This window comes from Vibrio sp. 10N.261.51.C6, from assembly GCF_041471785.1.
GTDB lineage: Bacteria > Pseudomonadota > Gammaproteobacteria > Enterobacterales > Vibrionaceae > Vibrio > Vibrio crassostreae_C.
Window position 1 is genome coordinate 57,672 of record NZ_JBFRPB010000012.1, and the last position, 57,671, is coordinate 115,342.

Genomic DNA, 57,671 nt, shown 5'->3' on the forward strand with positions numbered 1-57,671 from the left:
AACTATTGAATCGTACGTTCAATGTCACTAATCATTCTATGAATCGCCGTCACACCGCCACCAGCCAGATACCAAGCACTTGAATCAAGGTAAACGATATTGCCGTGCTGCGCTGCAGGTGTTGCCGCAACCAGTGGGTTATCAAACAGTTGTTGAGCGCGACCTTCTGATTTGCCAATCGCTTTTTCGCGGTCAAGCACGTAAAGCACTTCCGGTTTTGCATCAGCAATGTATTCAAAAGAGATTAGGTTGCCGTGTGTTCCTTTGATCGGAGCCACAGTTGCACTCTTTGATTCCACGAAACCAAAGTCATCAAAGATGATAGAGAAACGGCTGCCTTTGTTGAACATCGCAATGTTGTTACCGTTGTTCATTAGCATCATTGCTGAAGTTTCGTCAGACGCTACTTTGTCGTTTACCGCTGTGATAGAAGCTTGAGTCTCTTTAATGATCGCTTCGACTTCAGCTTGCTTACCAAAGATGTCGCCTAGCACACGCCAGTTTTGCTGAGCATCAGCCCAGTACTTGTCGCCTTCAATAGAAAACATGACAGTAGGAGCAATTTGTGCCAGTTTGTCGTAAACCTTAAGCATGCGGTTTTCCGCGATGATGATGTCAGGCTTCAACATGTAGATAGCTTCAAAATCAGGTTCGCTTAAAGAGCCTGTATTTGCCGTCGTATCTTTGTACGAAGCTAGGTAATCAGGCAGCAAGCTATGAGGCGCGCCAACTGGCTGTACACCAATTTTATCGAGCACGTCTAAGCTACCGTGGCCTAGAACCACCACTCGCTGTGGTACTTCAGTAAACTGCGCTGTGCCTTTCACATGCTCAATGGTGACGGTTTCCGCATGCGCGGTCATCATGAATGATGATGCTAGAACGATGGCAAGCCCGCTCAATAACTGGCGAACTGAATTGATTGTTTTCTTCATGTTTCTTCCTTTGCCATTGATACAAACCACCACTCATGACAATGAAAGTCACATTACTCATAGACGAGCATGGGGCGTACACAACTGCTAAATAACGATAATTTAAAGTCTGTCATTGGATTGACAACAAACTTGTAACGCAAGTGAGAACTATTATCAATTATATTTGCACTAAATTGGCGATACAACAACTTTATTATTCAGAAATGTAAAAGTGAGTATTCATATTTTGCGTAGTCAGGAGAGGTATTAGGAATCAGAAATATCAAAAAGACGCGAAGAGGAAAATACTCATCAACCTGAAGAAAAAAACAGATGGGGAAGGCACCCAAAAACCCTGTAATTACAACGCTGAACCCCAAAATCATGGATTGTAATTTACAATGTAAAGATCATATACAACAGAGACTTAATCATCACCAAATTAGCTAATCAATTAAACCCACTAATGACAACGAATACGAACAGCTGAAAAGCCAAGACTCAGTCAGATATCATGGTCAAATCCCTGACCTTCGCTCATTTAACCTTCAGTAACCGATGGTAAATCACCCAAAAATATTTTTGAATTTAATTGAAAATAGGGTTGTAATTTTGAAAACTAGGCGTATAGTTCGCCACCTGGCTCTAATCTATAGAGCTGTTAATGCTAAAGTAAGTCCAAGTTCCACATAGACAGTTCTCGATTCCCTCGTTACACCATCTCTGCGTCAGCTTTCACCCAGATAGTCATTCAATAGCTTTTAAATTCGATCCTACTACCGATCTATCGTCATTTGCTCTTTTGTCAGCGAAGTCAGAATAGATCGAGCACTTAAATACAAATGTAATAAACACAAGGCACAGTTATGTCACGCAGAACAACACGACAAACCCATTGGTACCAACTATCACGCGAAAAAACAGTCAATAAACTAAAAGGTAATAAATGCTCAAGATTAAAATAGATTTACACAAAGAAGAGATTTCATGGTTCACCGAGATTCGACAGCTCAATAGCGATATACTCCACCGCCACATATTGCCCAAGCTACAACATCACAGCTATCTCATCGACTTTGAATTTAATGAACGAGAAAGCATCGGAACTATCGTTTCAGGCAACGGAAACACCCTAGGACATTTCACACTCCTATAGCATTTCCCAAAGGCTACAAAAGAAACACCATCTAGTCCCAAAGATGTAAAAGATGTCACCCTCAATTCGCTCTAGCAGAACAAAATAGAGTAGAAGTAAAACAGATCTGAAACCTAGCCCTTTTTGCATTTCACACGCGGCTAACGCTAGCTAGGTTATCGTACTTCTATTGAAACCAACTTATATCAAACTCTAAATCACCATTGAGTCATTATCAGTGCATTCATGGACTAATAAGTTAACGGCATCGACCTTAACTTCTGATCAAGAGTATATAAGTGTTCTGCAGCTTGCATGTGTTGAGGGTAATCACTGAACTTCTCACGATTCTCCTCATTCATCTTACATGTCTCATCCACCAGCATTAACTTCCAATACAGCTTCGTTGTATGCAACATCGCCAGTAACGGTTTGAACACCTCTTTCTCATAAGCTTGAATCAACTCTTCAATCAACTCTTCACGTTCGTCTTCGCTTGCGATTGAACCCTCGGTTGCCGACAACACTTTTTGATACTTCAGGTTTTGTTGCAGCTTATCCATGACCGTTTGGTTTTCTTCCGCTAAGTCAACAAGCTTCGACTTAATGATGTTTACCCAATTCGCTTGGCTCAGTACTGTGTCATCAACGCTGGTAAAATCTTCTCGTATTTGTCGTTCAACATCTTTTTGAGCTTTCTTTAAAACCGCACGCACCTTTTGGAAAGGCAGCCGATACTCCTTACTTAGCTCGATAATCAGTTTATGAAAACCACCATTTGGAAGGTGTAAGTTTTCTTTAAACGTCGCCATTGCAGCTTCTTGCTGTTCGGTAAGGTGAGTCATTCTGTTTCCTATTCTTTATCACTTATGGTGCTGAGCCCGCGATCATACCATTATTACCCTCGTTTTTTCGGTAACTTGATCAGTTACACCTCGCTATGCCGTTAAATTCTCTCAGCCCTTTCTCTTTTGGCTAGTTATTAACCCACTTGGCATAAAATGGTAAATCTCTATCGGCGAAAGTTCGTACATTACGCGCTCAGGGGATATCGCCAGACAGGAGTCGTTACTTACATATGAAAGACAAGCGCGAGAAATGAGAAAACAGATGACCTATTCAGAATACAAAGAATCCGATTTGCATAAGTGCGTGAGCATTGGTTCAGAAGCAATGGTATCCATTGCCAAGTTTGCCTTTAAAGCCACTACCCTTTTATTTCGATTTTTCCGCTGGCTTGTCGTATCGGCTTATACCTACGTGATGAAGTAATTCTATATGGGAGTCGTTGTTTTCATTACGACTTATCTAAATACCCCAAAGCGCGCCCTATTAGGTCGCGCTTTTTTTGTGCCCAGTTTTATACCTAGCTTGATGCCAAAAGTCCGAGTGCATTTTATATCGTCAGTGGCGCTAAATGGTAAAACTGACCATCGAATAAAAACCATACTACACCTGTTCCAACGAAACAGACTTCTAACTTATACAGGTACTAAAATGAAAAAGATTGCACTTAAAATTGTAGGACTAACGGTTTTGGCTTCTGCGCTAACTGGTTGTATCGGTAGTAACGCCGTAACAGGGAAAGTGATGAAATTTAACGTTGAAGTTGTCGATAACCGCTATGCTCGTGCAGGTGTAAACTTCTTATTAGCGCCTGTATACGGTATTACTACCGCAGCAGACTATGTGGTATTCAACTCACTTGAATTCTGGACAGGTAAAAACCCTATCAGCGGTTCACCACACGTATTTGATACAAAAACAGACACGCACTTCAAAGTGAACGATGAGCTGGACCCAAGCCTGAAAGAAGCCCCTGTCGGCCCAATTTCTAACAATCGCACCATTGAAACGGGTGAGATGATTAAGATCGACGAAAACACGATTCAAATGGACATCGTCTATACATCTGGTGAAACAGCGACTCTAACGGGCATCAAAGACGGTCAAAACGTTACCTATTACATGGATGGTCAGCTTGTATCGCAAACAACTATCGCTGAATTAGAGAAGATTCAAGGCACTGAAGCTTAAGGTTCATCGCCCACACAGAGTTCAAACTTAAAGAGACTTTTGAGCTCATAAAATAGAACAAGCCCGGCGATTGCCGGGCTTGTTTGTATGTGCTCTATTATTTGTAAATGCTCTATTGGGACTGAGACTGTGCAAGTCGAATGCTCACCAAACTCGCCACCATGATAGCTAAGTAAAAGCTGCCGATAATGGATTCCATAAACACAAAGAATTGAGCAATAGGCAGAGCTGGTGATATGTCGCCGTAACCAACCGTAGTCAAGGTGATAAAGCTAAAGTACATCGCATTAAACAAGTTCGTCAGCCAGACTTGCTCTTCTAACCCGTTAAAGGCATTAGGAAAGATCTCTAAAATTAACAAGTAGATGGTCGACCAAGCAAACCCTAGCAACAAGTAAATACAGATGGAGCCGATGATGTGATTGGGTGTCACCGTTTTGGCTTTCATCACCTGCTTCAACGCCGAGTAAATGTGTGAAAACAAGAACACAGCCAACGCCGATAGCGTCACTATCGACAGGTTATAGCCTTCCAAAAATGAAAACACGCCAGACACGAGCGCCGTAATCAATAACAGCCCATACCAAGAGCGATACAAGGCTCGCTCTTTATGAATACCGGCAATTGAACTCGCCAACGTAATAATGATAAGAAATAGGATTGTTTTCTGGCCTTGCGGATAAAACTGCTGCATCACCGCGCAACCAAGAAACAACACCAACAGTGCATAGAATAAGAAGTAGAAGTTGTCGTCTTTAGAGACTGGCTTCATCTATTTTCCCTCGACCTCTGCAGGTTTTTTCTCAGTTTCTTGTTGGTTTTTCTCTTCAAGTCCAAGCCACGCCATCATCAGCTCATAGCTTAAACTCAGTATCACAGCACCGACAAACAGACCGACGATGCCTGACATCGCCATTCCGCCCAGTGCACCCAATAGAATTACCAACATTGGAATGTGAGAGCCACGGCTCAGCAATACTGGCTTTAAGATAGCGTCACTGCCGCTCACCAAAATACACCACACTAAGAACAAGCTCGCCGCCAGTGTCGATTCAACGCTGAACATGTAGATGATCGCCGGTAATAGAGCGAGAATCGGTGGAAGTTGGATTATCGCAATGAGCAGCACAGCTAGCGCCCAAAACGCAGCTGCTGGAACGCCTGCAATCACCAAACCGATTGCCGACATCATGGATTGAATCACAGCCACACCAATCACACCTTGCACAACGCTTCGCACGGTCGATTTAGAGAGCTCTACCAACTCTTCACCTTTACCGCCCGTTAAACGCGCCACTAAGTGAGTCACGCCGGTTTTGCATTTATCGGCATTACTCATGAATGCACCCGCAATGATGGTAGAGATGATGAACTGAATAAAGCCGCCACCTAACGAGCCAAGAACAGAAGCCGCTTTCGTCGCAAACTGTTTAAGTTCATCCGCATACTTTATGAAAGTGCCTTCAATATTGTTGGAGGCGGCAACCAAGGTTGAATAAACCTTCTCACCTATGAATGGAATATCTTGTAAGGACTCTTTCGGTTTAGGCAATGACAATGTGCCATCTTGAAGCCCTGTCATCAGGTCAGTCGCGCTGGTGTAGATACCAGAAGAAAGCGCCGCCAAAGGAATAAATAGAAGAATCACACCAATAAAGCTCAGCAATGCACTGGCTTTACCTTTCGACATCCCGGTTTTATTTGAAATTGCGACCGCCACTGGATACAACGCAGTCGCAATGATCGCACCCCATATCACCAGAAGAATGAATGGGCGCAAAATCGAAAAACACCAATACACGAGCATGGCAATCGCTGCGATCTTGATGGCAGCGTCTATCGCCTGTTTTGAAAAATCATCGGTTAACTTCATGAGACGTCCTTGTTAGACAAAATTAAGGCTGATTTTGTAGAAACTTCCAATTCCGTGTTTCTAGGAATAGAGAAGCCAAAATCATATATATGCCAATTAACACTAATTGGAATATGCGTATAAGAGTGTTGCTATCGATGTCACCGGAGCTCATCAACGTGCTACCAACCAGTACGAGCAACGTACTAAATGCAGTGGCGAAAATAGGTGCTTTTTCGGGAACAGTGTAGATCTTGGTAGCCATAAGAATGGCAATAAGTCCTATAAACAAAGAATAGAAGACAATGTTGGGTACTATAGAAAGAATTGAAAAAGCAGCAATCGCCAGCAATCCCCCGATACCGTTACTTATCACCAAAAAAGCGCTCAACTTTATCGACTTCTCTGACGTAATCATCAACGATAACAACGCAATGAACATCATTGTCAGTAAAGCTTCAGATATTTGAAAAATAAAGAAAAAGCACACCACTGGATAGGAGATAATCATCGCCCTAAAGGCCACATACCAACGCTGTTTCTTTTCGAGTGGCGCAGCAGCAAAGCCTGAGAACGCCGATTTTGGCTCAGGGAAAAATACATGCACTAACGCAAAAAGCATGACTGAAACGCCAGGGTTATCAATCGCCATGAATGGCAACATCAAAACCGCAATCAACAGTATGGTGGCAAACAGGTTCCATTTTGGGTCGACAAACAAGTAGTAACCCCACAGCATCATTAACCCCACTAAAATCAGCAATGGGATTGGATAATGGGTAATTCCTCGCGACAGTAATAAACCTAACCCCATTGTCACCACAACGGCCAAGAGCAATTCGTAGACCGTTTCCTTATGGAGATTTGGTTTATCAATTAAGAACTTAGCTGTGAACACTGGCGCCACAAACGCAAGTGGCCAGTTTATCCACGCCGCCAAGAAAACAGCCAACGTGACCTAGGCTGTTCTCTCGATAATAAGCTTCAATCCAAATATCTTCGGTTGAAACAAAGGTCATGATTGCTTGCCCTGCTGATGCATAGAAACCTTCAGACAGGCTAAAGTTAGAGACACCACCTTGTGTCGGTGCAGTCATCACGGTGCGTTCTAGATTCAATTGAGCTTGTTCAAGTGCCAGCAACGCCGCTTTCACTTGGCTATTTTCTTCGCCTTCTTTACCCATTTGTTTCTTAGCACGGTCAAGGTCAGCTTCTGCATTCACAACCGCCGCACTAGAGGTCGCTAATGCTGCTCGCGCTTTATCTGCATCTGATTTAGAAACGACACCTTTATCGGCCATCTCTAAAACACGCTTAGCTTGCAGTTTGGTATTTTGTCTTTCAACAATGGCTGAGGTGAGTTTCGCTTGTGCTGAAGCAATGCTCGCGGTTTGAGCGCCGACATTTTGGCCTGCAATCTCTAAATTTTGCTCGGCTTGTTGTACGGCTATTTGGTAATCAGACTCATCTAAAATGGCTAGCTTATCGCCTTGATTAACCAGTTGGTTAGGTTGAACAAGAATATCGAGCACTTTATCCGACACCTCAGGTTTGATTGGAACGATATAACCTTTGACACGAGCATTATCAGTAATAGGGATGATGCGGTCTGAAATGATACTGAAGATCAACATGAACGCTACGAACAACAATAAGTAGTTGGTGACCTTTCTTACTTTGTCTTTTCCATTTTCTTGCTGGCCAACTTCTTCCTTGGCTTCTTGCGCATTCCCGTTGACTTCTGACATGGGACTCCCTTCTAGATAACTAACATCAACAAAATTAATACTTTAAAAATAAGCCCGGTGATGGAAAACTCAAGTAAATAGGGTTAGATTTAGTAAACAAAACGTTGCAAATGATATGCACGTCTAATAGTGCGACAATATATACAGGATTGTATTCCAATGAGCTCTAGTCACTACCAAGTCCCGGTAATTCAAACGAACTACGCCAAAATTCTGGTTCAGGTTTTTTCTGACTATGGTCTCGACCTCCACCTTTTGCTCAAAGATTCTGGTTTACCGCCCGATCTCATTGAATCAGAAAGCGACTTTGTGCCATCAGAATCGATTAAACGTTTGATTTATCTGACATCCGCCCAACTTGGCGTATCTCGGTTCACCGATATTCTTGGACTCGCATTTCGACGTCGAATCATCCCAAATGTCTTGCATCAATTTACCGAATTCGAAACCATTGGCGATGCACTAAAACAGATCAATTCAATCTTTGCCTATGATTCACCAGGCAGCAAAGTCGAGTTTATCCAAGAACACGGTCAGAACTGGTTTTGCCGGACAGCCCCGGAAGACAACTCCCCTATGTTTCAATGGGGCGAAGCTTTCGCTGTTATTTATATCATCGAGTTAATAACCATTTTATCGCAATCACCATGGTTACCGACTAAAGTTCGCTTGCAAGGGCATGACATCGATGTCGTCAAAACACTGGTATCAAGTAACTGCCAACTGTTTGTTGATCATTCGTCGACTGCTGTGCAGATTCCTGATGAGATCTTACAACTCCCAATCCGTCTTACGTCTAAAGACCTCAGTACAAAACCGACACTTATTGAGTGGCATACCAGCTTTACCGATAGTATTTATGAGCTTCTAAAACCGTACATGAAAGAACAAGACCTCTCTCTTGAAGAGGCGGCAGAGCTGCTCAACTTTTCAGTGCGAACGTTCCAACGCAAACTCAAGAATGAAAACACCACTTATCGAAAGATCAAAGAGAACCTGATGTTTTCTGTAGCTTGCGAGCTGATGGAAGAAGGCCACACGCTGACCTACATTTCTAGCCAACTCGGTTACACCAACATCTCTCATTTTTCTCGTGCATTTAAGCGTGTGTCTGGCCTTACGCCGAAGATTTACCAACGCTCAATCTCGGCTTAGGCTTCGCTCGATTGATTAACCAAGCACGGCCTACATCTAACCAAGGGCAATTGGAGTAGCACAGCCTGGGCTAGAGCTACACACTCTATTTCGCCCGTTACCTTTAGCGCGGTAAAGTGCCTTATCTGCACTGCGATAGGTCGCTTCGGCTTGCGCCTGTATTTCAGACACACCACTGCTCACGGTCAGGTTCAATGTTGTCCCTTTGGTAATCACTTCTTTCAGTCGATACATCGCCTCAAACGCTTCTGCCAAATTGGTTTCAGGCATCAAGATAGCGAACTCTTCTCCGCCTACTCGCGCGACGATATCAGTGTCTCGGCTGTTGTTTCTCAACAGTTCAGCGACCTCTTTCAGCGCTGAATCACCTTGGTCATGACCGTGATTATCATTGATAGCCTTGAAGTGATCTAAATCGATCAACGCCAAACAGGAATGTGTGTAACCATAACGCTCTGCCAGGTTAGAATAATGTTTTAAGTCGTTATCAAAGCGGCGTCGATTCCAGCACCCTGTCAGTGAATCCGTTTCCACCAGCATTCTTAATCGACGCTCCAATATCTTGCGTCGGCTAATATCCGTAAAGGTCACCACGTACTTGTTATTGTGCGGCAGAATTTCAGTTAGCTTTTCCACCACAACGTTTACGGTAAACTGCTCACCAAGTCGACTGACGCCACTCAACTCACCTTTCCATCTCTGGTTTTCCTTCAGTGAGCGAGTAATGGTCGTGATTAGGCTGCTGTTATTCATAAAACAGAGATCAGAAATCGGACGAGATTCGACTTGGTCAAAGGCATAACCTGAAACCCGAGAGAATTGTTGATTCACTTGTATGACCCTCAATTGACTATCGAGGACAATAAAACCTGCGACACCATCAATGATCGCTTCCGACAAGTTATTCTTGCTTTGAGCCATTTCATGTCGATAAAGGCGTGCGGTAATAAGAGTGCTAAGTAAAAACAACGCACACACCGAAAAAACCATGGCTGACGTAGAAGCAATACTCAGCAACCACAAGCTAAATGCCATATTGAGGACAAGTGCAGACACCACGTATAGCGGCATTTTTCGGTCATAACTTAACTTGTTCATAGTTTGCTCTGGTGATGGGCGAATGACTATGATGGCTAAGTTTTGATTAAGATATTTACCATTTTACGACACATACAAATTCAAATTACATATCGAACAATAAGTGCATAGGGTTACACTAACTATTAAGCGGAAGAGATTGAAAAGATTCGAGACCGCCACTTTGAATGCCAACCAGTGCCGGGTTACCTAGGCCTACTAACCGAATATCTCCGTCAAAATAACGAATAAACAAACGGTTAGTGGCCAAGCTCGTGTTTACTGACTTGGTAGATTACTGAACGGCTAAGTCCGCTCTGCGTACCCAGAATGCTCGTATATGATCATAAATCAGATTAAACACAAACGTGTAAATGGTAATAAAAATGGTCACGCCGATATCCATTAAAAATGCCTGCCAAATCCCCACATCAAGTAAGTAAGCCATCACTGGGATCGTCGCCACCAGCAAGCCTGCCTCAAATAGCACGACATGAAAAACACGTAATTTGAGCGAACGCTTTGATTTTTCACCCGTGAAATAACGATCAAAAATACGGTTAAAACAGTAGTTCCAAATCATCGCGATGGTCGCAACAACTATCATGGTTTCTGATAAGGCATTCACATCATGATCGGTAAATATCGCTAAGCCTATAATTGATAGTGTGACGGCCAATACTTCAAATAACACAGAGTGGAACACTCTTTCTAACGTACTCATACATTCCTCTAAATAATCTATTACGTGTTGGATTGGTCGAGATTATGTCACCTGAAATAATAAGAGAAAGTTAACAGCCATCACGAATAGTGATAGCCTAGGAGTTATTACTCCCTTTGGTATTGAGCGAGAGATAACATGTACAGTTTTGAGCAATTAAAAGTCTTCGTCACTGTGTGTGAAAGTGGCTCTTTCTCTGCCGCCGCTCGCAAACTGAAACGAGCTCAGTCTGGGGTAAGCCAATCGATAGCCAACCTCGAAATTGCCATTGACCAAGAGCTGTTTAACCGAGAGAAAAACATCCCCGTTTTAACCAGCAAAGGTAAAGCGTTATTGCCTGTGGCTAAGTCCATTCTTGACCAGCAAAAGTACTTCGATCAAAAAGTAGAATCGCTGACCCAAGAAGATGAGCACGAACTGATCATTGCGGTTGATGAAAGCATCATAGATAAGAACTTCATTAAGATAATCAGCTCACTCGCCGATCAATTTCCAATCACACACTTCGATATCATTACCACCTCAACCTTTGATGTTGAAGACCTAGTAAGACGAGGAAATGCACAGATTGGCATCATCTACGCGGATGGCGAACTGAAGGTCGATATGGATTTCTTTTTGCTGGGCCAAGCGCGTTTCCTAACTGTTAGCTCTGCCACTCACGAACTGAGTCGCATGTCCGTTGTACAAGACTCAGACCTAAAGCGCTATCGCCAATGTGTGCATCGCAGCTCAAAGCAGCGCGAACTGTGGTTCACCTATGGTATTAGCTCGATGCGTTGGTATGCGAACAACCACAAGAACATTGTTGATCTCGTTGAACAAAACGTGGGTTGGGCAAATGTGCCCGAGATGATGGTGATGGAAGGCATTCAAAAAGGCGATATTGTGGCGTTACCTGTCTCACACGAGCATGGTGGTTGGATTACTCCAGTAGGTTGTTTAGTTTCTCGCAGCCACATCAATGGCCCAGTTCTCACCAGCCTTATTGAGCAGCTTAAGGGGCACTCACTGCAGTACAATCAATGGCAAGCCAACTAGCCTCCCCTGTTTACAAATCATCTCTATTTTCAAAACATCGTCAATTCAGAGATTCAATATCGGCATGGAACACACCACCGCTACCTCATTTCTGCTTATCTTGCCGATAAATATCTTTGTCGTGTGGATAAAACACCCTAGTTGATGTCCCAAAGTGACATAACTACACTGCGATCCCAACGGGTTTGTCTTTTCAAACGAATATAGACAGGCCCAAATCGCTCTTTAACACCACTGACCCAACTTCAAATCTCCCAGATAAGCGCTCAGCCTTGCCGTTGCTTATATCGGTTTCAAATAGATCACTTTTTGAATATTAATTCGCACCCAGTTTATGAGCGCTCTTTGAGTGCTTTTTTATATCTAAATGAACCTTTTGGAAGATTTGTCGTGAACGTTTTAAGAAATATTTGCCCTGAGAAAATGGGTAAAGAGCGTAACAAACGAGAGTATGATTTACGCGTACTTAATTGTGTCAGTGAAAGCGAATATGAATCGCGTATGGCGGTTTGGAATAGCCTAGCGTTAACTGCTACTCCGTCTGCTTCGGAAACAAAGGGCTTCATCGATGAGTCTTTCAACAAGCTTCAACAAGACCTGAAAGAAGCTAGCCGTGAGTTATCGATTAACTACACGGACTTCATCGCAATGGCGCATGAAGAGATCAACTACATTAAGGTGTTTGTGGCTGATAAAACAGCACAATACGGTTGGTACGCTGCGATCGTTCTTATGGTCATCGGCACGGTTGCTCTGTGTATTCAGTAAGTTAGACCACAAATTTTACTGGCTACTGCATCGAGCGCTTTAATGCGCTCTAACTAGAAAACAAATGACGAGTCTCATTTGTTTTCTAGCCACCACAAACTCACTCTCCCATCAAAAACAACAAATCTTGGGTCGCTTGTTTCGGGTCTTCTGCGTGACATATCGCTGATACCAACGCTAATCCATGAATGCCCGTTTCAGTCAGCTGAGGAATGTTCGATTCGTTGATGCCGCCAATCCCGACAATCGGAAGCTTGGTCGTTTCTAACGCCATTTGAATACCTTCGTAACCCCAGTGTTTCTTGAGGTTTGTCTTAGTCGGTGTGGCAAAAATCGCACTGAGACCAATGTAATCGATCGGCAAACTATCTGCTTGTTGTAGCTGCTGTTCAGTTTCAATTGATAACCCAAGAATCTTGTCTGAACCAATCAGCTTACGTGCTAACTCTGCAGGCATATCCGATTGACCCAGATGCAAACCATCGGCGTCGACAGCCAATGCTACGTCCACTCGGTCATTGATGATCAGCGGAACACCTGAGCCAGCCAGAATCGACTTAACCGCTTGTGCTCGTTCAATGAAGGCTCTTACGTCCCCATGTTTTTCTCTTACTTGAACCATAGTGACGCCACCAGCAACCGCTTGTTCAACCACGAATTTAAGCGTTTCTAGATCTTGTTGGTCGTCAGTCACCAGATAAAGTTTATAAGGGTTCATCGCGTACCTTTGAAGTCGATTTCTAAAATTGGTTTTCTGCCATTTTACCGACAAATCACATCCTATGCATGGAAGTTAGCACTTAATTCCTTAAGTTAGGCGGTTGAATTCAAATACGCAACTCGTTGAAAGCATGTCGAAAAACCCGATTTTTCTAACAAAAGCGTTACTTATTACACAAACTATTCGCTTTAGCATGCCCAGAATGCTGTTTTATGAAATACTCCCCTATGAAGGAATCAGGTAAATATAGGGATAGTTATGCGCCACCTTTCTATAGCGCTCAAGATCAAGCTGGGTTATGCCATCTGCTTGCTCTTTTTCGTCATTTCAGGCCTTGTGAGTTACAAAGGTATTCAAACCTTGTCGAACGGCTTTAGCCAGTACAGTGACCTCAGCCACAAGGCGACATTGTCAGGCAACATTCAAGTGCACTTTCTTCAGATGCGTTTAGCTTCTGAACGTTACTTAGAGTCATTGGATGATCAATACGAAGCGAATTATCAATCGAGCAAACTTGCGATTGATGAACTGCTGAACAACTTAATCCAAACCACCACCAATACTGATAGCTTGTCGAGCCTGCAATTAGTGCAAGACAGCGTTGCAGCTTTTGATGCGGCTTATGGTTCAATGAAACAGAGCCAACTGCTCATTGACCAGTTAGTGAACGTGGAAATGGTCACACGAGAAACCAACGCACTGAAAGCGGCTCAGAGCTTATTGTATGAGTCATACAATAACAACGATCCAAACGCGAGCTTGTACGCAGGCATGTTGATGGAGAACTTCCTCGCCGCCAAGATCACTGTGCTGAGTTACTCAAACAACAACGACCTCAAAACCTATGAAGCTGGTAAAGACATTTTTGAATATGCTCTGCCAGGTATCGAAGGCGATATTGAATCTCTTAAATCATCTCCTTATCAAAGTGAACTGATTGAAGATTTCTCTAACCAACGTGAAGCCTATGCGAAAGGCTTTGAGCAAGTTCATCAACAGATGATTGAGAACACTCAAAGAACCGCGACCCTCGCCTCTATTGGCGACAGCTTAGCGATTTCGGTAGCTGATGCTCAGAGCATTCTAGAACAACAGAAACAAGCATTAACACCAGTACTGCAAGCCAGTGAAAAACGTTCAGTTCAAATCATCATATTGCTGACGGGTGTGGCTTTAGTTATTGGCATGACGAGCGCCGTGTTGGTGACTCGCTCTATTACTAAAGGCATCGCACAAGTTAAACAGATCACCAACGAGCTTTCTCAGGGCAACCTGAATGTGGAAGTGAACATTGAGAGCAAAAATGAGATTGGCGAACTGCTGACTAATATGGAGATCACCATTGAGTCTCTGCGCGATATTGTTGGCCAAGTGAACCGTTCTAGCGTGCGTATTGGTGAGATGTCGGAGTCACTCAATCAAGTGACAAATAACAGCTCGACCAACGCAACACAATTGAACAGTGAAATGATCAATATCTCTTCTGCCGTTGATCAATTAGCTTCCAGCACATCAGAAATTGCGGCAAGTGCTAACCACGCGTCTCAAGTTGCCAACCAAGCCACCGAGAATGTGGCGATGGGACTGAAAGAAGTAGATAAGACACTGCATGAAATTGGTAGCGCCGATGAAAGCATGCAGGTAAGCAGCCAAAAAGTGACCGACCTACATAAAGAGTCGATGAACATTGGTGCCATTCTTGAAGTAATCAAAGGCGTTTCTGAGCAGACCAACCTGTTGGCATTGAATGCGGCTATTGAAGCTGCGCGCGCAGGTGAACAAGGTCGCGGATTTGCAGTAGTAGCCGATGAAGTAAGAACGCTCGCTAAACGTACCCAAGACTCTGCTAGCCAGATTGATGAGCTCATCACCTCATTACAACGTGGCGCTAAAGATGCGTTAGAGTCTATCAAAGAGAGCCACAGCACGGTTTCAGACGCTTCAACGCAGGCGCAGCAAGCTTCTCAGAACTTACATGTGATTAATCAACACATCCAAGATCTGAACCAAGCCAACAGCCAAATCGCGGTGTCGGTTGATGAGCAGGATCGTCTTACCAAATCACTGGGTGAAAACGCGCAAGGTGCAAACACTATTGCTCAAAGCAACCAAGAGTCGGTAAGCAGCATTTCAGGTGCAGCGAGCGACTTAACCGAGGTTGCTCATCACCTAGAGAGCCAAGTTAACCGATTTAGAACCTAGCCAGCCAGTCTATACACAGCTGACACAGTTCCAAACCAGTAATAAAAAGCCCCCTACACATAAGTGTCGGGGGCTTTTTTAAGTTAATCTAACTCTAACTTGTGGCTTAGAGTTAGATTAGCCCTACTGAATCTTCAAGCGTTGAATCAGAGTCTCTTCGTCTAACTGATACAACTCATCAAGCAAGTTAATTTGCAAGCTACCTGGGCCGCGAGAGTTTTCAGCCGCGATTTCACCAACCACACCTAATACCGCTGCTGCCGCCAAACCACTGTCATCACCAACAGCCGCGAAAGCACCCGTCAATGCAGTTAAAGTACACCCCATACCCGTCACATACGGCATCATTTGGTGTCCATTGTTTAACGTCACCACGCTGTCTTTGGTGACAACGTAATCTGTCTCACCAGATATCACCACATTTGCACCGTATTCAGCCACTAAGCACTGTGCAGCACCTAACGCAGCATCACTGCTATCAAGCGCATCAACGCCTTTGCTCTGCGCTTGTTCGCCCGCTAACGCGATAATCTCAGACGCGTTACCACGAATGATCAACTTATCGGCTAAGCGTGCAATTTCACGAGAAGTCTCGGTACGCAACGTACTTGCCCCACAACCCACAGGGTCAAGAACCACAACCTTGTTGTTCGCGTTCGCTTGCTCAACAGCAAAACACATTCTTGGCGTCCAAACACTGTCGAGCGTGCCGATGTTAATCACCAAAGCACCAGAGAAAGACATCATCTCTGCCAGTTCTTGTTGCGAGTGCGCCATAATAGGCGAAGCGCCAATCGCCAATAACGCGTTGGCCGTGTTGTTCATCACTACATAGTTAGTGATGTTCACAACCAGTGGTTTTTGCTCTCGTACTGCGCGTAGCGATTGAATAATTTGTTCAGTAAGCATGGGTAAATCCTTATTCGTGAAAGTCGCTTTTAAGCCGCTGTTGAATCATCAAGAGCGTTCAGCCCTTGCTGCCAAAAAGCCACTTCCATACGCGTTGCGGTTTTGAAGATATGAACGATGTTCTGACCGCGTTCGCTGTTGATATCAATTTCAGCAAGCAACTGATTGAAGTATTCCGCGCCCGTTGCTACGCCAGACTGGAACTCTTCACTGCCATACAGTTGCAGCCAGCTTGCGTATGGGTTGCCTTCCAAAACAGTATCACTGCTTTCTAACAGCGCTTTACCAATCACGGCATAACCGATTGAACACGGAGCCAGTGCCGCATATAAGTCGACAAGATCACCCGTCATACCCGCATCTAGAACGTAGCGCGTGTAGGCAACAGTGCCGAAATCTTCAGGTTCGTTTTCTAAATCCGATTCGGTTAAACCCCACTGACCACAGTAAGTCACATGGTGAGAGATTTCAGAATCTAGCAACGCATGAACACTTGGCAGTGCACGACGCATATCAGCCAAGGTTTTAGCCTTGTAAATTGCCAATGCATAAGCGCGGGCATACTGCTTTAAAAACAGAAAATCTTGCTTCAAGTAATGCAGAAAACACGGCTGAGCGAGTGTGCCGTTTGCCAGCGTTTTAACAAAATCATGCTCGGTGTAGTCTTGCCAATCTTGTTGACAGGCTTGGATTAAGTCTTGGTATTTCATGAGATTCCTTAGTCAAAAGTCGGTACGTAGTCAGCGGCTTTCGGTAGTGATTTGATAATGCCTTTGTCAAACATGAACTGTGCGTAATCGTCGTAACGCTTCATATCTACAGCAGAAGGACGAAGTGCAAAACGAGTCAGCGTGTCGTTCCATGCGCGTTGGTTAAGCTCGCTATTCAACGTATCTGGTGAATACGCCACAAACTCACTCCATGACTCTTGGGGGTGGTTCACAATGTAAGTCGTTGCTTGTTCCAATGCTTTGTTGAACGCTTTGATCGCTTCATCATCGTGTTTCTTTGCGTTCGCAACAAAGATAAGCTCGTCGTAAGCTGGCACACCGTGCTCTTCTGGGAAGAATGCTTTGGCTTTAAATCCTTCAAGGGCTAGCTGGTTCGTTTCGAAGTTACGTAAGCCACCCCAAATTGCATCTACCTTGCCTGATGCCAGTGAAGACGAAAGAGCCCAACCAACATTGATGGTTTGCACATCTGTAAACGCAACGTTTTCCTGAGCCAGCATGGTACCGATCGTCGCTTCTTCATTACCCGCAATCGCGATACCGATCTTCTTGCCTTTCAGATCCGCTAACGAATCGTTCTTGCCGTTATCCAGCACCATGAGTGTGTTCAGTGGTGTCGCAATAAGGGTTGATGCACGAACGAGAGGCAAGCCTGCCGCCACATCCATGGTTAAACTTGGTTGATAGGTTACTGCGAGATCGACCTTACCTGCTGCAACGAGTTTTGCAGGTGTGCTTGGGTCAGCGGGTTCTTGGATTTCAATCTCTAGACCCTGATCTGCAAAGTAACCGCGCTCTTGAGCAATCACAATCGGGCCGTGGTTCGGGTTTACAAACCAATCCAACATCAGTGTCAGTTTTTTCTGTTCAGAGTCCGCTAGAGCATGACCTGAAACCAATGAAGCAAGCAGTGCCACTGCACCTATCAATTTTGTATTTTTCACGGTTAACCTTTCCTTTTGAATATTATTCTTATGTTGAGCGAAGCCATCATTGGTTTTCCCAAGGGATAGCTTTTTTGAGTAATTTATCTGTAACGAAGTAGAGCGAGATAGACAGCACCGCCAAGATGAACAAGGCAGCAAACATCTCATCAATGATCATGCGCGCGTTGGCCTGCAGCATTAGGTAACCTAACCCTTCACTCGAACCAACCCATTCCCCGACTACGGCACCAATTGGCGCAATCACCACCGCTACACGAATGCCAGACGCTAAGGTTGGCAGTGCAGCAGGAAGTTGGATATGGCGGAGCAGTTGCCATTTCGATGCACCCATCGTTTTGGCAAGATCGAGATAGCCTGTCGGTGTATTGCGCAGACCGTCGTAACAACAAGTGGTTACTGGGAAGAAGATAATGATCGCCGCCATCACCACTTTTGAGGCGATGCCATAACCAAGCCACAGCATCAGTACTGGCGCGATAGCAAACACAGGGATCGCTTGGCTGGCAATTAAGATAGGCAATAGCCAACGCTTTAGCGGATCAAACATCAGCATCTGCAGGGCGAAAAACAGCCCCATCGACAAACCGAGTAACAAGCCAAGTAGGATCTGTTGCGCAGTCACCCATGTGTGTTTGAGTAACACATCGTAACGTTCAATCAGCTTTAAAAAGACTTCTGCTGGCGTGGGCAGAATGAAGCTCGGCATCTCGAAGATAACCACAACTAACTGCCATAAACCGAGAATCACAGCACTGCTGATAAGCAAACGAACAACAGGATTCATCTGACGATGGCGTGTAGTGGCAGCCTGTCCGTTAGTTGAATGAGCTACAGCTCCACTTCGCGTTAGATCATGCATAATCACGCTCCAACTGATCTAAGATCGCTTGTTGTAACTCAGCACATTCACCATCTAACACTCTTGGTGTGGCAGTGAGAGGCACAGATAAAGACTGAGCGTTCGCCGGTGTGCCTTGCAACACATACAAGTTATCCGCCAGACGCACCGCTTCTTGTGGATCATGAGTGATCAACACAACGGTTTTACCCCTTAACAGTTCACACGCTAAACTTTGCAGCTTGTGTCTCGTTACCGCATCCAGCGCAGAGAAAGGCTCATCCATCAGCACGACTGGCTTGTCTTGCATTAAGGTTCGAGCCAAAGCAACACGCTGACGCATACCACCAGACAATTGATCCGGCATAGCATCCGCGTAATCAGCCAGACCAACAGAAATCAGTAGCTCTAACGCCTGATTTTTATGCTCGATATTTTTATGCTTATCTGCGGAATTTTGAAAGCGATGGCTCAAACACACGTTGTCGATAACCGATAGCCATGGCAGTAACAAATCTTGCTGCGCCATGTAAGCGATGCGATCCGTTAAAGGCAATTCATCAGACGTTGCCAATGTGCCCTGCCATTCCACCTTGTCGTCCAACAAGCCTGCCAGATAACGCAATACCGTGGTTTTTCCGCAGCCACTGCGACCAAGTAACACTGTCCACTTGCCTGCGTTTAAGCTAAGCGACAATCCCGATAAGGTTGCGTGCTCACTGTCGTTATAACGTAAAGAGGCATTGCTGAGCTGAACACCCACCGTATTAACGGACATTCCCGTGCCCAGCGAAGAAGTGATTTACTGGGCCATGACCTTGACCGACTTTCAACTCGTCAGCATGGGCAATCGCGCGTGAAATGTATTGTTTACCCAGGTCTACAGCCTCTGGGAGCGTGTTGCCTTGAGCCAAGAAAGAAGCAATAGCAGAAGAGAGCGTGCAGCCCGTGCCATGAGTGTTTTTGGTAGGAAAACGCTTCGCGCTAATCACAGCAGATACAGTTGGTAGAATCAGTAAGTCATTGCTGTTTTCATCTTTCTCTAGATGACCACCTTTTAGCAGAACGGCTTTAGCACCTAAAGCGCGCAGATCTTCAATCATGTCCTGCATTTCGGCTTCGCTTTCAGGTACCGGCTTGCCTGTTAACGCCGCGCCTTCAGGTAAGTTAGGGGTAATAATGTCGGCGAGCGGAATCAGCTCTTGTTTTAGCGTAGTGATAGCAGAGTTTTCTAGAAGAAGGTCGCCGCTTGTCGCGACCATTACAGGGTCAATTACCAAGTGTTTTGGTTGGTATTGTTTGATTTTGTCTGCAACGACTTTGATGATTTGCGAATCCGCCAACATACCAACTTTTACCGCCACGATATTCAGATCGGTAAACACTGCATCTAACTGACTAGCGACATGCTCTAGTGGGATTGGAAATATAGCGGACACGCCTTGGGTGTTCTGAGATGTAATCGCGGTAATTACCGAACAAGCGAAGCTACCCGTTGCAGACATGGCTTTAATATCAGCTTGAATGCCCGCGCCACCACCACTGTCAGAACCCGCAATGGTCAAAACAATCGGAGTATTGATCGAAGAAGATTGGTTTTCTGGTGTTTGAGTGCTGTTAGGTGATACTTGAGAATTGGAATGCTGTGTCATGGTCGCTCCTACTGTCTAAAAGACGTAAGAGAACCGAACTTTGGCCGCAAAGAGAGTGTGGAGGTGAAAGCAATGAGAGATCATTGTTGAACCACGTAGGCAAAGTAATCATAGTTCCCTACGCCAGTGTTAACTGAATCAGGTTCAACGGGTCTCGATTAACGATCTCAGCAAACACCAAATAAGGTATATGCACCCCGACTATTGATAGCGATAGTAACAGCACTCTCACAACTGAGATACTGATTTTATTCAATTATAAGAATTACACATGAAAAAATTTCAATTAGGCAAAACAAAACAAATACTTATAACGTTCCTTTAGATGGCTTCGACTGTATAAACAAGCACAACACAATCAGAGACATACCTAACCAGCCTGTAAAAGGAATCAGCTCACCGACAACACAGACGGCAAGCACCGCTGCAACTACTGGTTCAAACAGAGTCAGCAGATTGGCGCTACTCGCGGTCACGTGGCGTAAACCAAAACTGAACGCGATATAGCCCAAGCATTGTGGGATTAACGTCAGATAACTGATGACTAATACGTTAATCTGCGAGGAAAACAGGTTCTCCCCCGTAAACCAGAGCGTTGGCAGCAACAGCATCGCACCCAGGCCAAAAATACTGCCCATCGCCGCTTGTGACTTAATCCCTTTGTCGATCAGTGCTTTGGTCGCCCAAGAATAAATGGCGTAACACAACCCAGCGAGCAAACCTAAAGCAATACCGAACAGCTTGAGATCATCACCGGATTCATTCGTCGATGAAGATTCTGAAAACACCAACAACCCAATACCCACCACACCAATCGCAAAGCTAGTGAGCCAACGTTTGTTGATATTATTATTTTTGCTAATAAGACACTCTAACAGAGCAGAAAAGAAAGGTGCGGTAGCAATCGAAACCACTGTACCAATCGCCACGCCAGATAATTTCATTGAAGAATAGAAAGCTAAAGGATAGATCGCTAAAGCCAAAGCGCTCACCGTCAACAGCTTCTTGTTCTGCAAAAGCTTGTCGAAAGCGAATAGGATTTTTCGATACGCCAATCCCGCTTGCATTAGGCCACCGACGCCCATAGAGAAAGCACCAATCGCTAATGGGCTTAGATCAGGCGCAAAACTTGCGGCGGTGCCTGTCGTGCCCCATAAAATAGAAGCAAACAAGATGGCTAAAGTGCCCGTTTGGAATTCGTTAACGCGATTGATGGCAAGATTCATTTCTATTACCCAATTTTCAGTTCTGAAATAGATAATAGTGAAGATTGATAAAAGTTAGTTTGCCGAAAGGACGCTATTCTTGTTTCTAAAGACTGTCTTTCATTGAGCCTAGAAACGCCCTTGGAGACATGCCAAAGTGCTGAGAGAAGCGACGACTGAAAGCAGACACATCACTATAGCCCACATTTTCAGCAATCAATTGAACCGGTAAATCGGTATGAGTTAACAAGGCTTGGGCTTTCTCCATACGATAGCGAGTGATGTGTTTAAGCGCACTGATACCCAGACATTCTTTGAAGCGTTTTTTGAATTGAGTGGGGCTCAAACAAGCCGTTTCTGCAAGTTGCGAAATGGATAATGGTTGTGTGTAATTATCCGCTATCAGCCTTTGTACAGCGCGGATTCTTGGGTCGATGCTCTTGCTCACTTGTTGTTGCTCTAACAGCAGTGAAAACACATCCAAGATGGATGACTCAATACCGCTATCGACCTGATATTCCAGCTGCTTCTCAACAAACAACAAGAAGCTCATTAAGGGTGGCGTGATAGTAAACACCGAGAGCTCATGCTCTAACAAGTGCTGCGGTAACTCTGCCATATCTGCGACAATAAACCGCGCTGCTTCATCCGCCTTAAACGCATGCGCTGTGGTTACCGGAATCACCACGCATTCGCCCACGGCCACCTTGCCGACATATCCCACCATTTCAATACTAATACTCCCTTGAATAGGCAGCACGAGTTGATGGTAGCCATCATGGGCATGAGTATTAAATTGCTTGGTGTAAGATCGAATGCTTAGGCTAGATTTCATGAGCAACGCCGGAGTACATTTCGCTAGGTTAAAGTAAGAGATACAACGTTACATCATCACTTCCCTAGAGTCACACTCAATGCGCATCAAATTCATGCTAGCTAAGTGACATGATCAAAAACGGCCTCCAAATAAGAGGCCGTTTTGGTTAAAAAAACGTAATTCACATAAAGGTTAGAATGACACTTGGCTGTCTTGACCAACAGTTACTAGTACGCCATTTTGAGCTTCGAATATTGTGAACCCAGCGGCTAGTGGCGCTGCATTGTCTTCATCACTGTCGTACTGCGCAGTACAGGTATAACCCAATGAGTAAGTACCTGGGTCAATGAAGCCCAGAGAGAACTCATAGTTAGTCTGTGCTTCATTCATTGCCACTGACGCTGAAGTGATCGGTTTCACTTCATCACTGCCGCCGATCGGTGCCATGTCAGCTTGTTCAACATTACCTTCATACAAGTACACCGACTGAACAAATGTATTATCACCACCGTTACAAGTATCATAAGTAGAAAGAGCAACAGTACCTTCAATGTTTCCTGTCTCAACCGTATTGATAAGACTTACAGACGTTCTTTGAATAGTGTAATCAGGATATGTTGAACTGTTCTTTAGGCCTCGTCGAAGATCGAACTCGACAACAAAGTCGTTACTCTGTTGGTTCACGTTAAATGAATCCTTAAAGTAAAGTACGCCAGCGTTATCTTCTTTACCCACTTGCGGGCACGCCCCATTACCTTTCACCGTTAACTCACGATTCGTATCATCATTTTCTACCACGTAAGATGGATCTGTTGGATGATCGCCATCATTCGCAAACACACACAACTTATAACTGCCTACCGGAATGACCTCATTTTCAATCAAAGGAAGCGCCTCGCTACCTTGGTAATCCAACAAATTCACACTTAATGGAATCGGATCCTCACCATCTGGCAATGGATCGCCATTTTCATCAACGTAATCGCCGTTTTCGTCCGTTTTATACACATCATATATCAGTGGCGAACCTCCCCCTTGAGGAAGTAAAGCGACCTTACTGAATGTCACGGTGACGTCTTTAACATCATCAATGGGCGCATCACTCACGCTCAAAGTAATGGGTGTCGTGCTGCTTGATGAACCTGAATCACCGCCACAACCAACAAGCCCAGCCAGCACAAGGCTCGCTAAAGCGGTTTCCTTTAAATACTTCATAACTCATTTCCTATAAATCACTGCTCAATAAAGGGCTTAGTTTTTGCCCTCTTATTCTTTTCCTTAATGTGACTCATAGACAAACCGCGCTTATGGCCCAAATCGGTTAGCCCTATTATTTAGGGTTTTCTTCATCCAAAAACTCTGTTCATCAAGGTCCACATATCAGGTCGCACATAGGTTAATTAAGTCTAGTAAGTAAATTGTCAGTAGTCGCGCATATTTGGCAAGGTTGCTGTCAATTGTGTTGGAATGGTCGGTATGTATAGGGTCGGAGGGGATGATTGAAAGCACTCAAATCAAAATAGAAAATCGCCACCAAGATCAAAAAAGGCCGTTAAGACAGCCTGTTGCTGAACTTAAACGACCTTTTTATTGAATGTGGATTAAGCTAATTCGATATTAGCTCATTCAAATTCACTTATTTTTGAAGTTGCTCTTTAGCCGCTTCAACCTTAGAAAAATCTAGGCCAAGCTCTTCAACTGCTTCTTTGATTAGCGCAGGGTTTTGCATTACCTGACCCATCAGCATTTGAAGCTTATCTTGTGGTAAACCAAGTTGGCTGATTGTCGCCATTGCTGCAAGAGGGTTCTCTGTCAACGTCTTGAAAATCTCGCTGATCTGCTCGTCGCTGATATTGTTCTCTTTCAACATTGCTAAAATCGGGTTCATTTTTTTGCCTTTGAAACACTAAATTAAATAGGAGCACAGCATATCATCTAGCTGTGCTCGATTGTACTAACAAGTGACGCTTTGGTTTAACGCGAACGGTGCTTTTCACAAACGCAAATAATGCTTGGGCTTAGCGAGACTCTAATGGGTAAGAGCGGTAGCTCCACATACCATACGTTCTCAGTGCGTCACGGTAGATGCCTAGAAGCTCACCACTGCTCGCTTTCTTAAGATCTTCTAGCGGCTTATCTGGGTAAGAGACCGTATCGAAGGTAATGCCCTGAGGGCCCGTTTGCCAGCTCGCGATCTCAAACAGAGTTTGACCACGACGAACATGGCTTGCCGAGCTGATAATGGTCGCATGTTTAATATCATGACGAGCAAGCGCATAGCTACTGAACAAGGCGTTGCCTACCGTGCTAGTCGCGTAGTTCTCTTCAATGATGCGGTCTTTGCTTACCCCTTTTGAGATAAGCCAATCCGCCATTAACTTGCCTTCAGTCTTATGATTCTTTGGCACTCCGCCCGTCAACACGATCATCGCATCAGGGTTCGCTTTCGACATTGCTAATGTGGTTTCAAGACGTTCAATCAAGATCTCATGCATAGAACCATCAGGGTTAAGCGCGTAACCCAAAGTGACGATGGCACCGTGGTCGCTCAACAGTCCCTTATCTGCAGACTCTTTAAGCGGTGTTTCTAACACGCGGTCGACCGTTGCAAAAATACGTTTGATGTCTTCTGCTTTACCTTTGTTCAGGTTTTCCAGTTTCTCCATGTGCTTGTTGGATTCACTTTCATTGCCTTCAAATCGCTGCCAAACCGCAAGGTAAGCGTGAAGGTCAACATCGTCTGGGGCAACCATCAGCGCTTGTTCAAACAATTCAATCGCGCGCTCTGCGTTCTTGTTGTAGATCTGAGCGTTCGCAGCCGAGATCAACAAGTCAGTACGGTAAGGTTCTAGCTGGTACGCTTCTAACAATCGGTTAGTCACAATTTCCATGTTACTTGGCATTTTAGCCGTGAAGCCCGCGTGAGAAATTCTTGCCGGAGACTTAAACGCCTGCAACGCATCAAGAAGTAATTGGTCGACAACTTGTCGCTTAGTCACCAACTGCGCGTAATCCGCAGAAGCCTGTACAGCACCATCGTTAGCAGCAAAAGAGTAAGGTGTTGCGCCAAAAGCAAGCATGCCACCAAGAGCGAGGGCGATAATGTTCTTTTTCATGGAAAGATCCTGTGTCGTTAAGTGTTCACATCAGATTTGCTCCCCAATGTAAGCTCCCAAGATTAAAAAACCGTGAACCAAACCTTACTCTCCAAGGTTGACATTCATTTGTTGCATAAGGTGTGGCTGCAGATCACGATTTTATGCGCCAGAGTAAGCTCAAATATCCAGATAGCTTCTAGTTATAAGGAGCTCCCTTGATTACTTTGGAATATTTAACTTCGCATCCCACCTGCCTATTCCATCTAAACCCCTAAGTTTCGAAGCTCAACATCAAACCTAAATGTGCATTTTATGTTCATTATTTCAGCAACTTAAAACGCGATTCCCCTACCAGTCGACGCTAATTCACGTTTACACAGCCAAGTTCAAAAGGCACAGAGTTTGGTATCAAATCAGTCAATTCACAGAAAATTCAAAAATCATTCATTGAACGATCGTTCAAGTGGTGCTTTAATGAATGACCAATACAAGGAGTTACCCCATGCTTAAGTTCTATTTTCACCAAACACCCAACCCAATGAAGATCGCTCTGTTTTTGGAAGAGACAGGCCTAGATTTTGAACTTGTTCCTGTCGATACCTTAAAGGGTGAGCAGCATTCACCGGAATATCGTTTAATCAATCCAAATGGCAAAACGCCTGCGATTGAAGACGAAGGACAACGTGTATTCGACTCTAACGCTATCCTGCTGTACCTATCTGAGAAAACAGGCAAGCTAGCTGGTCAGCCAGAAGACAGAGCTGAACTATTATCTTGGATGATGTTTATTGCGAGTGGACTTGGTCCATACTCAGGCCAATCAGTACACTTCCGTCATGCTGCACCAGCAGGCTTAGATTACGCGGTAAATCGTTATCTTCGCGAAGCACAACGTCACTACGAAGTGTTAGAGAAACATATGGAAGGTCGTGAATTTTTCGTCGGAAATGAGTACACCATTGTCGATGTCGCTGCATGGGGTTGGATTGATAAAGCACCGTTCGTGCTTGGTGAAGAAGGCTTAGAACCTTACCCGAACTTGAAGCGTTGGTTTAACGCAATCAACACTCGCCCTGCTGCACTGCGCGCCCGCGAAACTGGTAAAAACGTTGAATTTAAAACCGAACGTGATGAAGAAGCGAAACGAGCACTGTTTCCTTCAAATTACGCGAAGTAGAAGAAGTAAAGTTTGATAATGAGGCTCGGTAGTAATCAACTGGGCCACTTTTCTTCACCTTGATTACTCATAAGTAACCGTTCCATCCCTCGTCTTAACTCCAACACTTCCATCCTGTTTCAATCCCCCCCACTAGCATGTGTAATAATTAACCTCAAAATCGTAAGTAACTGTTGCAAGTCATAAAATACGGATTTAGAACTACTTGATATGAAATCATAATGATATTCTATACGTCATTAAATATTTCACAGGCTTTGATACGAGCCTTTAAATCAATCTAAGCGTGGTTTGTATATGATGTACATCGAGCACGATGAAACTAGATTCATTGCCGATAAAGAAATTCACCAAGCAGTTAGCGGCACGTACCTAGTCGATATGGACGGCCTACTCTCGCTCAACGACATTCAGCGTTTACCCGGTAAGAAACTAGCGATCAGCTTTAACGGCTCGACCCTAACAGTAGAAGAAGATGATGTGAGAATTGTAGGTAGTGTGGCGTTGGTGATGGAGAAGAAGTGATGAGTGAATTTAATCCGACTAAAATAGTTGAAAAATATTCCATAGACTTGATTAATAGGCTAAATAAAGAAGAGGGAAATAGCCTTGTCCTACATAACCAATCATTCGAAAGACTTCCCAAAAAATTAATCAGCTCAGCCTCAAAAGTTAATAGAATATATTTACAAGAATGTTCTAACCTGATATCCCTCGATGGTATTGAGGCATTTGTAAACCTAGAGTCATTAATTATAAATGGATGTAATAAACTAACATCAATTGATCAACTAGATAAACTAAAAGAGCTTGGGATTGATTACCATCACTTTGAAACACTATCAAATAATAAAAGTGTAATTCTTAATAAAATAGAAAGAGTAATCTCATCAACAGAAACTATAAATTCAATTTCCAAAACAAACACTCGAATAAAGTCAATTAACATTTCATTCAGCTATAATGGTAAAAAATCATCTACAGAAGAGTTAAAAATCGAAAACTTATCAAATCTTGAAGAAATATCCTACTCTTTGGGTAGCACTATTGATACTTCCAAGTTAGATAAGGCATTTCCAAAACTTAAAAGGATATTTACTTACTCTTATTGTTCTCAAGAGGACCTAGACGAATTTACAAAAATATCTAGATTAACTCATCTATCAATAACAAGCCCATCGGTTGCAAATGGTACCCTTTCATTAAAAAATGTAAAAAACCTTAAAGAGTTGAAGCACCTTTCAATAGATATTTACAACTCCGATGATGAGTTTATAAATATAGATGGTGTGTCTAATATAGAAAGTCTCAAGTTTCTTACACTAAAATCTTCCAATACACCGCTAGAACTTCAGTTTCTATCAAATCTTGAAAACCTAAGTCATCTTGACCTTAGAGCAAACTTCCAAGACGACAACCTCCATAATATTGCTCATTTAAAGAAATTAAAAACGCTAGCAATTGAAGATTCCGAGAACAGTCGACTAAAATCCATAGAAGGAATTGAACATATTCCTTTACTACAAAGATTAGAAGTAAAGAGCTTTAAAAAGATTTTCAACTTTAAAAAGCTAAGTACGTTAAAAAAATTAAAAAGTCTGTTTATTTATATTGAACGTAATTCAAGTCGGTTGAGTGAACTAATCAGACTACCTTCGCTACCTTTAATAAGTCACTTATCACTACCGGTGTTTTTCAAGGTAGTTGTCATCATTTGCTTACTTATTAAGCAGCTTCTCTTTCTGGATTTAGGTGAACGTCACCAACAGGTTCACAGTTTCTGATATCACCAGGCCAGCGTTCAGGGTTTAGCTCTTTTGCAGCGAGTAGTACCTCCGCTCGGCGCTTCAAGATCTCTTTATCTTTTCCATTGTGACGCTCTGAAGGCGTGACGTAATTTAGCTGACTGTGCTTGTGCTCGGTGTTGTACCAGCGTACGAAGGCTTCAACCCAACTTTGGCTACTATCGATTGTTTCAAAGCCTTTCGTTGGCCAGCTTGGCATGTACTTTACCGTGCGGAACAATGACTCAACATACGGGTTATCATCACTGACTCTTGGGCGACTATACGATGAAGTAATACCTAACTCTTCCATTTTGGCTTTGAACGTCAACGACTTCATCGGCGCACCATTATCGGAGTGAAGAACCAGTGCTTGATTGAAGCGCTGCTCTCGCATCAACGTTCGTTGCAGAAGTTGTGACGCTAGCTCACCGCATTCATGCTCATACACTTCATAACCAACAATTTTTCGACTGTAGATGTCCTCAATGACATACAGGTAATAATGTTGGCCTCGAACTTTTGAAGGTAAGTAAGTGATATCCCACGTATAGACTTGGTTCGAGTCCGTCGCTGTGTAACTGGTTGGCTTCGCTTGCTTCTGTCTGCTCCGCTGACGACCTCGTTTGTGAAGTTGCCCCTGCGTACTCAACACTCGGTAGTAGCTCGACTCAGAGGCGATATACTCACCTCTATCAAGCAGTGTCGGGACGATTTGAGTTGGAGGCAAGCTTGCAAACTCAGAGCGGTTACACACCTCGATTATCGCATCACGCTCTTCCTGCGACAGCTTGTTAGCAGGCTCAGGTCTGAGGCATATTGGCCTTTTGTCAGCTTGAACTTCACCTTGCTGATACCAGCGACGATACGTTCTCAAGTCGATTTGAACTTCATGGCAAGCTGGCTCTAAACGACACCCGCATTGCTTCGCTTCAAGGATAAGAGTCACTATGGTCTGCCTTTCATCGGTTGAGGTTAGTCGTCCTCTGGCTCTTCCCCGTAAAAGGCTCTCAGCTTTTTTCTTAGTACCAAGAGAGCGGCCGTTTCAGCGAGTGCTTTTTCTTTGAGTCGTAAATCTTTCTTCAACTCTTTGATTTCAAGTTTGTCAGCTTTAGCCTGCTTCTTTGCTTCAGCTTCCTGCTCTTTACTCGACTTAAACCCTTGCATACATTCGCTGCGCCAGCTTTGGATTTGCTCTGGAAAAAGACCTTTTTCACGACAATATTGGCTGAGTTCACTTTCTGTCATTGAGTAGGTTTCAGCGACAATGGCAAGTTTAGTTTGAGCTGACCACTGCTCTGATGAAGTGTTGCTATTTGGCACGGCGGCTCCTGAACGTCTGAGTTGCTGGCGCCAATGATACAGGGTCGCAGTGCTAATTCCTTCCTCTTCCGACACTTCTTTAACTGACATTGAATAGGGAGGTAATAGCTTCTTCAATATAGCTTCTTTTCTTTCTACTGAGATACGAGACACAATTACTCTTTATCGCCCAAACTGGTTAAATTTTAACAGTGACATCTACCCTGCCAGATAGGGAAACTCTTACCCGGCATTCTAGAGAGAAATCGATTATTGATAGTTCGAAAATATCGCTCTACTGACCCTTTAAGCCAAGGCTTTTTAGTCGGGTTTTTCTTAACTTTTATTTTCAGATCTTTGCACGCTATTTTGAAGTCACTACTGTTAAACTCAGTACCATTGTCGACAATCAAATGCTCAGGCAAGCCATAACAAGGCCAACACCCTTCTACTGATGGGTATAGTTCTTTAACGTGTTCTTTTGGAAGAATTGCATTCACAAGTGCTAGTGATACTGATAAGTAACTCGGCGGCTCGAACCCTAGATAGAAACCCACAATGCTCTTTGTATGAGTATCGTACAAAACTGTGAGCCACGGTCGCCCCAATGGTATACCGTTTTTTTCATCAATAATAAATAAATCAAGCCTAGTATGGTCTGCTTCTACACGTTCCAATACTCGTGTTGTTGCTGGCCTTTTCCCCACTTTTCTGAAAGTAGAATCAGCTACACTTTTTCCCTTTCTAAGTAGTATTTTTTCGTACTCAGAGTGCTTCCTTAGTCTCTTCCTAAATGCCTGTATTGAGAACGGTTCAAATTGAGTCCCATTGATTTCATTATGCCGATCAATTTCAACCTCAAGAGTTACGTATGCCGATGTTGCTGTCGGGCATTCTTCAGAGAAGTAATTTCTTATTGCACCTTGAATTAAAGGTTCAAGTTCATCGGGAGTATTTCTTTTTGTATTGCCAGCTGAGACTTTCGGAATTAGGGAGTTAAGCTGAAAATTTGATTTTTTAAAACCTCTCCAGTACCTATAAATGCTGATTGCTGATGGTGTACTTGAACCAAATTTATCTGTTAAAGCAGTAAGTGACTCATCTATTTGCTTTTTGGAAAAATCGGTACCATATTGATCTATAAGGAATTCTATAATGTTATATCTATGTATGGCCTCATTTCTTCGGTCTTCATCAACAGAAAAGACATCCTTAAACGTCAGATCAACATCTTTCCATAAGGGGAGTGATAGCGTTTCCTTTGGTTTCGATTCTTTATCGAAGTTAGTACTTGGAAATAGCTCGCCAAATCGCTTAGAACCTTCACTTGGCATGCCTAAGAGCTCCAAATAGGGCTTTGCCAACCAATAGGCTGGTGCATATCAATACTTAACAACTGTCTGGCAATCAAATCATAAAGTGAGGGTAATAACTGAGAAGAATGAACTGAAGAATATTGAACAACCTGCTCTATCCTGAGCTCTCCATATTTCTTAAATAGATTCAATATATTTCTCTGAATGGAGTTAAGACGCTCATCGCAAGCATAACGATGAATGATCCTTAAATTATCGAGCAATGGGTATATTTGAATATCATCATCTGTCAATACGTGCAGGTCTTTACCGCCGCCCAATGCTTGTTCTTTCTGAGCTCTAAACTTTTCTTTAAACTCATCTTTTTCTGCAATGTGCTTGGGCTTTATCTCATAAAATGATTGGTATGAATCTTTGTATGTGACTAAAAAATCGGGCGTATACCTATGCAGCTTACCTTCGATAAAATATTCAAAACCGATAGGCTGCGCTTCGAAAGTTATAATCTGTGGCGAAAATTCGAAGTGGAAACATGCGTCAAACTCCAAGTCGGATTCGACTGTATGGATAGAGTTCGTTTTGAGGCTGACAAAGCGTGAGATGTTTTTTACTGACGAGTTTCTAAGAATCCGTTTTTTCATAATAAACAACCATACCTGTAGTAAACTTCCTCAAGTGTTGTACACTTTACAAGCTTTTTCAAGGTATGGTTGTTTTTATTTCAGGGTATGCTTTCGTAAAATCAACATATGGTTGTTTTTACACTATTCGAACTCGTTCAGATTACTCTTTACCGAATACGTTGTTCTCTTGCTCTTGTACACGGATGAAAGTCGTACGCTTAGTTAGCTCTTTAAGCTTTGCTGCACCTACGTATGTACAAGTTGAACGTACACCACCAAGGATGTCAGAAATTGTGTTGTGAACAGAGCCACGGAACGGAAGTAAAACAGTTTTACCTTCTGCAGCACGGTATTTAGCAACACCACCTGAGTGCTTGTCCATAGCCGACTGAGAAGACATTCCATAGAACTTCATGAATTGCTTACCGTCTTGCTCTACAACTTCGCCGCCTGACTCAGAGTGACCTGCTAGCATACCGCCTAGCATTACGAAGTCAGCACCGCCGCCGAACGCTTTAGATACGTCACCCGCACATGAACAGCCACCGTCACCGATGATCATGCCGCCAAGGCCGTGTGCTGCGTCGCCACACTCGATGATTGCAGAAAGTTGAGGGTAACCTACGCCTGTTTTAACACGTGTAGTACAAACAGAACCAGGGCCGATACCAACCTTAACGATGTCTGCGCCAGCTAGGATTAGCTCTTCAACCATGTCACCCGTTACAACGTTACCAGCAGAGATAACTTTAGTCGGGAATTCAGCACGTACTTTTTGTACATACTCAACTAGGTGCTCTGAGTAGCCGTTAGCGATATCAATACAGATAAATACGAATTCGTCGCTCAGCGCCATGATTTGCTTAGTTTTCTCAAACTCAGCTTCAGAAGTACCTGTTGAAACAAATACGTTGTTCAGCGTTTTCTTGTCTGCTGTTTTTGCGAACTCAGCCCACTGCTCTACTGTGTAGTGCTTGTGTACTGCAGTCATAACACCGTGCTCTGCTAGAGCAGCTGCCATTTCAAAGCTTGCTACCGAATCCATGTTCGCTGCAATTACTGGAGTACCAGACCATTGACGACCGCTATGCTTGAATGTAAAATCGCGGGTTAATTCAACTTGAGAACGGCTTTTAAGGGTAGAACGCTTCGGACGGAAGAGTACATCTTTGAAACCTAACTTAAGTTCTTGTTCGATACGCATGATAATTTGTCCTGTAATCATATTACGTGTCGTGCGTTTTCGGTAAGCGTTGGCAGACGCTTTACTGAGTTTCGGACACAAAAAAACCGGAGCGTTGGCAGACGCTCCGGTTTTCAGCATTATAGGCTGTGATTTACTAACAGCAAGTCTGATATTTCATTTTTTTTTGTGCTATCCTCTCAAAGATTCCATATCTGGTAAAAGCTTCCCGCCCGTCATTTCCTACTAAATTCATAGTAATTAATAACTTAACAACATATTCACGCAAACGCTGTCGGTTTATTGCGCAAACGTTTCCCTTGCAAATTCGGCGAAAAAATCTTCGATAAGGCAAATTTGTGAAAAAAGTGCCCTTTAATCACATAAAAATCACACTTTTCTTGAATCAAAAAATGCGTTTTTTCTTAAATAATTTCATTTTTTTCTGACTTTTTTCGCTTCGAGTGCCGATCTCAGCCCTCTTTCATTAGCCCTGAAATTTATAAAGTACAAAGGCAAGATCGATTAGCACGTTCGAAACTTGGATGAGCGGGGTAAAGTCCACAAAATATGGCAGGTTAGATGCGCTTATTTATGAGAACCCAGCGGATACAAGCCGCTGTTGATAGAGCCTAACAACAACTCGACTAAAGTTAACGAACACGGAACGCCTTTCTTTAGTTCGAACTCATTACTACAGGATCAGATACAAAAATGGCCAAGGGGATTAACCTTGGCCATTTTTATTTGGTTTTCAGAGTGCTCTTATAAGGCGATTCAATTTTCACCTTAAGGTACGTCAAGCCTTTTTCTGAGACATCAGAGCTTCAGCAGTCGCATCTTGAATCGACAAGAACAAGGATGTCACTTGCCCAGTTGGAGAACGCATCGGGTTAAGCGTGACGTTCTGATACATAAAGTCGGCTTGCTGAGTTACTGGCCTCACGTTGCGGCACTTAAACAGATAAGGCCTTTGTTGCCACGTTATGAAGCTACGGCAGCCTAGGTCATAAACCGGTTTTGTTTTAAGCCTAAACCACTCTTCAGGAATTTCAGGGAATAACTCAAAGATCGACTTACCGATCGCATCATGCGATTGCTTACCGCTATGGTGCGTCATGAAGCCATTCCAAACTTGTACCTGAAAGTCACGGTTAATGACCACCAGCCCCATATCGACGTTTTGAACCATGTCTACCATCCAGTGGAACTGTTCAAATTCAGCAGGAAGATTCAGCATATTAAAACTCCTCCATTAGGTAGGCCAATTTGTTGTCTAGAAGAGGCAGAGACTCATCAACGAACATAAATAGAAGATCACAACGGATGGACGTGCCGTCTATGTTGTAGCTGACTTCGAACGTCATGGTCTTTTTAAATGAGCCGCTGGTATTTTCAATCACCGAATCAATCGAGATGTGTTGACCTAGCAGCACAGGAGAGCTCTGGAAGAAACGAACTTCTGATTGCTCCCCTAACCCATTCAAGAAAGAGCCGACTAAGATGTTCGATACATCCATCAACAACTCTAATTCTTCTAGCTGCTCGCTTTCTGTTGGCACCTTCATGAGCTTCTTAAGATCGCTCACACTGGAATCACTCAACAAAACTAGCGCTTCACCTGCAATGCCTTCTCCACTGAAGCCTTGGCAAACACCCGACACTTGGTCATTGTCAGCCAAGTCACGAAGTGCCATGTGCAATTCACTCACTTCGAAGATGTTAACGTTCGGCAGCGGTAGGTGAACAAACACATTAAAGTGACGAGCCAGTGCATCAGCGGCACGGCCTATCGCTACGTTCGCGACTTCCATATAGATATCGCGTCTGCGAAGTATTGGCAGTTCTAAAGCGGTTGGGGTAATGATTTGAGGTTGTTTTGGCGGCTCGACATGCTCACGTAAAATGGCTTTTAGCGCTTCTTTATCGATCGGCTTTTGCAAAAATGCTTTGGCGCCAAGATCCAGCACCTTCTGTTGTGCTTTTGGTTGTATGTCACCAGAAACAACGACAACTGGCGTGGTATCGCCTAAACGTTGCATCTCTTCCAATGTGCCATAGCCGTCTAATTCCGGCATGGTTAGGTCGAGGAACATCAATTTGAATTGGTTTTTAGCGAGCTCTTCAAGTGCATTAAGCCCATGAACAGCAAAAGTTATATCTGCATTTAGAGAACTAGGCAGTGACCGAGCCATCTGCTTCCTTGCTAACGCAGAATCATCACATATAAGAACTGGGAACGACATAAATGCACCACTGACAAATTAAAGCTAATTCGACCGAGTGTAACAGAACATTATGGTATCAGGTACGGGGTGAATGGATTTATGTGCAGATTATTAGTAAGAATGATGAAACAGGTGGGTAAGCTATTATTTCGCATTATTCTTCATGAAAAACAATATGCTACAAAGGTAATAGCCAATCCTTGCTGTTGAGTAATAGCACTATTATATTTAACAGCAGCCTTAACAAGCGGGTTTATTAAGGCTCGACTGACTCATTCATTGAACGGCTTTATGTAGCCATGATAGAGAGCTATCCAACAAAGCTAATGCAAGAGAACTAGAACTGATATGAAGGCCATAAAATCAGTAATGCGAAACGTATGATCACAGCAAATACCAACAACGCGATCCCCAGGCGATACCATTTGTATTCGGCGATGTTCATTGGGATACGCTTGTAGAACATCGTAATCACGCCTTTCCAATCGCTACTGCGTCTTCCGTACTGCATCATGCTCGTCAAAACAAACAGTGCGCCAAGCACTAACATTCCTTTTTCAGCCCAGAACAATCCAACTTCCATTTGTGTATTCCTTGATAAAACGGTGAGCAACTCAAATCATTCTAGTCACCTTTTAGCTCGGTTTCTGTAAGACCAAGGTCTAAATTACGAAGTACGCAATTTAGGGCTTATAGGTCATTGTTGGTAATTGATAGTTCTCGGTCAGCAATACAACGTTTATCGTTCAAGGTTCCATGGTAAAGGCGAGCATCACAAGCAAATCACGTATAAGCATGATTCGACAAATCTGGAGATTGGTTGTTCTTTTGAATGACACGCATCAATTGGATAAGCAGCAGAATACCTGTCACGCCTAAGCCAACACCGATTCCGCCCCAAATCCCTGCCAATTCGAACTTAGGCATCAAATACCAAGCCGCAGGCAAGCCAAATACCCAGTAACCGATGGCAGTCATCACGGTTGGCATAGAGACAATCTTCATGCCTCTTAGCAGGTTAATCGCCAGTAGCTGCCAAGCATCAACAATAAAGCACAACGCCACTACCCAGATAACAGAAGCCAATAGTGAAGTCATCGCACCCGTGCCATCATCCAGCTTGAAGATAGACGCGATCATTTCCGGCCATATGATGAACACGGCAGACAACGCAACGCTCAACACCGACACCAAGATAAAGCTGAGAATCGAGGTTCTTTTGATACCTTCGTAGTTTCCCGCACCGAAATCACGCCCCACCAAAATCGCCGCAGCTTGTGAGAAACCGAAATTGAAGTTCCAGGTGAAGCTTAAGCATTGCAGCAGGATTTGGTGTAAGGCTAACGAAGCAATACTGATCGTGCCCGCCATCAAGGTGCCACCGTAAATAAGGCCATGTTCAAGTAATGCTGCTAATCCGATAGGTAAACCCATCATTAAAAGCGGACTCATCAACTTAATTGAGTACTCTTCTGTGTTTAACCAAGGGGCGAACTGCTTGAATTCGTCACGTTTGAATACCCAAACTGTGTATCCAACCATCACGATAAATGCCGCGATAGCCGTACCTAGCCCTAAACCCGTTAAGCCCATGTCTAATTGGAAGGTTAAGAAGTAGCTGACTGGCACATTCAGAATTACGGTGATAATAGACATCACCAGAATAGAGCGCACATTACCAAACGCACTGGTTAAGCCGCGAAGCACCAATAAGATAAGCGAAGGCAACATCACCCACTTCAAAGCATGGACATATTCCATGGCTAAAGTGATCACTTCTGGCGGCTGTTTGGCTGCTTCTAATACCAACGGAGCAAACCAGAAGCTGGCCATTAAGGTCACGCTGAGCACGAATGCCAACATGGTTGCGCCTTTCACCGCCAATCTAATTTGAGTATTACCAAACTCAGGGCGAGCTACTCGCTGACCATAAGCGATCGCAATCAAATTCGCGACACAACCCACGGTGCTGCTCGCAATAATGAAGATGAAAAAGTAGATTGAGGCACCTAAGCCACCAGCCGCAAGGGCTGACACACTGATACGCGACATCATCCAAACATCAGTAAGGACTAAAGCCATAGAGATCAGCTGTGAAATGATCAAAGGGAATGCAAGAGTGAGTATTTTTTTCATGAGCGCCTCAGGTAATTTCGCCCAAAATACGATCGATGAGGCTAGCGTTCAATTGATAAATTTGCGACTCTAACATTCCATAAACTCATGCGAACGAATTATGACCCCATATCCTAGCTTGCCATCATCACATAATGGCTTAAAAGCCTTTGAAGCTGCCGCAAGGCTGATGAGCTTTACGCTGGCTGCCGAAGAGCTGCATGTGACACAAAGTGCGATCAGCCGACAGATCAAACAGCTTGAAGATGAGTTAAACGCATCACTGGTTATTCGTAAGCATCGAGCCATAGAATTAACGGTACAAGGTCATGATTTGTATGTCGCTTTGCGAGAAAGCTACGGTAATATCGAAGCTGTTATCGCCTCTTGGAGTGAGCCCAAGCAGAAGCGTATCGTGATCAAAGCGACTCTGAGTTTCGCGACGCGAGTATTGATCTCCAAAGTTCGGGAATTAAACGAGCGTTATCAAGATCATGAGATAGTCATTGTTCCTGTGATTGAGGAAGACGAATCGATTAATAGTAGTGAGTATGATCTACTGATCTTCCACACGCGTTTCAAAAAACGCTATGACAAGGCACCTGACATTACCTTCTTGCGTGAAGAGTTCATGGCGCCGGTTTGCTCTACTAGTTTAACCACCAAAGACACCGACCTTGATTCAATCTTAACCTTGCCAAGGCTGCATCCAACCTTAGATCATCACGACTGGAAAGTGTGGCTGGCCGATGTTGAATTCCCACCAAAGAAACCTGTCAGAAATACCAGCTTCTTGTCTTTAGATATGGCGCTCAGTGCCTGTCTATCCGGTGAAGGGGTTACGGTCACGGATCTGTTGTTAGTTCAACAAGATCTCCAACGAGGCTTCTTGTACTGCCCTAGAAATGCAAAAATCCAACACAGTGCTTGGACTTACTTCATGCACCAGCGTAGTCACACGCCTATAATCAACGACCTTATTGAATGGCTTAGAGAAGAGACAACAAAAGAGATCGAGTTGCTGAAAGTACTCGCACAGCAATATCAATGGTTTGGTGTAATAGAACAGGACAAAGACTTTGGTCGGCTCTTCTAAACTAAGTTATGATTCCTGTTCCCTCAACCGATTGATATTTTTATGTCTTCTTTCTCTTTTTCACAAATCCCTGTTGGGGTTCGATTCATGATCCTCTCCGCTTTTGGATTCGCACTGATGTCAGCTTGTGTGAAATACATCAGCAATTATGGCATTCCTGTATTCGAAATTGTTGCAGCAAGGGCTTTGGTGTCTTTGATCATCAGTTATATCGACGTTAAGCGAAAAGGCATTTCGATCTGGGGAAATAACAAACCTTTGTTGTTTGTTCGAGGCGCAGTTGGTACAGCAGCCTTGATGTGTGTTTACTACGCTGTAACCACTCTTCCGTTAGCAGAAGCGACCATTCTACAATACGTACATCCGGTCTTTACCGCGTTGCTCGGTGTGTTGTTCCTGAAAGAACGCGTCCAGAAATCGACCATGATCTGCATTGCATTCTGCCTAGCGGGATTATTGGTGATGGTTCAACCAAGCATGAACAGCGGCGCGAGCAGCGAGTTACCGCTATTCAGCATTATGGTGGCGTTATGTGGTGCGTTTGGTAGCTCAATTGCTTATGTGATTGTGAGAAAGCTGAGCCAGACGGAAGACAGCTCTGTCATCATCTTCTACTTCCCACTGGTTGCTCTGCCAATATCGACAGTCCTTATTTGGAACGACTTTGTATGGCCAAGTCTATTCTTAACCGTGATGCTCGTGTTAGTCGGTATTTTCACTCAGATAGGCCAATACGGTTTGACCAAAGCGATGCAGACTCAAGCGGCGGGTAAAGCTTCGGCTTACTCATACGTCCAGATAGTCTTCTCGGCACTGTTAGGCGTGTGGATCTTTAATGAAATTCCATCGGTTTGGACTTATCTAGGCGGTGGCCTGATTGTGACTGGCGCGCTGATTAATGTGTTTGGCAAACAACTGTTGGTGCCTTTTGAGGCTAAATAAACAACCCAACAACTGAGCTAAACATCAGCTAAATAATCAGCTATTGCATAGACCTAAAAAGGGCATTGCGGATTATTCCACAATGCCCTTTTCTATAAATGCTCTCTAGCGCGCTTTCATTCAGCTAACCAACTTTAACAAAGCGGCGTATTACGTAACTAACTCGTGGCATTTCGTAACTTAGGGTCATCACTTAGGTATTCAACGAACTCGATTTCAAAGCCTGCCGGATCCACAAAGTAGACATTTTTTCGATAAGGTTCTTCAGCGCCAGGTTTAGCAATCGGGAAACCCGCATCGATAAGACGTTGAGTGACGCTTTCGATATTATTGGTCACATAAGCGAAGTGCGCGAGGCCAACAGAGTGCCCTGCCAAATCTCTGTTTTCACCCTCACCGTGATCACTTATTGCTATGTATTGGTACTCGTCGCCAAAATGCAGCCAGTTACGTGGCTTGCCTGACCATTCGCCTTTTCCTTCATCACGAACGTACCAGTGTGGAAACGCCGCTTTATAGAAAGTCAGCATTTCAGGGATGTCCTTGACGACTAAATTCACATGTTCAAGATGGATCATTCTTCTCTCCTTAAAGTATTCTCGTAAGCAACGTTGCACACCCTAATACCTCAAGTTAAGTTGAGGTAAAGCACTAATTTGCATTTATTTCGAGAACGTTTTTAGAGCCCAAATTGTCGTATTTTGAAGCGATACAAACCCTAAGTTTAGACGACCTTCCCTGATGTGGTTTATTTGGAATCCAGAATGACTGAGAGACAAGCCGCTATGGTTTAGGCGGAGTAACCTCAACTTCTAAAGCGGCTCGGTCTCTCCACTTGAAAACCTTCTTCCATTTAATCGGCATCATTGGAATAACGATGAGACTAATGCCCACCAGCGTCAGGATGTCTGGAATCTCATCGAACCACATAACACCAAACAATGTTACGAACACCAACCCAGAATATTCGGCGAGCGCAATCTGGTTGGCCGGTGCTTTTTTGTAAGCCACCACCACAAGCGCATGGTATCCAAGTACGAACAAGTTGATTGCCATGATCCAACCAACATGACGCCATTCGAGCGCAGACCAAGTTGGCAGCGCTAATGCCAGTGCAAGTGGCAGAGTCATAATGCTGGTCCAGAACAGAGTTGAGATGATGTGTTGCTCTGCATTCAAGCGTTTAATCAAGATATTACCCACGCCCATCGCAAGCGCACTGCCTAGCCCAGCAATCGCCGCCCAATGAAATTGTTCAGGGCGTAACACGATTAATACGCCCACAAAACCAATCAGGGTCGCGATCACTTTTGAAGATGTCGGCCTTTCTTTCAACAGCACGATCGACAAAGGCAGCATAAGGATTGGTCCAACGTAGAACATCGCGTTTGCTGTCGCCAAAGTAAGGTGTGTAATGGCGATCATCGCGCAGCCACTCCCCACTAAGATAAATTGAGCCCTTAAGAAGTTGATTCGGCAACCGCCTTTCATACGCGTCTCTCTCGGTAACTTTAACCAAAATGGAAGCAACAAGATCACGCTCAATAGCTGACGGATAAACACGTACTGGAACGTAGGGACTTCGCCATTCAGTATCTTCAATGATACGTCTGAAAAAGACGCAAGTAGGTTTGCGAGCACCAAAAGCAAAATGGCGTGGTTAACAGCTTTATTCATACAGAAGTAAGATTACACATTTGTCATACAATTATGAGCGCACATCATACATGAGAATTTGAAATGTGTAATAGCAAAATTAATAAGGCTCAGACTAATGCAATTTTGAATTAAACCTCGATGAACAAATCACAGCTATTCGTTCAATATTTAGCCGCATTAATATTCTCTTACTGACTGATACATCAAGTTACAATTCGATTTCATATTAGCCAACAACACTGATCTGGGTTAATAAACTAGTTTCACAATAACCTTATTTTTATTGGGGTCAGATAATTAATAAAAAGGAAGTTAAAGTGAAAAAATTATTAGCACTTGGTATCGCAGCGGTAATCTCGGCTCCAGCAGTAGCCGACCACAACACAATCAATGGTATGGATTTTGGTCCACTCGCAAAGTTAGTCGGCACATGGAAATCAGTCGAAACTGGCGGCGTTGATATTTCTCCAGGTCAAGAAGGCACAGAAGTGGGCAAAGGTGGCCCCGCGGTCACACCATTTTATGAAGTGATGACATTTGAGGTTGCGGCAGATGCAACCAACGCCAGCGATCAATATCTGGTTGCTCTGTACTACAAGCAAGAAGTATTCAGAAAGGCCGACGACTCTAAGTTCCACGATCAACGTGGCTACTTCATCTACGACCAAAAAAATCAGGTCGTCTACAACTCTTACTGCGTACCACGCACCACATGTGTCACCGCAGAAGGCCCTGCTGGCGATACAATGACGTTAGTTGCGTCTAAGCGTGGCATCGCTGAGTCCGAATACATGACGGACAACGCAACCACCACGGGCTTCACGATGAACATTAGCATTTCAGACGATACGCTGACGTACTCTCAAACAACAGGCTTAGAGATCTACGACAACGCATTTGCTCATACAGATTCAAGCACTCTAATTAAAGTGAAGTAGATTCAAATACAAACGCCTTTCACAGCGAAGTGAAAGGCGTTTTTCTGTTGTACTTGTAACAACAAACAAGTTTAACTAGATTGTGTATCAACCTTGGCGTAACGGTTGGCTAGCACTGCACAGTAAAAGATCTGAATCGGGTGATAAAGCATGATTGGTAGTAATATCATCCCTAGATTAGGGTTGTGAGCAAAGATCACCTTAGCCATAGGAATACCTGCCGCTAAGGTCTTCTTAGTACCACAGAATACTGCCGCGACTTCATCTTGATGATTGAATCCAACCTTTCGGGCACTCCATTGAATGCCGTGTACCATCACCATCAATACCACTAAACAAATCACCGCTGACAGCAACAACAGCATTGGTGAAAAGTCGCTCCAAATACCGTGTTCAATAGAGTCACAGAAAGCACTGTAGACGATCAGAAGTATCACGTATTTATCTAACTTATTGACCACTGACTTGTGTTTCTGAGTCCATTCAAAAAGTAACGGGCGCATCAACTGGCCGACAATCATTGGCAATAGCAGCATTTTAGATATAGAGATCACCGATTCCATCAGGTTTAGCTCTGCACCTTCCAACCCCATAAAGAGCTGGATCAGTAGAGGCGTAATGAACACGCCTAAAATACTAGAAAGTGATGCATTGAATATCGCACCCGGTAGGTTTCCTTTTCCAATCACCGTCATCGCGACCGAAGACGAAATCGTACTCGGTAATACGAAGAGGTAACAGAAACCAAAGGCCAGAGCTGCTGGCATATAAGCGACAAAGCCTTGCCCGAATATCACCCAAAGCAGTGGGTAAACTAAGAATGTCGCGCTTTGTACAAAAACATGCAGCTTCCAATTCGAAAGCCCCTCAAGAATGGCTTTGGGAGACAAACCCAAACCGTGTAAGAAAAACACCAAAGCGATGCCGAGAACAGTCACCGTATCGAGATGAAGTACCCCACCCGATTTGCCCCAATCCGGCGTAAAAACAGCAACGACCATAGCCACCACCATCCCTACAAGAAACCATTCCTTTTTCAGTTTTTCTATCATGTTGACACGCACTTTCTGTAGATTCCATTTCAGCCAATAACAAGGCTCCGATGCTATTTATCCTATCGACTCTAATTTTAATTAACCACCATAAACGCAAATTAAGCTCGTCTTTATCTTGAGGGTTAACGTTGTTATTCGAGTTTGTTACGCACGCTTCGCTCTGGATTGAACAGATGTATGGAATGATGATGAAATATTAGAAAACAGCGGTTTATCGAGAAGGTAAGACCCTTTCAGTGATCGGGGCACAGAGGTAAGCCGTAAGGATATGAAAGAAAGACGTATGCAATCTAAACACCAAAGATCAGCCTATTCTCAAAGATGACGCAGCGGGAGTAACACATGGGCAACAGAATCACCATTATTGAATTTCTCAGAGTATTTGAGTTTATTCGCTCTTCCGGTGAGCAACGGGACAACAAATATCTAGTTGGCGAAATGACGGCTTGGCATGATTACGACGGTTACACCTGTTGGCTAAGCTATAAAGACGTCACGGTGACGCTGATGTTTCACGGTTCGCTAAAAATTGAGTACGACAACGCTTCAAATTACTCTGAATTTATTGAGCATTGTATGGGTATGCTTGCCACTGAACCTTCTCCATAAAACGCGAACAGACTAACGGCTAACGGCTAACGGAGACAATCATGAACGAAACGGCTTCATTGCTTAAGCGAAGACACCTTTTGTGGCTAGTACTCAGCCTCTCCTTTTTATGGTCTCAAGTATCTGTAGCAGGCATAGGTATGATTGATTTTATACAACCGAACGAACACAAGAATTGGACAGCGACCAACGACGATGTAATGGGTGGCATCTCAACGGGCGGGCTCATTTATCTTGATGATATGAGTCGATTTAGGGGCGAGCTATCGTTAGAAAACAATGGTGGTTTCAGTTCTGTAAAGCGCTCCATTGAATCACCAGCCCATGAAATAGATAGCGCAGAGCTAGTTTTCGTTGGTGATGGTCGCACCTACCAACTGAGGCTCACAACATCGAAAGATGGTAATCGAGTTCAATACAAACACGATTTCGTTACGATAAAGGGAGTGCGGCTTAACAAGGTGTTCCACTTCAATGATTTTCAAGCTGTGTTCAGAGGTCGGCTACTGAGCGATGCGCCGGAACTTAAGGCACGAGACATCAAACAAATCGGTTTTTTGATTGCGGACAAAGAGCCCTCGCCTTTTGAGCTAGACCTAATACAGCTTCACTTCAGAACATCGAAACCTATCACATCACCAGAAGCTGACTAAACTGACTAAACTGAAAACAAACAAAAGCCCCTGAAACCTTTTGACTAGCAATCAGATATCAGGGGCTTCTTCTATTTAAACCGTCAACAATTCAAAACAACGGCGGATTAAAACATCAGCAATTAGTATTTGATGGCTGTTTTACCAATCGAGGCACTGCTTTCAATACGTTGGTGTGCATCTTTAAGTGTTTCCACACTAAAGCCATTTAGGGTCGAGGTTAGCGTCGATTTAATACGGCCCGCATCAATCAGATTCGCGGCTTGGAATAGGATGTCTTGCTGCTTCTGGATATCTTCGGTGTTAAACAATGAACGCGTGAACATCAGCTCCCAAACAAAGCCTGCTGATTTTCCTTGCAGCGCTGATAAGTCAATGCCACCATCAAATTCAACAATCGAACTGATCATGCCTTGCGGTGCGATCAACTCAACCATCGCATCCCAGTGCCCTTTTGTATCAGCAACATTGAAAATGTAGTCAACATGTTGAATGCCTTGCTCTCGCACTGACTCAACAAGGTTACGGTGGTTCACCACATAATCCGCCCCCATATCCCTTACCCATTGTTCCGTTTCAGGTCTTGAAGCTGTTGTGATAACATTTAGGTTGGTCAGTTGCTTAGCCAGTTGAATCGTAATTGAACCAACGCCGCCCGCTCCACCAATGATCAGGATAGACTTTTTCTCTTCAGGACGAACACGTAGGCGGTCAAACAACGCTTCCCATGCCGTAAGCGTCGCTAGTGGCATAACGGCTGCAGCTTCATCAGAAAGGCTCTTAGGCGCTTTAGCGGTAATACGGTAGTCCACAGCTTGGTATTCTGCGTTAGCACCCATGCGTGTTACGTCACCCGCATAGTACACACGGTCACCGACTTCGAAGCCTTCAACGTCAGCACCTTTGCCAACAACTTCACCGACTGCGTCATAGCCCAACACTTTTGGTTGTTCGAGTGTTTTGTCTTTGGCACTACGAATACGAATTTTTGCGTCAGCAGGGTTAATAGAAGTCGCGCTCACTTTTACCAGCAAGTCATTATTTTTTAGTTCGGGAAGACTCGTTTCAAACTCAAATAAACTGTCTTGTTCTGTAATCGCAAGTGATTGAGTAAATCCGATTGCTTTCATTGTTAATGGTAATGACATGATACTTCTCCTTAAATTCTATAATTGAATCTTAGAGAATTCTCGCTTTAGATAAACAGCCTAATATTTGAATTATTATCAAATGATTTTTGATAATAAGATGTATATGCGCAGGAAAAATACTAAGATTAGCAATTTGAAAATGCCTAATTTATGGGTAACCGAACAACCGATTCAAGGTTCAGAACAGGGAAACGAAATGCTTCTTGAAGACTTACAGGTCATTTTGAAAGTGGCGGAGTTTCGCAGTATCACCGCTGCAGCCACCAACCTCGATATGCGTACTGCCACAGCAAGTGCAGCGGTAAAACGTGTTGAAGCGGCACTCGGTGCGGAGTTATTTGTAAGAACCACGCGCCACCTAAGGCTCTCTTCAGCTGGCGAGCGTTATTTACCGGAATGCGAACAAGCCTTAAAGATGTTGGAGCAAGCGAAGCTCAACATGCGCGAAGAGCTTGGTATTCTTGACGGTGAAATTCGCATAGCGCTTTCATCGGATCTAGGACGCAACCTAATCACACCTTGGTTAGATGAGTTCTTGCTTGAATACCCAAAGGCGACGCTTCGCACTAGCATCAGCGATAGCAATATCGACTTCTACCGAGATTCCGTCGATATGGCGCTGCGTTACGGCTCCCCGACCGATGCCAATATGTATGGTTTTAAGATATGCGATGTGCCGAGGATATTGTGTGCGGCTCCTGACTACTTGGCTGAAATGGGAACACCAAAACACCCGAGTGACTTAGCGCAGCACAATGGTTTGCTTTACCAACTCCATGACATGTTGCAAGACGAGTGGGTGTTTAACGATGGTACTCAAGATCATAAAGTGAAACTAAAAGGAAATCGCGCTTCGAACGACGCAGACCTTGTAAGACGTTGGTGTATCGCGGGTAAAGGAGTGGCAATAAAATCTTGTTTAGACATGTCACCTCATCTGCTTTCAGGCGAAGTGGTTAAAGTTATGCCTGAGTTTAAGCCGACCCCTACCGAGCTGTGGTTAGTGTGTCCAAGTCGTCAATCCATCACCCCGACTGTGCGTCTACTGAGAGATTTATTCAGAGAGAAGACCGCTGAGATCCTTTCGCAACTGAGCAAACAAGGCATCATAGAAAGCACAACATCTTAAGATTGAATGCCGCTTAAAGATAAGAAACAGAGAGACAAAAAAGGCGTTAGCGAACTCAATTCGCTAACGCCTTTCATCATTAGAACATCATAGCTTCATGATGAACCTTAATAAGAGTACTTAGCTTAATACTCTTAATACAAGAGCTTAGTTTGACTCGTCTTCAACATCGCAGTCTGCACAGCACTGAAGAGCAATCTCATGTTCGAAGGTGATAGTGTCTTTACCATCTTCTACTAGCTCTGCGATTTCGTCTGCCACTTCTTTTTCATCATCCGCTTCGATTCCGCTTTCTAATTCTTCTTCTGAATAACCAAAGAAGTTAAGCAGTAAGTACTCGCGAGCTTCTTCTGTCGTGCAAACCACGTCTGCAGAAAGATCAGGAGTAACCTCGCCTTGTGCAAGTGTCGCTGTCACTTGTGCGATAGCATCGTCTTTCATCGCAGGCGTTAACCAACCAAGATCAGTACTTACTGTCGTTTTTTTACAGTCGAAGCAAGGCAGTTGGTGAAAGTAGTATTGAAAGGTAGTCATAGGTAAATTCTTCTTTAAATGTTGTATAGCGAGATTATGCGCGTTTTGTAGCAAAATACTATCTCAATCACAACCTGAAACCGCTTCATGCTGAGTATTTTTACCAGCGCCGCGCAAGCTGATGTGATCATCCTATAAAAGCGCTGTTTTACCCATGCTTACTCACCTTTACGCTTGTTTACATTTGTACGGGTAATATATGCCTTATCAGATAACAAGCGTGGCACCTCACAAATATTTGGGTCATTGCTTAGCTTCATCGCTCCAACTATTAGCTATGAGTTCACGGCTTACTTAACTACTTAGCTACTTAGCTACTTAGCTCGGATTTGTTTGAAGTAGCTTTGTTTTCAATTAACTTACTTGCACTTCGCTTATTTTGAACCACGCTTATTTAAATCAGCCCTTCTCGGATACCCAATCAATGCTCATCACAAAATATCAAGCCCTTGCCCTTTCATCAGTTGCTTTGCTCGTTTTAGGTTGCTCTCCATCATCAGATACACCCTCGGTCAGTAACATCAGTGATTACCATGGCTCAGCGAGTATTACTCAAGGGTTGGCGAACACCGTTGAATCGAATCTCTTTGAGTGTGCAAATGGACGTAGCCGAGTGGCGGGCGTCGGGGAAATTACGGACTCAGAAGGAAAGGTTTGGACGGTTCCAGCCAAGAACAACTTTTCGACAGGGCCGAAAGCCTTTGATCTTTATGAAGAGTGCTCAAACACCACGCCAAGCAGCCTAGCCGAAGTCGATCAAAGCTCTGTACCTGTAGCGATAGTGGATCAAGACGGTGAGGAAATAACAGGTTATATTTTTGCCGATAACTATTTCGAACTTTATATCAACGGCAAGTTAATCGCGGTAGACACCGTTCCTTTCACACCGTTTAACTCAAACATCGTCAAATTTAAGGTGAAGAAGCCTTACACGATTGCGGTGAAAGTGATTGATTGGGAAGAAAACCTAGGTCTTGGCAGCGAAGATAACCGCGGAAAGGCATACCACGCTGGTGATGGTGGCTTTATCGCGAGCTTTAGTGACGGAACCGTGACAGGACCAGACTGGCAAGCACAAACCTTTTATACCTCACCGATTTATGACCTGACTTGTTTGAGTGAAGTGGACGGGAAGCGTCTTTCTGAAAGTTGCACCACGGAAGGAACTGACCACGGTCAAGATGCCTACGCCGCTCATTGGGAAACACCAACCAACTGGATGAACCAAGAGTTCGATTCAACATCTTGGCCTCAAGCATCGGTATATTCAGAAGACGATATTGGCGTGAACAATAAAAAAGCGTACATGAACTTTATCGAAAAATTCAGTGGTGCTGGCGCAAGCTTTATCTGGTCGACAAATGTCGTTCTCGATAATGAAGTGCTACTGAGATACGAAGTTAAGTAGCTTTATTCCTTTGTAAGCAAGCCCAGTCACAAGTATGACTGGGCTTACTACTCAAACAACTTGCTTGTGTTTCTAATTCACAGCGAACCTGATCATAATCTTGAGTCGTTTGATTACGGCAAAGTTTGCGAAGCCTCGCTTGATCCACGTGACCTAGCTTTGTAATTGTGTAACCAGCAACAAAACAACCCGATGCACAAACCCCAAAATGCACTGCCGATCCCCAGTAAATTGGTGCCAGAAGCAGTGAATAAGAAAGTAAGCAGTGCAGGCTCTCGATAGTGGGTGTCTGCCATCGAAACAGCTAAACAATTCATCAAGGTCGGCATCACCGCTAAGCCAGCAACCGCAATGACAATCTCGGAGGGCACAGCGCTAAACAGCGACACAAATGACATCCCCATCACGCCAGCTAACAAGTAAAACCCGCCCATACAGATCCCCGCCATGTAACGTGTCTTTGGATTACTATCCGCATTCGGGCCCATGCAAATAGCGCCCGTAATCGCAGCAAGGTTATACGCAAAGCCACCAAACGGCGCGAAGATCAAACCTGTCACCCCGGTGGTGGTAATGATCTTCGATGAATCGACTTGGTATCCATTCGCTTTTAGAACCGCAAATCCCGGTAAGTTCTGTGAAGCCATCGTCACTATAAACAGTGGGATACCGACACTGAACAACGAAAAGAACTCAAAATCGGGCGTGATGAACACTGGGGTCGTTAATCCCATAGTCACCTGACTAACATCGAGTTTGCCAAAACCCACACACATAACCAGTGCGATAATGAAAATGCTTGGGATCAGTAAATTTCCTAACCGCGCTTTCGCCAGAATAAATACAGCGAGCATGACCGCTACGACTTGTGCCTCTTCCATTAGCGACGTGAACAAACCCAAACCGAATTGCAATAGAATCCCCGCGAGCATCGCAGAGGCAATCGATGTTGGGATCTGTTTTAGGACTTTCTCAAATATCCCCGCCAATCCAACTAACGTGATCAACATCGAACTGAACAAAAACACGGCCACAGCCTGATTCATTGTCAGCCCTTCAAGAGATGTGATTAACAACGCCGCTCCAGGCGTCGACCACGCTGTAACCACAGGCTTCTTGTAATGAAACGAAAGCAGTATTGTGGTTACGCCCATGCCAATTCCCAACGCCCAAAACCATGACGCCACTTGCTCTTCAGTTGCTCCAGCACTCATTGCCGCTTGGAAAATAATCGCCGCAGCGCTCGCATAACCAATGAAAACAGCGATAAAGCCGGTACTGACGTGAGAAAATTTTAGCTTAGTCATGTTAATCTCTTCCTGCGTGCGTTATAACGTCCATAGAACAAACCCAGCACTGTGCGTTATAACGCACAACTTATTTGTAAAAACTTGTAGAGAAAATATGCAAACAGAAATTAAAGTTGGCGTTAACTTGAAACGCCTTCGCCAAGAAAAAGGCTGGAGCTTAGACAAAACAGCGAAAGAAACTGGCGTGAGCAAAGCAATGCTAGGACAAATTGAACGTGGAGAATCCAGCCCGACAGTCGCTAAGCTTTGGCAGATAGCTTCTGGGTTCGAGGTGTCACTTTCGAATTTTATCGCGGCTAGCCCAAACAGTGAACTGACGAGTTTATTCAGAGATGCAAACGAACTAAGACATGAGGAATACAACATTGGCTTTTTCGTCAGTTTGTTGTTTCCTTTTGAGGAAGCACTAGGATTTGAAATATTCGAACTCACCCTAGCACCCGATTACCAGCATGAATCCGCCCCACATAACGCAGGCGTCACTGAGCACATCTTATGCATTTCAGGAGAGATGGCCGTGATGTTTGATGATGAGTGGCATACGTTACGCGCAGGACAAGCCGTTCGCTTCAATGCCAACCAGACCCATGCCTACAAAAATATCGGTGAAGGAAACGCCGTATTTCATAATGTGATTCACTACCCTAATAACAAGCAATAGTGCCGGATTTGGTGCTAACGGATGTTTAGCTCTAACCGGATGTTCAGCGCTAACGAAAGAGCTGGCAGACCACTGGCTGTTACTAACTTAAAGCGACTATACGTTGACGACCATACTGCCATCTTCGGCTTGATAACGAGCCCATAGTTGAGAGAGGTTTTCTTTATTAAGCTGTATCTCTTTTTCTTTCAGAAACGTTTCGTTGTGCTGCTTCGAATACGAGCGCTCAGCAAGGTCACAGCTAAATGTAACGATGGTTTTCCCTTTCCCCATTCTAGCCGCAGCGTATAGCGCACCTGCTACGTTCAACGACGAACTGCTTCCTAGAAGAATACCGTCATGTTCCGCAACAAGGCGGGATATCGTCACCAAATCCTGATCGGGAAGCGTGATTGCACGATTGATTTTTGCCTGCCTGAAATTTTCAACCGTTCGCATGATCCCTATGCCTTCCGTGAACGAACTTCCCGTTGATTGATAGTGTCCATTACGTAGAAACGAATAAATGCCGGACCCATTTGGGTCAACTAACCAAGTTTCGAGATTGGGTTGCTACTCAGATAGATAGTGTGAGTTTCCGGCAATGGTTCCACCCGTCCCCACCACTGAAACTAGAGCATCAATATTCCCCTGTGTTTGCTGCCAGATCTCAGGTCCAGTATTTAAATAGTGCGCTCGATAATTACTGAGATTTTCAAACTGATCTGCCCACCAATAACTCTCATTTTCGACACCAATCCGCTTAGCCGTGTGGTAAAATGTTTCTAAAAGAGAAAAAACCGGTGACCTCGTTGATGTAACTGAAATGACCAAATTAACCAACTTATTTCAAGACAGTATCGAAGGTCGGTTTCAAGCAGGCGAAGAACAGCAAGACCCTGAGATGTTTAAAAAGTCCGAACTGATGTTTATGTCAGGGGAAGAGTTACCTCGATGCTGGACAGATCCAAACTACCGCTCAGGGACTAAATAACCTTAGCGCTTCCAGAGCACCCGATGAGTCGCAATTTAAGCTCTGTTCTAAAACTGTTTCACGATCGCCTTGTAGGCTATCCCCCTGTTAAAACATTCAGACGCATCTTTACTAGACACAAAAAGCGAGCCACTTGGGCTCGCTTTTGATTGTCTTTTTCTTGCTTAGACTTCAGTTCAGATTACAGAAGTTCTACCGACTGTTGAGCAATCACGAATTCTTCGTTGGTTGGCAAGCTATTATAATCGCACCTATTAACACGGGTTTGGACAAAAGTCAGTTAGGGTCGATGCTCTAAATAACCCTCTATTCATTACTTGATGTATTCTGACCGAACCAATCCCCCCACTAAAGTGTAAGTCAATGATAAACCCCCTATGTCATCACCGCTCTAACCATCACAAGGGATCAGATCGCAGAACTCCGAAAAGGTTCAACTGATTTAGGCAACAACGCCATGTTCACTCTAACGACTTGAGTTTCCGTCAAAATCATCAGATTTTTCTTTGAAGGGAGTATATATTGATGCGACTGAATGCATTGTGAGGAGAATAATATGTCAGTTCTGGATTATCAAGATGCTTCGAAAGAAGAGCTTCAAGAACTAGAAAACGAAAGGCTTGAGCTACTGAACGACTTTAAAGAGCAGTTGGCAGTGTTCTGTGATTACCTAAAGGTTGACTTAGACCAGCAAGCGACCTTGAAATCACTAGACACCGCAACAGCACTCACGCTTTCCTCTCCACGTTATATTCCTGCACAAAAGGGAATTTTAAAAATCTCAGCTCAAGGCTATTTAAGTATAAAATTGGTTGAGAAAGTCAAATCAACCACTACAGACATTGTTAAGGCGCTAGCCAAAAAAATTGCAGACTCTTCCCCAAAACTGCCATGCAATGACATTGCACTTAAAGGTTCCGTTGATTCCATCGCCGCAAAGCTGACTCAACGCTACTTGTTTGGCCATAGACGCTTTTATGACGTTGAACCAATTCCAGAAGTCCCAACATTGAGGAACGACGACTTAAGAGCTTTATGTGAACGTCACCTTCTCGATCGAGTAAAGGAGCGTTATACGTCTCACTACCACCGCTATAGATTATGGGACGGAAGAGCCATCGATTTATTTTCTAGCTACCTGTTTAATGTCAAAAGTGAAGAGCATAGTTTCTTTGATTCTAAGAACTTAATTCATCTTCTGAATAACACCCCTGCGCCAATCAAAAAAGAATGGTTTAAAGATGAATGCATCGAATGTTGGGAAGCGCTTTATGCAGATGGCCCACGTTATGCGTATACCGAGCTTGCCTACCCTGATGAGAGTGGTGTCATTTTTGAAGAATACGTACCACTAGACATGGTAAGTGAAGATGTATGGGATTCGCTTTATGAGCGCTATAAAAACAAACTGAAAGAACATGTCGAGTTCGCCCAATAACTCTTGTGTGTCTTACCTCTAATCAAAATTAAGCAAATAATTGTCAATAAAAGGAACAAAGAAAAAATGACCGCGACAATTTCAGTCAGCAAAAGTGCGATATTTGAGCTAATCATGGCTGGTTTAGAAGCTTATGCTGTAAAACATCAGGGCAGCAAGAGTATTTCTGTAGAAACCGCCGCTCACCTTTGGGGGTACGTGAACAAAACACATCCATTTAAATGTACGATAAATCATGTCTCTGTAGAGACGTCTGCAAAGCGAAAGCGCTCTTCAGTTGAATTTAGCTCTGAATCTCTTTTGATTAAAAAAGACATCGCGAAAGTGTTCGGAGACCAGTATCAATATATAGGAACCGCTCATTCTCACCCTTATTTGCGGGAAGAAAACATCGATGCCGCAAGAATTAGAAAAGACAAGTTGTATGAATTATCTGATGCTGATCATAAATGTGAGATTGGATATCCCGAAATTGAAGTGACTGGTAAATCGTACAGTGTAGCTTTGGTACTAACGGTTCATTCGATGCTTAAGGCTGATGATAGAAAAGATGGAACAAGCTTCGGAGAACCACTTATCGAGTTTTCTCTCGGCAATATCAAATTCTGGCTGTATGGCCGAGTTTTTGAGCATAAATCGAAGTCATCTTTGAGCGACGAGGAACGTCATTCTTATGAACGTTATAAGTTGGCCCTAAGTAATGTTCCCAACGATAAAATAGTTCCTGTGCCTCTAGAGACTGTGTTAGAAAGTGGTGTTTTTATAGATACATTGTGCAAAGACTTTGGCAGATTGAGGTTTTTAGATAATGAATCAGAATATGATTTAGCCACTGTTGCAGAGCGTAGATGGGGATAACGTTTCTGGCGTAGTCTCAGCTTACGCTTGTTTTGTTAGCGGCACTGGTTCAAGTGCTGCTATATGGTCTAAGATGTTTCACACTCTAAGTTAGTAGTTCTAAGGCGCTTTTGTCCCAAAGCATGGCGGCATAACACATCTCTGGACAGAAATCATTTAGACTATTTACTTAAATCGGGAGTCACCGGATTAGTTCAGGGGCTCTTCTCCGCTTAGATGAGCTTGATTTCTGGGTAAATGGTAGAGTGAGTTTCTAGGATTGAGGTTTGTCTAATCTTCAATTTAAAGTAATCAGTATCCCTTACTCCTCGGGCTCGCCGTCTAAGAAGACCTATCGATACATTCCCTGCTTCCACTCGGGCATTCGTCAGCTTATATTTTGCATAATTGCAGATCCCAACTCTTCTCTCCCAAAGCGCGTCTGCGAAGTTGATGAGAGATAAGATCCTCGTCTTTTTAGCAAGCTGGCACCACGCATCAAGAGCTGCGATCATCAGGTCAAAATTACGTTCATCCCATAAGGCTTGAAGCTGCTCTTTGAGCATATAAATCGTACAAAGAGTCTTATTGCTTTCAAGTAAATCATCTAGCCTATCTGACTGCTTATCGCTTAATTTCGGCGCATTTTTGAGGAGTAAAAATAGCGTCCCTTTAAGCATTTTCTTCTCGTCATGTGTTCCTTTCCTAAACGCTTTATTACGCTCTTTCCTTATCAGAAGAGAGTAGTTCTGCATAACGTGAAACCGGTCAAAAACGATGTCTGCATTCGGAAGAGCGTTTCTCACTGCTGATTGGTAAGATTGCCCCATATCCATTGATACCGCTTGGATGCCGTCTCTCGTTTGCGGTGATAATTGTTCAAAAAAGTTGATGAGTACGTTTGAAGTCCGCCCATGGTCAACCCAAATAAGTTGTCCTGAAACGAGATCATAAACGACGGTCATATAGTCATGGCCTTTAGCCCTGGCGACTTCATCAACGCCAATATGAACAAGGTTGGTCAACCTCTTAGGCTCTAAAGCAGGCAAGGTAGATAACAGAAATGCTTTATCGATATTTTTCACGGTTTCCCAGCGTATGTCTAAATGCTTAGACACTGCGTGGATGCTCATATAGCGGCATAGTCCACTAATAAAGTGACAGAATCTCTTGGTATAACGACTCCCCTTATCAACAAAATCAGTCGCTTCAACCAACCTTCGGCCGAGCCTATCTCTTGTCTGAGCCAATTCAATTTCTATAACGCAAGGGCGACCACTGACAGGTAAATCCGACAGGCGACGGTGAACATAGTGGTCGACTGTGCGCGGTGCTCCAATCTCAGGGTCAACAACTTTACAGCGTCTATCTCGCTTGCATTTGACGAGTACTGAATGAGAGCTTTCTTCGAGCGTTACAGACTGTACGGATTGGCCTTTAAAGTTAAATAGAGCGGAAGATAATAACGACAAACTACAATACTGAGATATAAGGTGGGAAGCGATTATAAATCAATGTGTTACCGGTTTTATTGTTAATTTATAGACTCATCTAAGCGGAGAAGAGCCGTTCAGGTATCTAAAACTCCAAGGTCTCACCATCAGCAGGAATAAGGACTTTATCTGACAAACCGTTTTTATCAATTGCTTCTTTAAGAATTGGTCGAGTCACTGCACAGTGATTGAGTGCCTCCATATGGTTCGCAACCACCTTATTAGGGGAAAGGCGAATAAACTCCATGACCTCATCAATAGACATCAATAACGGTTGACCAACGTCCATACGAGCACGACCTGCCGCGACTACGGTGATATCAGGTTTCAACTCAGTCAACGCTCGTTTTACATCATCGGTTAGAACTGTATCACCGCTAATGTAAATAGAAGGCTCATTGGGGAGCTCCAAGAAAAATCCAACACCATTAGCCATTACCTTGTGAATCCATCCATGGCCGTGCAAAGCCGGAACCGCGGTGAGCTTTCCGTCTAGAAAGTCGATAGTTTGCCAGTCTTCAATTCCCCAATTTACCGTTAAGTCATATTTTTCTAGGTAAGCCTTATCTTTGGCTGGTGTCGCAACTGGGATATTACGACTTGTTAAAAACGTCTCACCTGCCGGATCTAGGTGATCTCCATGTTGTAATGCCTTGATACCAAGTGTTTGACTGTGAGTAATTAAGGTATGAGTAACCTTGTTTAGTAGCTCATCGGCATTACTTGGCATCTCAACCGTTGGATTTTTCGCGGCCTTAGCCTTAATGACTGAAAACGGAGGCATAGAGCCTTTTTTCCCCAACATAGGATCAATAAGGATAAATTTTTCGCCAGATTCAATAATAAATGTTGCGCTACGTAGGTGGTGGATCTTCATAATGCCTCTCTAAACTCACTAACAAGCCATGTTCTCTATGAGATTTAGTATGCTTCTTTCTAGTTTCTTGTGATACTGTCTTGAAAGTCAACATTCGCGCAAATCGAGACACTTGTGAACAAATCAACCGAGCTAATTAAAATTACGATGGTAGCCTTTGAAGGCATCAGTGCTTTTCATCTCTCTGTGCCTTGTCTGGTGTTTCAAGATATCTTTTTCGGTCAGCCGGTTCGGTTTGACTTGAGGATCTGTTGCGAAAACAGCTTGCAGTTTGAAACAAGCTCTGGATTTGGTGTGGTGATCGATAGAGATTTGAGCGCTATTAAAGAGGCGGATATTGTGATTGTTCCAAGCTGGCCAAATGACCTGCCAGAGCCAAGTGAGCGACTTATAGAGGCGCTAATAGAGCATCATGGGAAAGGTAAGCTACTAGTAGGACTCTGCCTCGGGTCTTATGTACTTGCATGTGCTGGCGTTCTCGATGGAAAACGTGCCACAAGCCATTGGGCGTTTTCCGAACAATTTCAGCAGCAATTTCCTAAGGTGAATTTTGACCCAAACCCTCTATTTGTTGAACATGAGACTATCATTACCTCTGCTGGAGTAGCTGCTTCACTCGATTGTTGTCTACATATAGTGCGCCGTTTGTGTGGTAGTGAGCTTGCGAATGATCTCGCACGTAAGATGGTGACTGCGCCATCTCGTACTGGTGGACAGCAGCAATACATACCAGCACCAGTCAACATAAAACCTCTTACAGAGACAAGTATTAGCCTTGTGATTGAGCTGGTGGAGCAGAGCCTTAATCAGTGTCACTCACTAGATGAAGTCGCTGAGCGCTGTGCGATGAGTAAACGTACCTTCACACGCCAGTTTAAATCCACCTATGGCTGTACATTTGGTGAATGGCTGCAAAACCGACGTTTGGTGCTTAGCCAACGTCTATTAGAAACCACGAAACTATCGATACCTCAAGTTGCAGAGCAAGCGGGTTTTGGCTCTGACAGTGTATTCAGAAAGCACTTTAAATCGGCTTTTCATGTATCGCCGATTCAGTGGCGCACTACATTCAAGCAATAGTCTTAATTTCATTGAGGGCGATGGGGCTAGATCGTCGCATCTATTACTTTTTGTATCTGAAACCTTGCAAGTTCAATTCTAGGCGTTTTTGGGGCATCACAAGCCAGCCCTAACATCACTAGTTTGAAGCTACAAAATGATTTGCCGAAATCAATAGAATGAGTTTTGACTATCTCGCTATAAGGCCACTTAGCGATGGTCTATCCAACATATGAGCACAAAAAAAGCGAGCACTAAGCTCGCTTTTAACCATCTGTTTTTAAAGTAAATTACAGTAGTTCTACCGACTGTTGAGCAATCACGAATTCTTCGTTGGTTGGATTGCTATTAGTATCGTATCTGCTAGTAAGAGTGTGGTCAAAATTATTTAGACCACAATTTTAAACGACGTTGCAAAGATGAGTCTTACTCAATATCAGCAATTAGAACAACTATCCAAGCAAAGTGTAGGAAGTAAGCGCTATGTGACTCCCAGCAAAAGGATAAATTGCGCAGTCTAACTCAATGTAATCACGGTTTTTCGTTT

56 protein-coding genes, 4 pseudogenes and 1 riboswitch (1 of these 61 only partly in view) are annotated in these 57,671 nt (G+C 43.8%); of the genes and pseudogenes, 22 read left to right on the plus strand and 38 right to left on the minus strand.

The features are described 5' to 3' along the window. Window positions 1-2: 2 nt before the first annotated feature. Window positions 3-935 carry a siderophore ABC transporter substrate-binding protein gene (locus AB4375_RS02905; RefSeq protein WP_017066720.1) on the minus strand — a complete coding sequence of 311 codons (933 nt, stop codon included), beginning with the start codon at window positions 933-935 and terminating at the stop codon, window positions 3-5. Between the two features lie 928 nt (window positions 936-1,863). Here AB4375_RS02905 and AB4375_RS02910 point away from each other — a divergent pair. Next, window positions 1,864-2,073, plus strand: coding sequence for a hypothetical protein (locus AB4375_RS02910; protein WP_372050995.1), 210 nt, complete (start codon window positions 1,864-1,866; stop codon window positions 2,071-2,073). A 230-nt stretch (window positions 2,074-2,303) separates the two neighbouring features. Here AB4375_RS02910 and AB4375_RS02915 read toward each other — a convergent pair whose 3' ends face one another. Continuing rightward, window positions 2,304-2,897 (minus strand): hypothetical protein, encoded by a 594-nt coding sequence (locus AB4375_RS02915; RefSeq protein ID WP_372050996.1) that lies wholly within the window; start codon window positions 2,895-2,897, stop codon window positions 2,304-2,306. 253 nt (window positions 2,898-3,150) lie between these two features. Here AB4375_RS02915 and AB4375_RS02920 point away from each other — a divergent pair, with 253 nt between their 5' ends. Both AB4375_RS02920 and AB4375_RS02925 read left to right on the plus strand, forming a co-directional pair. Beyond that, window positions 3,151-3,324 carry a hypothetical protein gene (locus AB4375_RS02920; RefSeq protein ID WP_170963070.1) on the plus strand — a complete coding sequence of 58 codons (174 nt, stop codon included), beginning with the start codon at window positions 3,151-3,153 and terminating at the stop codon, window positions 3,322-3,324. 225 nt (window positions 3,325-3,549) lie between these two features. Then, window positions 3,550-4,089 carry a DUF3332 domain-containing protein gene (locus tag AB4375_RS02925; RefSeq protein ID WP_017061899.1) on the plus strand — a complete coding sequence of 180 codons (540 nt, stop codon included), beginning with the start codon at window positions 3,550-3,552 and terminating at the stop codon, window positions 4,087-4,089. Between the two features lie 112 nt (window positions 4,090-4,201). Here the strand turns inward: AB4375_RS02925 and AB4375_RS02930 are convergent, their stop codons facing one another. The 4 genes and pseudogenes from AB4375_RS02930 to AB4375_RS02945 all read right to left on the minus strand — a co-directional run. Then, entirely contained in the window at window positions 4,202-4,861 is a 660-nt protein-coding gene (locus AB4375_RS02930) for a potassium channel family protein (RefSeq protein ID WP_017061900.1), read from the minus strand. Then, window positions 4,862-5,962 carry an AI-2E family transporter gene (locus tag AB4375_RS02935; protein WP_017068458.1) on the minus strand — a complete coding sequence of 367 codons (1,101 nt, stop codon included), beginning with the start codon at window positions 5,960-5,962 and terminating at the stop codon, window positions 4,862-4,864. Window positions 5,963-5,984: 22 nt separating this feature from the next. Further along, window positions 5,985-6,893: a DUF2955 domain-containing protein gene (locus AB4375_RS02940; RefSeq protein WP_372050997.1), complete on the minus strand. Its 909-nt coding sequence runs from the start codon at window positions 6,891-6,893 to the stop codon at window positions 5,985-5,987. After that, window positions 6,892-7,689, minus strand: a pseudogene (locus AB4375_RS02945) (HlyD family secretion protein); the annotation flags it as partial. The gene AB4375_RS02940 and the pseudogene AB4375_RS02945, both read right to left, overlap by 2 nt. A gap of 159 nt (window positions 7,690-7,848) precedes the next feature. Here AB4375_RS02945 and AB4375_RS02950 point away from each other — a divergent pair. Continuing rightward, entirely contained in the window at window positions 7,849-8,844 is a 996-nt protein-coding gene (locus AB4375_RS02950; RefSeq protein ID WP_017072267.1) for an AraC family transcriptional regulator, read from the plus strand. A 36-nt stretch (window positions 8,845-8,880) separates the two neighbouring features. On the opposite strand, the gene AB4375_RS02955 is transcribed toward AB4375_RS02950, so the two are convergent. Then, entirely contained in the window at window positions 8,881-9,942 is a 1,062-nt protein-coding gene (locus AB4375_RS02955; protein ID WP_372050998.1) for a diguanylate cyclase, read from the minus strand. 274 nt (window positions 9,943-10,216) lie between these two features. Further along, the gene (locus AB4375_RS02960) at window positions 10,217-10,645 is read right to left on the minus strand and encodes a PACE efflux transporter (protein WP_372050999.1); all 429 of its coding nucleotides are present in this window, start codon (window positions 10,643-10,645) and stop codon (window positions 10,217-10,219) included. Window positions 10,646-10,783: 138 nt separating this feature from the next. Between AB4375_RS02960 and AB4375_RS02965 the strand changes: the two genes are divergently transcribed. After that, window positions 10,784-11,686, plus strand: a complete 903-nt coding sequence (locus AB4375_RS02965) for a LysR family transcriptional regulator (RefSeq protein WP_102393602.1) — start codon at window positions 10,784-10,786, stop codon at window positions 11,684-11,686. A gap of 423 nt (window positions 11,687-12,109) precedes the next feature. Further along, window positions 12,110-12,454, plus strand: coding sequence for a hypothetical protein (locus AB4375_RS02970; protein WP_017064409.1), 345 nt, complete (start codon window positions 12,110-12,112; stop codon window positions 12,452-12,454). 100 nt (window positions 12,455-12,554) lie between these two features. Here AB4375_RS02970 and thiE read toward each other — a convergent pair whose 3' ends face one another. Further along, window positions 12,555-13,172, minus strand: coding sequence for a thiamine phosphate synthase (thiE, locus tag AB4375_RS02975; protein WP_372051000.1), 618 nt, complete (start codon window positions 13,170-13,172; stop codon window positions 12,555-12,557). A gap of 261 nt (window positions 13,173-13,433) precedes the next feature. Between thiE and AB4375_RS02980 the strand changes: the two genes are divergently transcribed. Next, window positions 13,434-15,377 (plus strand): methyl-accepting chemotaxis protein, encoded by a 1,944-nt coding sequence (locus tag AB4375_RS02980; RefSeq protein WP_372051001.1) that lies wholly within the window; start codon window positions 13,434-13,436, stop codon window positions 15,375-15,377. Window positions 15,378-15,500: 123 nt separating this feature from the next. Here AB4375_RS02980 and thiM read toward each other — a convergent pair whose 3' ends face one another. The 11 genes and pseudogenes from thiM to AB4375_RS03035 form a co-directional block, all read right to left on the minus strand. After that, window positions 15,501-16,286: a hydroxyethylthiazole kinase gene (gene thiM, locus AB4375_RS02985; protein ID WP_017064406.1), complete on the minus strand. Its 786-nt coding sequence runs from the start codon at window positions 16,284-16,286 to the stop codon at window positions 15,501-15,503. Between the two features lie 29 nt (window positions 16,287-16,315). Further along, entirely contained in the window at window positions 16,316-16,996 is a 681-nt protein-coding gene (tenA, locus tag AB4375_RS02990) for a thiaminase II (protein WP_017061912.1), read from the minus strand. 8 nt (window positions 16,997-17,004) lie between these two features. Beyond that, a complete protein-coding gene (locus AB4375_RS02995; RefSeq protein ID WP_017071988.1) occupies window positions 17,005-17,961 on the minus strand; it encodes an ABC transporter substrate-binding protein in 957 nt (318 codons plus the stop codon). A 46-nt stretch (window positions 17,962-18,007) separates the two neighbouring features. Beyond that, window positions 18,008-18,742 (minus strand): annotated as a pseudogene (locus tag AB4375_RS03000) (ABC transporter permease); the annotation flags it as partial. 73 nt (window positions 18,743-18,815) lie between these two features. Beyond that, the gene (locus AB4375_RS03005) at window positions 18,816-19,580 is read right to left on the minus strand and encodes an ABC transporter ATP-binding protein (protein ID WP_372051002.1); all 765 of its coding nucleotides are present in this window, start codon (window positions 19,578-19,580) and stop codon (window positions 18,816-18,818) included. Continuing rightward, window positions 19,570-20,454 carry a bifunctional hydroxymethylpyrimidine kinase/phosphomethylpyrimidine kinase gene (thiD, locus tag AB4375_RS03010; protein ID WP_372051003.1) on the minus strand — a complete coding sequence of 295 codons (885 nt, stop codon included), beginning with the start codon at window positions 20,452-20,454 and terminating at the stop codon, window positions 19,570-19,572. Before thiD ends, AB4375_RS03005 begins: the two co-directional genes overlap by 11 nt. A 98-nt stretch (window positions 20,455-20,552) precedes the next feature. Continuing rightward, a riboswitch (TPP riboswitch) is annotated at window positions 20,553-20,664 on the minus strand. A gap of 98 nt (window positions 20,665-20,762) precedes the next feature. Next, complete coding sequence (locus AB4375_RS03015) at window positions 20,763-21,680, minus strand: DMT family transporter (protein WP_372051004.1); 918 nt, start codon at window positions 21,678-21,680, stop codon at window positions 20,763-20,765. A gap of 85 nt (window positions 21,681-21,765) precedes the next feature. Continuing rightward, the gene (locus AB4375_RS03020) at window positions 21,766-22,494 is read right to left on the minus strand and encodes a helix-turn-helix domain-containing protein (protein ID WP_372051005.1); all 729 of its coding nucleotides are present in this window, start codon (window positions 22,492-22,494) and stop codon (window positions 21,766-21,768) included. Between the two features lie 174 nt (window positions 22,495-22,668). Next, on the minus strand, window positions 22,669-23,691 hold the full coding sequence (locus AB4375_RS03025; protein ID WP_017068444.1) for a DUF4382 domain-containing protein: 1,023 nt from the start codon (window positions 23,689-23,691) through the stop codon (window positions 22,669-22,671). Window positions 23,692-24,112: 421 nt separating this feature from the next. Next, window positions 24,113-24,364 carry a DUF2999 family protein gene (locus AB4375_RS03030; RefSeq protein WP_009844829.1) on the minus strand — a complete coding sequence of 84 codons (252 nt, stop codon included), beginning with the start codon at window positions 24,362-24,364 and terminating at the stop codon, window positions 24,113-24,115. Between the two features lie 130 nt (window positions 24,365-24,494). Continuing rightward, on the minus strand, window positions 24,495-25,592 hold the full coding sequence (locus AB4375_RS03035) for an ElyC/SanA/YdcF family protein (protein WP_372051006.1): 1,098 nt from the start codon (window positions 25,590-25,592) through the stop codon (window positions 24,495-24,497). Window positions 25,593-26,076: 484 nt separating this feature from the next. Between AB4375_RS03035 and AB4375_RS03040 the strand changes: the two genes are divergently transcribed. The 3 genes and pseudogenes from AB4375_RS03040 to AB4375_RS03050 all read left to right on the plus strand — a co-directional run bounded on the left by AB4375_RS03040 (window position 26,077) and on the right by AB4375_RS03050 (window position 28,535). Then, window positions 26,077-26,751, plus strand: coding sequence for a glutathione S-transferase family protein (locus tag AB4375_RS03040; protein ID WP_372051007.1), 675 nt, complete (start codon window positions 26,077-26,079; stop codon window positions 26,749-26,751). 291 nt (window positions 26,752-27,042) lie between these two features. Then, window positions 27,043-27,276 (plus strand): annotated as a pseudogene (locus AB4375_RS03045) (transcriptional regulator); the annotation flags it as partial. Further along, entirely contained in the window at window positions 27,276-28,535 is a 1,260-nt protein-coding gene (locus AB4375_RS03050) for a hypothetical protein (protein WP_372051008.1), read from the plus strand. The pseudogene AB4375_RS03045 and the gene AB4375_RS03050, both read left to right, overlap by 1 nt. On the opposite strand, the gene AB4375_RS03055 is transcribed toward AB4375_RS03050, so the two are convergent. From AB4375_RS03055 to AB4375_RS03090, 8 genes are all read right to left on the minus strand, one after another. Then, window positions 28,477-30,011, minus strand: a protein-coding gene (locus tag AB4375_RS03055) for an IS3 family transposase (protein WP_372051009.1) whose coding sequence is annotated in 2 segments (ribosomal slippage) — window positions 28,477-29,558 and window positions 29,558-30,011 — 1,536 coding nt in all. Because the reading frame shifts where the segments join, the coding sequence is not laid out codon by codon here. The genes AB4375_RS03050 and AB4375_RS03055 overlap by 59 nt on opposite strands. Before the next feature lie 32 nt (window positions 30,012-30,043). After that, window positions 30,044-31,171, minus strand: coding sequence for a hypothetical protein (locus AB4375_RS03060; protein ID WP_372051010.1), 1,128 nt, complete (start codon window positions 31,169-31,171; stop codon window positions 30,044-30,046). Between the two features lie 2 nt (window positions 31,172-31,173). Continuing rightward, on the minus strand, window positions 31,174-31,794 hold the full coding sequence (locus AB4375_RS03065) for a TnsA endonuclease N-terminal domain-containing protein (protein ID WP_102285906.1): 621 nt from the start codon (window positions 31,792-31,794) through the stop codon (window positions 31,174-31,176). Window positions 31,795-31,936: 142 nt separating this feature from the next. Next, window positions 31,937-32,980 (minus strand): GMP reductase, encoded by a 1,044-nt coding sequence (locus AB4375_RS03070; RefSeq protein ID WP_017062429.1) that lies wholly within the window; start codon window positions 32,978-32,980, stop codon window positions 31,937-31,939. Between the two features lie 778 nt (window positions 32,981-33,758). Then, window positions 33,759-34,199: a PAS domain-containing protein gene (locus tag AB4375_RS03075; RefSeq protein WP_017062430.1), complete on the minus strand. Its 441-nt coding sequence runs from the start codon at window positions 34,197-34,199 to the stop codon at window positions 33,759-33,761. Between the two features lies 1 nt (window position 34,200). After that, window positions 34,201-35,205, minus strand: a complete 1,005-nt coding sequence (locus AB4375_RS03080) for a response regulator (protein ID WP_029236531.1) — start codon at window positions 35,203-35,205, stop codon at window positions 34,201-34,203. A 319-nt stretch (window positions 35,206-35,524) separates the two neighbouring features. After that, window positions 35,525-35,770, minus strand: coding sequence for a hypothetical protein (locus AB4375_RS03085; RefSeq protein ID WP_010430578.1), 246 nt, complete (start codon window positions 35,768-35,770; stop codon window positions 35,525-35,527). A gap of 200 nt (window positions 35,771-35,970) precedes the next feature. Beyond that, the gene (locus tag AB4375_RS03090) at window positions 35,971-37,323 is read right to left on the minus strand and encodes an MATE family efflux transporter (RefSeq protein ID WP_102495105.1); all 1,353 of its coding nucleotides are present in this window, start codon (window positions 37,321-37,323) and stop codon (window positions 35,971-35,973) included. A 100-nt stretch (window positions 37,324-37,423) separates the two neighbouring features. On the opposite strand from AB4375_RS03090, the gene AB4375_RS03095 reads away from it, so the two are divergent. Then, window positions 37,424-38,398, plus strand: a complete 975-nt coding sequence (locus AB4375_RS03095; RefSeq protein ID WP_017068435.1) for a LysR family transcriptional regulator — start codon at window positions 37,424-37,426, stop codon at window positions 38,396-38,398. A gap of 42 nt (window positions 38,399-38,440) precedes the next feature. Beyond that, window positions 38,441-39,340 carry a DMT family transporter gene (locus tag AB4375_RS03100; RefSeq protein ID WP_372051011.1) on the plus strand — a complete coding sequence of 300 codons (900 nt, stop codon included), beginning with the start codon at window positions 38,441-38,443 and terminating at the stop codon, window positions 39,338-39,340. A gap of 158 nt (window positions 39,341-39,498) precedes the next feature. Here the strand turns inward: AB4375_RS03100 and AB4375_RS03105 are convergent, their stop codons facing one another. After that, the gene (locus AB4375_RS03105; RefSeq protein WP_372051012.1) at window positions 39,499-39,918 is read right to left on the minus strand and encodes a VOC family protein; all 420 of its coding nucleotides are present in this window, start codon (window positions 39,916-39,918) and stop codon (window positions 39,499-39,501) included. A 205-nt stretch (window positions 39,919-40,123) separates the two neighbouring features. Continuing rightward, window positions 40,124-41,017: a DMT family transporter gene (locus AB4375_RS03110; protein WP_017065985.1), complete on the minus strand. Its 894-nt coding sequence runs from the start codon at window positions 41,015-41,017 to the stop codon at window positions 40,124-40,126. A 299-nt stretch (window positions 41,018-41,316) separates the two neighbouring features. Here AB4375_RS03110 and AB4375_RS03115 point away from each other — a divergent pair, with 299 nt between their 5' ends. Further along, entirely contained in the window at window positions 41,317-41,937 is a 621-nt protein-coding gene (locus AB4375_RS03115; RefSeq protein WP_065584786.1) for a heme-binding beta-barrel domain-containing protein, read from the plus strand. A 71-nt stretch (window positions 41,938-42,008) separates the two neighbouring features. Here the strand turns inward: AB4375_RS03115 and AB4375_RS03120 are convergent, their stop codons facing one another. Further along, window positions 42,009-42,989, minus strand: coding sequence for a bile acid:sodium symporter family protein (locus tag AB4375_RS03120; protein ID WP_032545880.1), 981 nt, complete (start codon window positions 42,987-42,989; stop codon window positions 42,009-42,011). Window positions 42,990-43,334: 345 nt separating this feature from the next. Here AB4375_RS03120 and AB4375_RS03125 point away from each other — a divergent pair, with 345 nt between their 5' ends. Next, complete coding sequence (locus tag AB4375_RS03125) at window positions 43,335-43,601, plus strand: DUF3081 domain-containing protein (protein WP_372051013.1); 267 nt, start codon at window positions 43,335-43,337, stop codon at window positions 43,599-43,601. Between the two features lie 41 nt (window positions 43,602-43,642). Further along, window positions 43,643-44,254, plus strand: coding sequence for a CIA30 family protein (locus tag AB4375_RS03130; protein ID WP_372051014.1), 612 nt, complete (start codon window positions 43,643-43,645; stop codon window positions 44,252-44,254). Between the two features lie 122 nt (window positions 44,255-44,376). On the opposite strand, the gene AB4375_RS03135 is transcribed toward AB4375_RS03130, so the two are convergent. After that, complete coding sequence (locus AB4375_RS03135) at window positions 44,377-45,402, minus strand: zinc-binding alcohol dehydrogenase family protein (protein ID WP_372051015.1); 1,026 nt, start codon at window positions 45,400-45,402, stop codon at window positions 44,377-44,379. A gap of 199 nt (window positions 45,403-45,601) precedes the next feature. Between AB4375_RS03135 and AB4375_RS03140 the strand changes: the two genes are divergently transcribed. Beyond that, on the plus strand, window positions 45,602-46,534 hold the full coding sequence (locus AB4375_RS03140; protein WP_102428016.1) for a LysR family transcriptional regulator: 933 nt from the start codon (window positions 45,602-45,604) through the stop codon (window positions 46,532-46,534). A gap of 147 nt (window positions 46,535-46,681) precedes the next feature. Here AB4375_RS03140 and AB4375_RS03145 read toward each other — a convergent pair whose 3' ends face one another. Continuing rightward, the gene (locus AB4375_RS03145; protein ID WP_372051016.1) at window positions 46,682-47,068 is read right to left on the minus strand and encodes a hypothetical protein; all 387 of its coding nucleotides are present in this window, start codon (window positions 47,066-47,068) and stop codon (window positions 46,682-46,684) included. Between the two features lie 424 nt (window positions 47,069-47,492). On the opposite strand from AB4375_RS03145, the gene AB4375_RS03150 reads away from it, so the two are divergent. Continuing rightward, the gene (locus AB4375_RS03150; RefSeq protein WP_017068427.1) at window positions 47,493-48,476 is read left to right on the plus strand and encodes a hypothetical protein; all 984 of its coding nucleotides are present in this window, start codon (window positions 47,493-47,495) and stop codon (window positions 48,474-48,476) included. A gap of 113 nt (window positions 48,477-48,589) precedes the next feature. Here the strand turns inward: AB4375_RS03150 and AB4375_RS03155 are convergent, their stop codons facing one another. Further along, window positions 48,590-49,783 carry a benzoate/H(+) symporter BenE family transporter gene (locus AB4375_RS03155; RefSeq protein ID WP_017068426.1) on the minus strand — a complete coding sequence of 398 codons (1,194 nt, stop codon included), beginning with the start codon at window positions 49,781-49,783 and terminating at the stop codon, window positions 48,590-48,592. Window positions 49,784-49,880: 97 nt separating this feature from the next. Here AB4375_RS03155 and AB4375_RS03160 point away from each other — a divergent pair, with 97 nt between their 5' ends. Then, window positions 49,881-50,447 (plus strand): helix-turn-helix domain-containing protein, encoded by a 567-nt coding sequence (locus tag AB4375_RS03160; protein WP_017064371.1) that lies wholly within the window; start codon window positions 49,881-49,883, stop codon window positions 50,445-50,447. Window positions 50,448-50,543: 96 nt separating this feature from the next. Here the strand turns inward: AB4375_RS03160 and AB4375_RS03165 are convergent. Further along, window positions 50,544-51,224, minus strand: a pseudogene (locus tag AB4375_RS03165) (pyridoxal-phosphate dependent enzyme); the annotation flags it as partial. A 28-nt stretch (window positions 51,225-51,252) separates the two neighbouring features. Here AB4375_RS03165 and AB4375_RS03170 point away from each other — a divergent pair. From AB4375_RS03170 to AB4375_RS03180, 3 genes are all read left to right on the plus strand, one after another. Further along, complete coding sequence (locus AB4375_RS03170) at window positions 51,253-51,420, plus strand: hypothetical protein (RefSeq protein WP_017062447.1); 168 nt, start codon at window positions 51,253-51,255, stop codon at window positions 51,418-51,420. Between the two features lie 556 nt (window positions 51,421-51,976). Beyond that, a complete protein-coding gene (locus AB4375_RS03175; RefSeq protein WP_017068424.1) occupies window positions 51,977-52,858 on the plus strand; it encodes a hypothetical protein in 882 nt (293 codons plus the stop codon). A gap of 66 nt (window positions 52,859-52,924) precedes the next feature. Continuing rightward, window positions 52,925-53,716, plus strand: a complete 792-nt coding sequence (locus tag AB4375_RS03180) for a hypothetical protein (RefSeq protein WP_017058652.1) — start codon at window positions 52,925-52,927, stop codon at window positions 53,714-53,716. Between the two features lie 212 nt (window positions 53,717-53,928). Here AB4375_RS03180 and AB4375_RS03185 read toward each other — a convergent pair whose 3' ends face one another. Further along, a complete protein-coding gene (locus AB4375_RS03185) occupies window positions 53,929-55,167 on the minus strand; it encodes an ISL3-like element ISVa7 family transposase (protein WP_372051017.1) in 1,239 nt (412 codons plus the stop codon). 106 nt (window positions 55,168-55,273) lie between these two features. Further along, the gene (locus AB4375_RS03190) at window positions 55,274-56,065 is read right to left on the minus strand and encodes an MBL fold metallo-hydrolase (RefSeq protein WP_017068423.1); all 792 of its coding nucleotides are present in this window, start codon (window positions 56,063-56,065) and stop codon (window positions 55,274-55,276) included. A 114-nt stretch (window positions 56,066-56,179) separates the two neighbouring features. Between AB4375_RS03190 and AB4375_RS03195 the strand changes: the two genes are divergently transcribed. Then, a complete protein-coding gene (locus tag AB4375_RS03195) occupies window positions 56,180-57,145 on the plus strand; it encodes a GlxA family transcriptional regulator (protein ID WP_017068422.1) in 966 nt (321 codons plus the stop codon). A 496-nt stretch (window positions 57,146-57,641) separates the two neighbouring features. Here the strand turns inward: AB4375_RS03195 and AB4375_RS03200 are convergent, their stop codons facing one another. Then, on the minus strand, window positions 57,642-57,671 hold the 3' portion of the coding sequence (locus AB4375_RS03200) for a zinc-binding dehydrogenase (protein WP_017062694.1). Its footprint extends 912 nt past the window's final position; only the last 30 of its 942 coding nucleotides appear in the window; the start codon falls outside the window, past its right edge — the gene reads right to left on this strand; it ends in the stop codon at window positions 57,642-57,644.

Excerpts from the sequence above, each read along its gene's own strand:
- AB4375_RS02920 (WP_170963070.1), top strand. The coding sequence starts at position 3,151 with ATGAGAAAACAGATGACCTATTCAGAATACAAAGAATCCGATTTGCAT.
- AB4375_RS03190 (WP_017068423.1), bottom strand. The coding sequence starts at position 56,065 with ATGAAGATCCACCACCTACGTAGCGCAACATTTATTATTGAATCTGGC.
- AB4375_RS03130 (WP_372051014.1), top strand. The coding sequence starts at position 43,643 with ATGAACGAAACGGCTTCATTGCTTAAGCGAAGACACCTTTTGTGGCTA.
- AB4375_RS03150 (WP_017068427.1), top strand. The coding sequence starts at position 47,493 with ATGCTCATCACAAAATATCAAGCCCTTGCCCTTTCATCAGTTGCTTTG.
- AB4375_RS03030 (WP_009844829.1), bottom strand. The coding sequence starts at position 24,364 with ATGAACCCGATTTTAGCAATGTTGAAAGAGAACAATATCAGCGACGAG.
- AB4375_RS03105 (WP_372051012.1), bottom strand. The coding sequence starts at position 39,918 with ATGATCCATCTTGAACATGTGAATTTAGTCGTCAAGGACATCCCTGAA.
- AB4375_RS02915 (WP_372050996.1), bottom strand. The coding sequence starts at position 2,897 with ATGACTCACCTTACCGAACAGCAAGAAGCTGCAATGGCGACGTTTAAA.
- AB4375_RS03135 (WP_372051015.1), bottom strand. The coding sequence starts at position 45,402 with ATGTCATTACCATTAACAATGAAAGCAATCGGATTTACTCAATCACTT.
- AB4375_RS02905 (WP_017066720.1), bottom strand. The coding sequence starts at position 935 with ATGAAGAAAACAATCAATTCAGTTCGCCAGTTATTGAGCGGGCTTGCC.
- AB4375_RS03160 (WP_017064371.1), top strand. The coding sequence starts at position 49,881 with ATGCAAACAGAAATTAAAGTTGGCGTTAACTTGAAACGCCTTCGCCAA.
- AB4375_RS03095 (WP_017068435.1), top strand. The coding sequence starts at position 37,424 with ATGACCCCATATCCTAGCTTGCCATCATCACATAATGGCTTAAAAGCC.
- AB4375_RS02925 (WP_017061899.1), top strand. The coding sequence starts at position 3,550 with ATGAAAAAGATTGCACTTAAAATTGTAGGACTAACGGTTTTGGCTTCT.
- AB4375_RS02980 (WP_372051001.1), top strand. The coding sequence starts at position 13,434 with ATGCGCCACCTTTCTATAGCGCTCAAGATCAAGCTGGGTTATGCCATC.
- thiD (WP_372051003.1), bottom strand. The coding sequence starts at position 20,454 with ATGACACAGCATTCCAATTCTCAAGTATCACCTAACAGCACTCAAACA.
- AB4375_RS03035 (WP_372051006.1), bottom strand. The coding sequence starts at position 25,592 with ATGAAAAAGAACATTATCGCCCTCGCTCTTGGTGGCATGCTTGCTTTT.
- AB4375_RS03005 (WP_372051002.1), bottom strand. The coding sequence starts at position 19,580 with ATGTCCGTTAATACGGTGGGTGTTCAGCTCAGCAATGCCTCTTTACGT.
- AB4375_RS03070 (WP_017062429.1), bottom strand. The coding sequence starts at position 32,980 with ATGCGTATCGAACAAGAACTTAAGTTAGGTTTCAAAGATGTACTCTTC.
- AB4375_RS03155 (WP_017068426.1), bottom strand. The coding sequence starts at position 49,783 with ATGACTAAGCTAAAATTTTCTCACGTCAGTACCGGCTTTATCGCTGTT.
- AB4375_RS02965 (WP_102393602.1), top strand. The coding sequence starts at position 10,784 with ATGTACAGTTTTGAGCAATTAAAAGTCTTCGTCACTGTGTGTGAAAGT.
- AB4375_RS03145 (WP_372051016.1), bottom strand. The coding sequence starts at position 47,068 with ATGACTACCTTTCAATACTACTTTCACCAACTGCCTTGCTTCGACTGT.
- AB4375_RS03080 (WP_029236531.1), bottom strand. The coding sequence starts at position 35,205 with ATGTCGTTCCCAGTTCTTATATGTGATGATTCTGCGTTAGCAAGGAAG.
- AB4375_RS02955 (WP_372050998.1), bottom strand. The coding sequence starts at position 9,942 with ATGAACAAGTTAAGTTATGACCGAAAAATGCCGCTATACGTGGTGTCT.
- AB4375_RS03065 (WP_102285906.1), bottom strand. The coding sequence starts at position 31,794 with ATGAAAAAACGGATTCTTAGAAACTCGTCAGTAAAAAACATCTCACGC.
- AB4375_RS03020 (WP_372051005.1), bottom strand. The coding sequence starts at position 22,494 with ATGAAATCTAGCCTAAGCATTCGATCTTACACCAAGCAATTTAATACT.
- AB4375_RS03120 (WP_032545880.1), bottom strand. The coding sequence starts at position 42,989 with ATGATAGAAAAACTGAAAAAGGAATGGTTTCTTGTAGGGATGGTGGTG.
- AB4375_RS03180 (WP_017058652.1), top strand. The coding sequence starts at position 52,925 with ATGACCGCGACAATTTCAGTCAGCAAAAGTGCGATATTTGAGCTAATC.
- AB4375_RS03050 (WP_372051008.1), top strand. The coding sequence starts at position 27,276 with ATGAGTGAATTTAATCCGACTAAAATAGTTGAAAAATATTCCATAGAC.
- AB4375_RS03100 (WP_372051011.1), top strand. The coding sequence starts at position 38,441 with ATGTCTTCTTTCTCTTTTTCACAAATCCCTGTTGGGGTTCGATTCATG.
- AB4375_RS03040 (WP_372051007.1), top strand. The coding sequence starts at position 26,077 with ATGCTTAAGTTCTATTTTCACCAAACACCCAACCCAATGAAGATCGCT.
- AB4375_RS02930 (WP_017061900.1), bottom strand. The coding sequence starts at position 4,861 with ATGAAGCCAGTCTCTAAAGACGACAACTTCTACTTCTTATTCTATGCA.
- AB4375_RS02950 (WP_017072267.1), top strand. The coding sequence starts at position 7,849 with ATGAGCTCTAGTCACTACCAAGTCCCGGTAATTCAAACGAACTACGCC.
- AB4375_RS03090 (WP_102495105.1), bottom strand. The coding sequence starts at position 37,323 with ATGAAAAAAATACTCACTCTTGCATTCCCTTTGATCATTTCACAGCTG.
- AB4375_RS02970 (WP_017064409.1), top strand. The coding sequence starts at position 12,110 with ATGGGTAAAGAGCGTAACAAACGAGAGTATGATTTACGCGTACTTAAT.
- thiM (WP_017064406.1), bottom strand. The coding sequence starts at position 16,286 with ATGCTTACTGAACAAATTATTCAATCGCTACGCGCAGTACGAGAGCAA.
- AB4375_RS03140 (WP_102428016.1), top strand. The coding sequence starts at position 45,602 with ATGCTTCTTGAAGACTTACAGGTCATTTTGAAAGTGGCGGAGTTTCGC.
- AB4375_RS03170 (WP_017062447.1), top strand. The coding sequence starts at position 51,253 with ATGACCAAATTAACCAACTTATTTCAAGACAGTATCGAAGGTCGGTTT.
- AB4375_RS02935 (WP_017068458.1), bottom strand. The coding sequence starts at position 5,962 with ATGAAGTTAACCGATGATTTTTCAAAACAGGCGATAGACGCTGCCATC.
- AB4375_RS03075 (WP_017062430.1), bottom strand. The coding sequence starts at position 34,199 with ATGCTGAATCTTCCTGCTGAATTTGAACAGTTCCACTGGATGGTAGAC.
- AB4375_RS02910 (WP_372050995.1), top strand. The coding sequence starts at position 1,864 with ATGCTCAAGATTAAAATAGATTTACACAAAGAAGAGATTTCATGGTTC.
- AB4375_RS03085 (WP_010430578.1), bottom strand. The coding sequence starts at position 35,770 with ATGGAAGTTGGATTGTTCTGGGCTGAAAAAGGAATGTTAGTGCTTGGC.
- tenA (WP_017061912.1), bottom strand. The coding sequence starts at position 16,996 with ATGAAATACCAAGACTTAATCCAAGCCTGTCAACAAGATTGGCAAGAC.
- AB4375_RS03025 (WP_017068444.1), bottom strand. The coding sequence starts at position 23,691 with ATGAAGTATTTAAAGGAAACCGCTTTAGCGAGCCTTGTGCTGGCTGGG.
- AB4375_RS03060 (WP_372051010.1), bottom strand. The coding sequence starts at position 31,171 with ATGCCAAGTGAAGGTTCTAAGCGATTTGGCGAGCTATTTCCAAGTACT.
- thiE (WP_372051000.1), bottom strand. The coding sequence starts at position 13,172 with ATGAACCCTTATAAACTTTATCTGGTGACTGACGACCAACAAGATCTA.
- AB4375_RS03110 (WP_017065985.1), bottom strand. The coding sequence starts at position 41,017 with ATGAATAAAGCTGTTAACCACGCCATTTTGCTTTTGGTGCTCGCAAAC.
- AB4375_RS03175 (WP_017068424.1), top strand. The coding sequence starts at position 51,977 with ATGTCAGTTCTGGATTATCAAGATGCTTCGAAAGAAGAGCTTCAAGAA.
- AB4375_RS02960 (WP_372050999.1), bottom strand. The coding sequence starts at position 10,645 with ATGAGTACGTTAGAAAGAGTGTTCCACTCTGTGTTATTTGAAGTATTG.
- AB4375_RS03015 (WP_372051004.1), bottom strand. The coding sequence starts at position 21,680 with ATGAATCTTGCCATCAATCGCGTTAACGAATTCCAAACGGGCACTTTA.
- AB4375_RS03125 (WP_372051013.1), top strand. The coding sequence starts at position 43,335 with ATGGGCAACAGAATCACCATTATTGAATTTCTCAGAGTATTTGAGTTT.